59 protein-coding genes and 3 pseudogenes (2 of these 62 only partly in view) are annotated in these 54,389 nt (G+C 71.7%); 18 read left to right on the forward strand and 44 right to left on the reverse strand.

All coding sequences use genetic code 11. From position 1 onward, the window contains the following. Positions 1–374, reverse strand: the 5' portion of a protein-coding gene (locus AB0N27_RS09070; RefSeq protein ID WP_357990044.1) for a hypothetical protein. Its footprint begins 211 nt before the window's first position; the window shows 374 of its 585 coding nt (coding positions 1–374); it begins with the start codon at positions 372–374; its stop codon lies beyond the left edge, outside the window. 70 nt (positions 375–444) lie between these two features. Further along, positions 445–873 carry a VOC family protein gene (locus tag AB0N27_RS09075; RefSeq protein WP_364365439.1) on the reverse strand — a complete coding sequence of 143 codons (429 nt, stop codon included), beginning with the start codon at positions 871–873 and terminating at the stop codon, positions 445–447. Positions 874–994: 121 nt separating this feature from the next. On the opposite strand from AB0N27_RS09075, the gene AB0N27_RS09080 reads away from it, so the two are divergent. Then, entirely contained in the window at positions 995–1,906 is a 912-nt protein-coding gene (locus tag AB0N27_RS09080; protein WP_364365442.1) for an NAD-dependent epimerase/dehydratase family protein, read from the forward strand. Positions 1,907–1,919: 13 nt separating this feature from the next. Here the strand turns inward: AB0N27_RS09080 and AB0N27_RS09085 are convergent, their stop codons facing one another. Both AB0N27_RS09085 and AB0N27_RS09090 read right to left on the reverse strand, forming a co-directional pair. Then, positions 1,920–2,357: a GNAT family N-acetyltransferase gene (locus AB0N27_RS09085; RefSeq protein WP_364365445.1), complete on the reverse strand. Its 438-nt coding sequence runs from the start codon at positions 2,355–2,357 to the stop codon at positions 1,920–1,922. Between the two features lie 9 nt (positions 2,358–2,366). Then, positions 2,367–3,263 carry a LysR substrate-binding domain-containing protein gene (locus tag AB0N27_RS09090; RefSeq protein ID WP_364365448.1) on the reverse strand — a complete coding sequence of 299 codons (897 nt, stop codon included), beginning with the start codon at positions 3,261–3,263 and terminating at the stop codon, positions 2,367–2,369. Positions 3,264–3,417: 154 nt separating this feature from the next. Between AB0N27_RS09090 and AB0N27_RS09095 the strand changes: the two genes are divergently transcribed. Then, the gene (locus tag AB0N27_RS09095; RefSeq protein WP_364365451.1) at positions 3,418–4,137 is read left to right on the forward strand and encodes an SDR family oxidoreductase; all 720 of its coding nucleotides are present in this window, start codon (positions 3,418–3,420) and stop codon (positions 4,135–4,137) included. Between the two features lie 14 nt (positions 4,138–4,151). Here the strand turns inward: AB0N27_RS09095 and AB0N27_RS09100 are convergent, their stop codons facing one another. The 3 genes from AB0N27_RS09100 to AB0N27_RS09110 form a co-directional block, all read right to left on the reverse strand. Next, on the reverse strand, positions 4,152–4,610 hold the full coding sequence (locus AB0N27_RS09100) for an SRPBCC family protein (protein ID WP_364365454.1): 459 nt from the start codon (positions 4,608–4,610) through the stop codon (positions 4,152–4,154). Between the two features lie 64 nt (positions 4,611–4,674). Next, positions 4,675–5,115, reverse strand: coding sequence for a VOC family protein (locus AB0N27_RS09105; protein WP_364365457.1), 441 nt, complete (start codon positions 5,113–5,115; stop codon positions 4,675–4,677). A 139-nt stretch (positions 5,116–5,254) separates the two neighbouring features. Then, a complete protein-coding gene (locus AB0N27_RS09110; protein WP_364365460.1) occupies positions 5,255–5,755 on the reverse strand; it encodes a hypothetical protein in 501 nt (166 codons plus the stop codon). Positions 5,756–5,936: 181 nt separating this feature from the next. On the opposite strand from AB0N27_RS09110, the gene AB0N27_RS09115 reads away from it, so the two are divergent. Then, complete coding sequence (locus AB0N27_RS09115; RefSeq protein ID WP_364365463.1) at positions 5,937–6,683, forward strand: aminoglycoside phosphotransferase family protein; 747 nt, start codon at positions 5,937–5,939, stop codon at positions 6,681–6,683. A gap of 158 nt (positions 6,684–6,841) precedes the next feature. Here AB0N27_RS09115 and AB0N27_RS09120 read toward each other — a convergent pair whose 3' ends face one another. From AB0N27_RS09120 to AB0N27_RS09130, 3 genes are all read right to left on the reverse strand, one after another. Further along, the gene (locus AB0N27_RS09120; RefSeq protein ID WP_364365466.1) at positions 6,842–7,417 is read right to left on the reverse strand and encodes a hypothetical protein; all 576 of its coding nucleotides are present in this window, start codon (positions 7,415–7,417) and stop codon (positions 6,842–6,844) included. A gap of 211 nt (positions 7,418–7,628) precedes the next feature. Continuing rightward, positions 7,629–8,120 carry a DinB family protein gene (locus AB0N27_RS09125; protein ID WP_364365469.1) on the reverse strand — a complete coding sequence of 164 codons (492 nt, stop codon included), beginning with the start codon at positions 8,118–8,120 and terminating at the stop codon, positions 7,629–7,631. A gap of 222 nt (positions 8,121–8,342) precedes the next feature. Beyond that, positions 8,343–8,789 (reverse strand): hypothetical protein, encoded by a 447-nt coding sequence (locus tag AB0N27_RS09130; protein WP_364365472.1) that lies wholly within the window; start codon positions 8,787–8,789, stop codon positions 8,343–8,345. A gap of 444 nt (positions 8,790–9,233) precedes the next feature. Here AB0N27_RS09130 and AB0N27_RS09135 point away from each other — a divergent pair, with 444 nt between their 5' ends. Beyond that, complete coding sequence (locus AB0N27_RS09135) at positions 9,234–9,839, forward strand: AAA family ATPase (RefSeq protein ID WP_364365475.1); 606 nt, start codon at positions 9,234–9,236, stop codon at positions 9,837–9,839. Positions 9,840–9,915: 76 nt separating this feature from the next. Here the strand turns inward: AB0N27_RS09135 and AB0N27_RS09140 are convergent, their stop codons facing one another. Then, positions 9,916–10,353 carry a VOC family protein gene (locus AB0N27_RS09140; protein WP_364365478.1) on the reverse strand — a complete coding sequence of 146 codons (438 nt, stop codon included), beginning with the start codon at positions 10,351–10,353 and terminating at the stop codon, positions 9,916–9,918. Positions 10,354–10,544: 191 nt separating this feature from the next. Further along, positions 10,545–14,060 (reverse strand): methionine synthase, encoded by a 3,516-nt coding sequence (gene metH / locus AB0N27_RS09145; RefSeq protein WP_364365481.1) that lies wholly within the window; start codon positions 14,058–14,060, stop codon positions 10,545–10,547. Positions 14,061–14,322: 262 nt separating this feature from the next. Here metH and AB0N27_RS09150 point away from each other — a divergent pair, with 262 nt between their 5' ends. Both AB0N27_RS09150 and AB0N27_RS09155 read left to right on the forward strand, forming a co-directional pair. Next, the gene (locus AB0N27_RS09150) at positions 14,323–15,192 is read left to right on the forward strand and encodes a PAC2 family protein (RefSeq protein ID WP_139586737.1); all 870 of its coding nucleotides are present in this window, start codon (positions 14,323–14,325) and stop codon (positions 15,190–15,192) included. Positions 15,193–15,315: 123 nt separating this feature from the next. Further along, on the forward strand, positions 15,316–16,107 hold the full coding sequence (locus AB0N27_RS09155; RefSeq protein WP_364365485.1) for a GntR family transcriptional regulator: 792 nt from the start codon (positions 15,316–15,318) through the stop codon (positions 16,105–16,107). Between the two features lie 360 nt (positions 16,108–16,467). Here AB0N27_RS09155 and mshC read toward each other — a convergent pair whose 3' ends face one another. The 16 genes and pseudogenes from mshC to AB0N27_RS09235 form a co-directional block, all read right to left on the reverse strand. Continuing rightward, positions 16,468–17,706, reverse strand: coding sequence for a cysteine--1-D-myo-inosityl 2-amino-2-deoxy-alpha-D-glucopyranoside ligase (gene mshC, locus AB0N27_RS09160; protein WP_364365487.1), 1,239 nt, complete (start codon positions 17,704–17,706; stop codon positions 16,468–16,470). 67 nt (positions 17,707–17,773) lie between these two features. Further along, positions 17,774–18,592 (reverse strand): SCO1664 family protein, encoded by an 819-nt coding sequence (locus AB0N27_RS09165; protein ID WP_364365490.1) that lies wholly within the window; start codon positions 18,590–18,592, stop codon positions 17,774–17,776. After that, the gene (locus tag AB0N27_RS09170) at positions 18,589–19,170 is read right to left on the reverse strand and encodes a DUF3090 domain-containing protein (RefSeq protein ID WP_030332806.1); all 582 of its coding nucleotides are present in this window, start codon (positions 19,168–19,170) and stop codon (positions 18,589–18,591) included. Before AB0N27_RS09170 ends, AB0N27_RS09165 begins: the two co-directional genes overlap by 4 nt. A gap of 142 nt (positions 19,171–19,312) precedes the next feature. After that, positions 19,313–20,017: an MSMEG_4193 family putative phosphomutase gene (locus AB0N27_RS09175; protein ID WP_364365493.1), complete on the reverse strand. Its 705-nt coding sequence runs from the start codon at positions 20,015–20,017 to the stop codon at positions 19,313–19,315. Between the two features lie 66 nt (positions 20,018–20,083). Then, the gene (locus tag AB0N27_RS09180; RefSeq protein WP_364365495.1) at positions 20,084–21,763 is read right to left on the reverse strand and encodes an ammonium transporter; all 1,680 of its coding nucleotides are present in this window, start codon (positions 21,761–21,763) and stop codon (positions 20,084–20,086) included. Between the two features lie 26 nt (positions 21,764–21,789). Next, positions 21,790–22,815 carry an urea transporter gene (gene yut / locus AB0N27_RS09185; RefSeq protein WP_364365498.1) on the reverse strand — a complete coding sequence of 342 codons (1,026 nt, stop codon included), beginning with the start codon at positions 22,813–22,815 and terminating at the stop codon, positions 21,790–21,792. A gap of 18 nt (positions 22,816–22,833) precedes the next feature. Continuing rightward, the gene (locus tag AB0N27_RS09190) at positions 22,834–23,751 is read right to left on the reverse strand and encodes an urease accessory protein UreD (protein ID WP_364365501.1); all 918 of its coding nucleotides are present in this window, start codon (positions 23,749–23,751) and stop codon (positions 22,834–22,836) included. Continuing rightward, on the reverse strand, positions 23,748–24,377 hold the full coding sequence (gene ureG / locus AB0N27_RS09195; protein ID WP_030332796.1) for an urease accessory protein UreG: 630 nt from the start codon (positions 24,375–24,377) through the stop codon (positions 23,748–23,750). Before ureG ends, AB0N27_RS09190 begins: the two co-directional genes overlap by 4 nt. 42 nt (positions 24,378–24,419) lie before the next feature. Next, positions 24,420–25,097 carry an urease accessory protein UreF gene (locus AB0N27_RS09200; RefSeq protein ID WP_364365505.1) on the reverse strand — a complete coding sequence of 226 codons (678 nt, stop codon included), beginning with the start codon at positions 25,095–25,097 and terminating at the stop codon, positions 24,420–24,422. 23 nt (positions 25,098–25,120) lie between these two features. Beyond that, positions 25,121–25,684 (reverse strand): urease accessory protein UreE, encoded by a 564-nt coding sequence (ureE, locus tag AB0N27_RS09205; RefSeq protein WP_364365508.1) that lies wholly within the window; start codon positions 25,682–25,684, stop codon positions 25,121–25,123. Positions 25,685–25,742: 58 nt separating this feature from the next. Beyond that, positions 25,743–27,461 carry an urease subunit alpha gene (locus tag AB0N27_RS09210; protein ID WP_364365511.1) on the reverse strand — a complete coding sequence of 573 codons (1,719 nt, stop codon included), beginning with the start codon at positions 27,459–27,461 and terminating at the stop codon, positions 25,743–25,745. 173 nt (positions 27,462–27,634) lie between these two features. Next, positions 27,635–27,970, reverse strand: a pseudogene (locus AB0N27_RS09215) (urease subunit beta); the annotation flags it as partial. 41 nt (positions 27,971–28,011) lie between these two features. Next, positions 28,012–28,314 (reverse strand): urease subunit gamma, encoded by a 303-nt coding sequence (locus tag AB0N27_RS09220; RefSeq protein WP_364365514.1) that lies wholly within the window; start codon positions 28,312–28,314, stop codon positions 28,012–28,014. Positions 28,315–28,487: 173 nt separating this feature from the next. Beyond that, a pseudogene (locus tag AB0N27_RS09225) lies at positions 28,488–29,939 on the reverse strand (sugar porter family MFS transporter); the annotation flags it as partial. A 163-nt stretch (positions 29,940–30,102) separates the two neighbouring features. Then, entirely contained in the window at positions 30,103–30,939 is an 837-nt protein-coding gene (locus AB0N27_RS09230; protein WP_364365517.1) for an undecaprenyl-diphosphate phosphatase, read from the reverse strand. Further along, positions 30,936–31,988, reverse strand: a complete 1,053-nt coding sequence (locus tag AB0N27_RS09235; RefSeq protein WP_364365520.1) for an LLM class F420-dependent oxidoreductase — start codon at positions 31,986–31,988, stop codon at positions 30,936–30,938. The genes AB0N27_RS09230 and AB0N27_RS09235 overlap by 4 nt, the downstream gene beginning before the upstream one ends. 186 nt (positions 31,989–32,174) lie before the next feature. Between AB0N27_RS09235 and AB0N27_RS09240 the strand changes: the two genes are divergently transcribed. Both AB0N27_RS09240 and AB0N27_RS09245 read left to right on the forward strand, forming a co-directional pair. Further along, a complete protein-coding gene (locus AB0N27_RS09240; protein ID WP_357990096.1) occupies positions 32,175–33,146 on the forward strand; it encodes an aldo/keto reductase in 972 nt (323 codons plus the stop codon). 71 nt (positions 33,147–33,217) lie between these two features. Then, positions 33,218–33,409, forward strand: a complete 192-nt coding sequence (locus tag AB0N27_RS09245) for a DUF5703 family protein (RefSeq protein WP_053655860.1) — start codon at positions 33,218–33,220, stop codon at positions 33,407–33,409. Between the two features lie 47 nt (positions 33,410–33,456). On the opposite strand, the gene AB0N27_RS09250 is transcribed toward AB0N27_RS09245, so the two are convergent. Both AB0N27_RS09250 and AB0N27_RS09255 read right to left on the reverse strand, forming a co-directional pair. Beyond that, complete coding sequence (locus AB0N27_RS09250; RefSeq protein WP_364365528.1) at positions 33,457–34,119, reverse strand: hypothetical protein; 663 nt, start codon at positions 34,117–34,119, stop codon at positions 33,457–33,459. Positions 34,120–34,177: 58 nt separating this feature from the next. After that, positions 34,178–35,485, reverse strand: a complete 1,308-nt coding sequence (locus AB0N27_RS09255) for a M20/M25/M40 family metallo-hydrolase (RefSeq protein WP_139587697.1) — start codon at positions 35,483–35,485, stop codon at positions 34,178–34,180. A 162-nt stretch (positions 35,486–35,647) separates the two neighbouring features. On the opposite strand from AB0N27_RS09255, the gene AB0N27_RS09260 reads away from it, so the two are divergent. The 3 genes from AB0N27_RS09260 (at position 35,648) to AB0N27_RS09270 (ending at position 37,622) form a co-directional block, all read left to right on the forward strand. Then, positions 35,648–36,250 carry a hemerythrin domain-containing protein gene (locus AB0N27_RS09260; protein WP_364365532.1) on the forward strand — a complete coding sequence of 201 codons (603 nt, stop codon included), beginning with the start codon at positions 35,648–35,650 and terminating at the stop codon, positions 36,248–36,250. A gap of 86 nt (positions 36,251–36,336) precedes the next feature. Next, the gene (locus AB0N27_RS09265) at positions 36,337–37,308 is read left to right on the forward strand and encodes a LysR family transcriptional regulator (protein WP_364365535.1); all 972 of its coding nucleotides are present in this window, start codon (positions 36,337–36,339) and stop codon (positions 37,306–37,308) included. 68 nt (positions 37,309–37,376) lie between these two features. Beyond that, positions 37,377–37,622, forward strand: coding sequence for a hypothetical protein (locus tag AB0N27_RS09270; protein ID WP_139587700.1), 246 nt, complete (start codon positions 37,377–37,379; stop codon positions 37,620–37,622). Between the two features lie 57 nt (positions 37,623–37,679). Here the strand turns inward: AB0N27_RS09270 and AB0N27_RS09275 are convergent, their stop codons facing one another. Genes AB0N27_RS09275 through AB0N27_RS09285 form a run of 3 tightly spaced genes read right to left on the reverse strand, consistent with a single transcriptional unit; the run spans position 37,680 to position 40,791 of the window. Continuing rightward, positions 37,680–38,030 carry a DUF3140 domain-containing protein gene (locus AB0N27_RS09275; protein ID WP_139587701.1) on the reverse strand — a complete coding sequence of 117 codons (351 nt, stop codon included), beginning with the start codon at positions 38,028–38,030 and terminating at the stop codon, positions 37,680–37,682. Beyond that, positions 38,030–38,239, reverse strand: coding sequence for a hypothetical protein (locus tag AB0N27_RS09280; RefSeq protein WP_364365539.1), 210 nt, complete (start codon positions 38,237–38,239; stop codon positions 38,030–38,032). The genes AB0N27_RS09275 and AB0N27_RS09280 overlap by 1 nt, the downstream gene beginning before the upstream one ends. Further along, the gene (locus tag AB0N27_RS09285; protein WP_364365542.1) at positions 38,236–40,791 is read right to left on the reverse strand and encodes an ATP-dependent Clp protease ATP-binding subunit; all 2,556 of its coding nucleotides are present in this window, start codon (positions 40,789–40,791) and stop codon (positions 38,236–38,238) included. Before AB0N27_RS09285 ends, AB0N27_RS09280 begins: the two co-directional genes overlap by 4 nt. Positions 40,792–40,930: 139 nt before the next feature. Here AB0N27_RS09285 and AB0N27_RS09290 point away from each other — a divergent pair, with 139 nt between their 5' ends. From AB0N27_RS09290 to AB0N27_RS09315, 6 genes are all read left to right on the forward strand, one after another. Next, complete coding sequence (locus AB0N27_RS09290; protein ID WP_364365545.1) at positions 40,931–41,311, forward strand: hypothetical protein; 381 nt, start codon at positions 40,931–40,933, stop codon at positions 41,309–41,311. A 152-nt stretch (positions 41,312–41,463) separates the two neighbouring features. Next, positions 41,464–41,724 carry a hypothetical protein gene (locus tag AB0N27_RS09295; RefSeq protein ID WP_364365548.1) on the forward strand — a complete coding sequence of 87 codons (261 nt, stop codon included), beginning with the start codon at positions 41,464–41,466 and terminating at the stop codon, positions 41,722–41,724. A 6-nt stretch (positions 41,725–41,730) separates the two neighbouring features. Beyond that, positions 41,731–42,777: a hypothetical protein gene (locus tag AB0N27_RS09300; protein ID WP_364365551.1), complete on the forward strand. Its 1,047-nt coding sequence runs from the start codon at positions 41,731–41,733 to the stop codon at positions 42,775–42,777. Beyond that, positions 42,770–45,445 carry an FtsK/SpoIIIE domain-containing protein gene (locus AB0N27_RS09305; RefSeq protein ID WP_364365554.1) on the forward strand — a complete coding sequence of 892 codons (2,676 nt, stop codon included), beginning with the start codon at positions 42,770–42,772 and terminating at the stop codon, positions 45,443–45,445. Before AB0N27_RS09300 ends, AB0N27_RS09305 begins: the two co-directional genes overlap by 8 nt. Continuing rightward, complete coding sequence (locus tag AB0N27_RS09310) at positions 45,442–46,104, forward strand: hypothetical protein (protein WP_364365557.1); 663 nt, start codon at positions 45,442–45,444, stop codon at positions 46,102–46,104. Before AB0N27_RS09305 ends, AB0N27_RS09310 begins: the two co-directional genes overlap by 4 nt. Before the next feature lie 347 nt (positions 46,105–46,451). Then, positions 46,452–46,703: a hypothetical protein gene (locus AB0N27_RS09315; protein WP_364365560.1), complete on the forward strand. Its 252-nt coding sequence runs from the start codon at positions 46,452–46,454 to the stop codon at positions 46,701–46,703. Here AB0N27_RS09315 and AB0N27_RS09320 read toward each other — a convergent pair. Both AB0N27_RS09320 and AB0N27_RS09325 read right to left on the reverse strand, forming a co-directional pair. Continuing rightward, complete coding sequence (locus AB0N27_RS09320; protein ID WP_364365564.1) at positions 46,654–47,922, reverse strand: cupin domain-containing protein; 1,269 nt, start codon at positions 47,920–47,922, stop codon at positions 46,654–46,656. The genes AB0N27_RS09315 and AB0N27_RS09320 overlap by 50 nt on opposite strands. Before the next feature lie 15 nt (positions 47,923–47,937). After that, a pseudogene (locus AB0N27_RS09325) lies at positions 47,938–48,174 on the reverse strand (hypothetical protein); the annotation flags it as partial. Between the two features lie 156 nt (positions 48,175–48,330). Between AB0N27_RS09325 and AB0N27_RS09330 the strand changes: the two are divergent. After that, positions 48,331–49,110, forward strand: a complete 780-nt coding sequence (locus tag AB0N27_RS09330) for a DUF72 domain-containing protein (RefSeq protein WP_364365567.1) — start codon at positions 48,331–48,333, stop codon at positions 49,108–49,110. A gap of 31 nt (positions 49,111–49,141) precedes the next feature. Here AB0N27_RS09330 and AB0N27_RS09335 read toward each other — a convergent pair whose 3' ends face one another. The 9 genes from AB0N27_RS09335 to AB0N27_RS09375 form a co-directional block, all read right to left on the reverse strand. Further along, positions 49,142–49,570 carry a DUF2267 domain-containing protein gene (locus AB0N27_RS09335; protein WP_364365570.1) on the reverse strand — a complete coding sequence of 143 codons (429 nt, stop codon included), beginning with the start codon at positions 49,568–49,570 and terminating at the stop codon, positions 49,142–49,144. Continuing rightward, positions 49,563–49,748, reverse strand: a complete 186-nt coding sequence (locus AB0N27_RS09340; RefSeq protein ID WP_364365573.1) for a hypothetical protein — start codon at positions 49,746–49,748, stop codon at positions 49,563–49,565. Before AB0N27_RS09340 ends, AB0N27_RS09335 begins: the two co-directional genes overlap by 8 nt. Positions 49,749–49,868: 120 nt before the next feature. Continuing rightward, the gene (locus tag AB0N27_RS09345; protein ID WP_364365576.1) at positions 49,869–50,741 is read right to left on the reverse strand and encodes a DUF72 domain-containing protein; all 873 of its coding nucleotides are present in this window, start codon (positions 50,739–50,741) and stop codon (positions 49,869–49,871) included. Between the two features lie 48 nt (positions 50,742–50,789). Continuing rightward, complete coding sequence (locus tag AB0N27_RS09350; protein ID WP_364365578.1) at positions 50,790–51,188, reverse strand: TraR/DksA C4-type zinc finger protein; 399 nt, start codon at positions 51,186–51,188, stop codon at positions 50,790–50,792. A gap of 164 nt (positions 51,189–51,352) precedes the next feature. Next, positions 51,353–52,000, reverse strand: a complete 648-nt coding sequence (locus tag AB0N27_RS09355; RefSeq protein WP_364365581.1) for a uridine kinase — start codon at positions 51,998–52,000, stop codon at positions 51,353–51,355. Positions 52,001–52,041: 41 nt separating this feature from the next. Continuing rightward, complete coding sequence (locus tag AB0N27_RS09360; RefSeq protein WP_139587869.1) at positions 52,042–52,647, reverse strand: winged helix-turn-helix domain-containing protein; 606 nt, start codon at positions 52,645–52,647, stop codon at positions 52,042–52,044. Between the two features lie 259 nt (positions 52,648–52,906). Then, a complete protein-coding gene (locus tag AB0N27_RS09365; protein WP_364365585.1) occupies positions 52,907–53,449 on the reverse strand; it encodes a winged helix-turn-helix domain-containing protein in 543 nt (180 codons plus the stop codon). A gap of 51 nt (positions 53,450–53,500) precedes the next feature. Continuing rightward, entirely contained in the window at positions 53,501–53,989 is a 489-nt protein-coding gene (locus tag AB0N27_RS09370; protein WP_364365588.1) for a rhodanese-like domain-containing protein, read from the reverse strand. Positions 53,990–54,039: 50 nt separating this feature from the next. Further along, positions 54,040–54,389 carry the 3' portion of a cysteine dioxygenase family protein gene (locus AB0N27_RS09375; RefSeq protein ID WP_364365591.1) on the reverse strand. Its footprint extends 106 nt past the window's final position, so the window shows 350 of its 456 coding nt (coding positions 107–456); its start codon lies beyond the right edge, outside the window; the stop codon is at positions 54,040–54,042.

The raw sequence follows: 54,389 nt of genomic DNA on the forward strand, positions 1-54,389 counted from the left end.
TCGGTGGGCGTGGTGAACTGCCCGAACAGCTGGGGCCAGTCGTGCCAGCCCCGGTCGCGCTGCCACTGCCTGGTCCAGGTCAACTCGGCAGGCCAGCGGGACGCCACGGTCACCGCGCAGACCATGCTGCCGTCCCACGGGCTGCGCGCGCAGGACGCCGAGATGATCCGCCGGTGCCAGCGGACGAACCCGGGCGACAGCTCGCTGGCCACCCGCCAGGCCGTCGCCGCGAACGCGACGGGCGCGATATCGTCCCACGTGTCGGCGAACTCGTCGATCCGCCGAAGCACCTCGGCCTCGTACCGGCCCCGCCCGCCGTCGCCGTGCTCGCGGTCGAACTGCTCGTCCACCCAGAAGGCGCGCGGCTCAGGCATCCTCGACCCCGTTTCACGGCGATGGTGTCCACCACAGTCGAACCTATGCCATCTGCGGGGACGCGGACGACTACCCCACGAAAATGCAGAACGGGTGACCGGCCGGGTCGGCGTACACGCGCAGCGGCTCGTCGGGGTCCTCGATGCGGTCGTACCGCAGCCGGCCGCCGAGGCGTAGCACGCGCTCGTGCTGGACCAGCAACTCCTCGACGGATCCCACTGTCATGTCCAGATGCAGCTGCTGCGGCACGTCGTTCTTCGGCCACGTCGCCTCCGGCAGGTGGTCGACCTGCTGGAACGCCATCTGCGGGCCACCGCCGGGAGACCTCAGCACCAGCCAGTCCCGACCACGCTCGTCGGGTTGCCCGTCCGCCGGCGGCTCGTCGCCGGGCCGGTAGACGAAGCCCATCAGCTGTCGGTAGAACTCGGCCGACTCCCTCGCGTCGGTGCAGTCGAGCACCACGGAACAGAGCTTGGGCACGCTCTCCTGGTCGACCATCCTCGATCACCTCCGGACGCCATTCTGGCCGCGTCGGGCCGCCGCCGCATCCGCAGCGGCTCCGTCCGGCGGCGACGATCGTGACTTGACAAGCAACCGGCTCCGCAGTGGACGATTCGACGTGCGAATTCTCGTGGTGGGCGGCAGCGGTCTGATCGGCGCGCACGTCGTGGACGTACTGCGCGAACGCGGCCACGCCGCGACCACAGTGGCACGCACCGCCCGGCCAGGTGTCGATCACCTGATGGATGTCGACTCCGCGGCGGTCGAGGACCTGCGACAGTTGCTCGCGGGCCACGACGGCGTCGTGTACGCCACCCGCACCGACGAGCAGCGCCCGCTGCCCAAGCCGATCTATCCGCGGTTCCGCCGCGACAACGTCGACCCGGTGGTGCGCCTTCTCACCGCCGCCCGCGAGGAGGGTCTCACCCGGGGCGTGCTGATGGGCTCGTACTACACCTACTTCGACAGGCTGCGTCCGCAGTGGCGGCTCACCGAACGTCACACGTACATCAGGTGCCGGGTCGAGCAGGCGCGCGAGGGTCGGGCGGCGGCCGGCGACGACCTGCCTGTCGCCGTCCTCGAACTGCCCTTCGTCTTCGGCCGGGCCGGCGACCGGCTCCCGAACTGGGCGGGCCCGCTGGACCGGTGGGCGCGCTCGCGTACCCCCTTGGTCGCCCCCACCGGCGGGACCGCCGCCGCCTCGGCGCGCAGCGTGGCCGAGATCGCCGTGGACGCCCTGGAACAGGGCCGTGGCGACGACATTCCGGTGGCCGACGAGAACCTCACCTGGGACGACATGATCGGGCGTATCGCCGAGGCGGTCGGTCGACGCCGCCGGGTGTCCCGCCTGCCGTCCGGCGCGGCGAAGGCCGCCCTGCGCTTCGGCGGCGCGCTCCAGGGCCTCGGGGGCAAGGAGTCCGGCATCAACCCCAGCCACCTCGCCGACCTCCTGCTGGCCGACCTGTTCGTCGAGCCGACGACCGGTCGGTCCCTGGACCCGGCGCTGCGCGAGACCTTCCCCGCCACCTAGCCGCGCGGTGCCGTCACGACGGACGCGCCAGGTACGCGGTCTTCGCGTCGGGCGAGAAACCGCAGGCCCGGTAGAAGGCGTGCGTCGACGGCGTGCGCGAACCCGTCATCAGCATCGCCTTGTAGCAGCCGGCATCCCACGCGGCCTGGAGCGTGCCGGCCATGATCTGCCTGCCCAGACCGGTCCCCCGACGCGACTCCTCCACGACGACGTTCTCGATGACCGCGTACGGCGACGCCGACCGGCTGAGGTTCGGGATCACGTTGAGGTACGTCGTGGCGACCACGACCCCGTCCAGTTCGAGGACGAAGAGACGCAGCCCCGGCGTGCTCAGGATCTGCTGGAAGGCCGCCGCGTCGGATCCGTCGTCGAGCACCGGATCGTCCGGGTTGAGCTGGCGGTAGAGGCGGATGATCTGCTCGAAATCGTCGGACCCGGCCTCGCGGAACATGCCCGGAGCCTAACCCCCGGACTCGCCCGGCGAGAGCCCCGCGGCCCGGGCCTGCCGGACGGCGATGTCCACGAACTCGTCCACCAGGGGCGACTGGTTGTCCTCTGACCACGCCAGGCAGACCTGGTTGTGCCCGAGGTCGGCGACGGGCACGTGCACGACGTCGGGCCTGGTGTAGAACGCCGCCGTCGACAGGGGCAGGATCGCCATCCCGGCGTACGCCGCGACGTGCTCCAACTTCTCCTCGACGGAGTTCAGCTCCGGCCGGGGACGGGGATCGGGGTCCGTCGGACGGTTCGGCAGGTCCCGCCATTCCGGCACCGCGTCCGGGTCCTGAAGGAGCCGTTCCTCGCCCAGGTCGGCGAGGTCGACCGACTCCTTGCCGGCCAGGCGGTGATCCCTGGGCAGGACCACGACGCGGGGTTCGGTGAACAGGGGACGGAGCCGAAGGCCGCGGTGGTCGACGGGGAGCCGTACGTAGCTGACGTCGGCCCGCCCTTCGCGGACCACCTCGACCTGGTCGTTCCAGGACGTACGGACCACTGCGACGGACAGGTCGGGGTGCAGCCGGGCGATGGCCCGGGCCTCGGCGGTAACGATGATGCCGGGCATGAACGCGATGGTGAACGTCGGCCGGCCGTGCGCGGCCCGGTGCACCCGCCGACGCAGCGCCTCGGCCGAGGCGAGCAAGGGTCGGGCGTCGACAAGCAGTTGGCGGCCCGCCTCGGTGAGCACGGTGGAGCGGCGGTCCCGCAGGAACAGTTCGGCGCGCAGTTCGTGCTCCAGGGCCCGGATCTGGCGCGACAGAACCGGCTGGGCGATGCGCAGCCTCGTGGCCGCCCGCCCGAAGTGCAACTCCTCGGCCACCGCCACGAAGTAGCGGAGCTTGCGCAGATCCACGTCCATCCGGCCCCCGTCCGGTCGGTCCCACGATACTCGCGGGAGGCGGCCTCGGTGATGCTCAACGGGCATCACAGGAGGTGAAAGAGGTTTTGGACGCGGGGGTTGCGGACGGAGCACGGTGGTAGCCGTCTCCACCACACCTCGGAAGGACACGATCATGACTCTCACCGACAAGCGCGTCGTCCTGCTCGGCGGGACCTCGGGAATCGGACTCGCCACCGCCTCGCTGGCGGCTCGCGAGGGCGCCCAGGTCGTCGTCGCCTCCCGCAACCAGCGCAGCGTCGACCGCGCCCTGGCGACCCTGCCGACAGGCACCCAGGGGTACGCCGCCGACCTCACCGACCCGGCCGACGTGGCCCGGCTGTTCGAGGGCCTCGGCCCGTTCGACCACCTCGTCTACACCGCTGGCGAACCCCTCGCGCTGATGTCCGTCGACGCCCTCGACCTCGCCGCGGCCCGTGCCGCCTTCGAACTGCGCTACTTCGGCTCCCTGGCGGCGGTCAACGCGGCACTGCCGTACCTGCGGCCCGGCGGCTCGATCACCCTCACCACCGGCACCGCCAACCACCGGCCGAGCACCGGCTGGTCGGTGGCGGCAAGCATCACCGGAGCGATCGACGCGCTGGTCCGTGCCCTCGCCGTCGAACTCGCCCCGATCCGGGTGAACGCCGTCTCCGCCGGCGTGATCCGCTCACCGCTGTGGGACTCGCTGCCCCAGGAGACCCGGGAGCAGATGTACGCCCAGCTCAGCGAGTCGCTTCCGCTTCGCCGGGTCGGCGAGCCAAACGAGGTCGCCGAGGCGTTCGGCTACCTGCTGCGGGCGACGTACGCCACAGGCACTGTGGTGACGGTCGACGGCGGCACACTGATTTCCTGACTCCGCGACGGCGGCTACAACCGCATCCTCTGCCAGTTACGGAACACGAATCGGTGCACCGATTTCAGCCCGACCCACAGGGCCGGATAGAGAGCCGCCCGGCCGAACCCGCTGACTGTCACCGTCGTGGTCCGGGTGACCTGTGTGCCGCTCCCCGCCGGGACCAGTTCGAACAGATCCCCGAGCCGGTCCACGAAGCGGTGGAAGCCAAGGTCCGTCGACTCCATGCGGAACGCCAACCGGGTCGGTGGCTCCCACGTCGTGATCCGCTGCCGCACCACGCCCTGTTCCGAGACGCACTGCCGGGCGGCGCCCACCTCGCCGGGGCCGTCCGGCAGGCGGCACGTCGTCGGCCGAGGGGTGCCCAGGTAGAACACCGGACACCGGGGTTGAAGTTCGAGGCGCGAGTCGCACAACGCCGGCCACAGCACCTCGGGCGGGTGGGGCATCGTCCAGCGCGTCCGCACCATCATGCCCGTCACGGTAGTCCGGATGCCGACTGTGCACGGCCCCGTGAACGGTCGGCGTGGGCGGCCCTCAGCGAAGCTGTTCGGCCAGTCCGACGATGATGCCCTCGGGGCCCCGGACGTAGCAGAGCCGGAAGATGTCCTCGTACCGCTCCAGGGCGCCGACGAGTTCGGCGCCGTGCGCCCGCAGCCGCGCGACGACGTCCTCGATGTCGTCGACGGCGAACATGACGCGGCGGATGCCCAGCGTGTTCGCCGGCGCGTCCCTCGGCTCGGGGCTGATCGCCCTCGGCGTGTGGAACATGGCCAGCTCGACCTTGCCGTGGCCGTCCGGGGTCCGCAGCATCGCGACCTCCTGGCGGACGTCGTCGATCCCGATGACCCGCTCCACCCACCGCCCCTCGACCGGCCCTCGGCTCTCCACCTCCATGCCGAGCGCGACGAAGAACGCGATGACAGCGTCGAGGTCCTCGACGACGATGAGGACGTTGTCCATCCGCTGGATCGCCATGCTGGATCTCCTTGTCCGGTACGACCACCGTGGCCGAATCCACCCCTGGGACGGAGCCCGCACCCCGTTCTCGACATCCGTTCACCCACAACGCGGCCCGGCCACATGGTAGGTGGCCGGGCTTTGTCGTCTCGGGAGATCACGCCGCTCGCCACCGTTTTCTGGAGTCCGTAGCGGTGGTCGTGCACACCATCGGCTTACCGGTCTTCGTCACGCCACGCGCGCCCTGCCTGGAGCAGAACGCCCCGGGACGCACTGTCGGAGCAGACGGCGGTTTCGGTTTCGCGGTGGTCGGCTTCGGCTTCGGTCTGCTGATCGTCGGCTTGGCGGCCGGCCGGGACGGCGGCTTGCTGCTGGTGCGCTGCGGAGCAGGTGTGGGGCTCAGCACGGGCGCGGGAGTTGGGGACGCCAGCGCACTCGTTGTGGGGCCGACGCCGGCGGTGGTGGGCGCGCTCTCGACGAGACGATCGCCGGCAATCGAGGCGGTCGCTGTGGCCGCCGCGACGGGCTTCTCGTCGCCGTTGTCATCGGTGAGCGCCCCAATAGTGCCGACACCGCAGCACAGTAAGACGCAAATAGCCGCGGCGATACCGACGGCACCGGCATTGCCGATCTTCTTCTTACCGGAATAGGTGGTCACCCACCGGAGTGTGCGTGACAACGATTGCGCGGAGACACCACCGATCGGAGGCAGTTGGACCCCGACGAAACAGGGGTGGGCCACCGCAGGATCCCCGTCAACGCCCGATTATCGACGGTCATCGGCTGGCCGTCCGCAAACTCCGGCGACATCGACTGCCATTCCCACCAGGATGGTCGGTATGGACGAGGTGGAAGTCGTCGTCGCCCACAGCCAGCGCGTGACGCTGCGCGTCGGTGACGTGTTCCTGAAGGTCGACGGCGACCCGGCGCACGCCGACGTCGAGGCGCGGGCGATGGCCGTGGCGCCGGTCCCGACCCCGGCGGTCCTCTGGCGCGAGCCGCCCGTACTCGCGATCGCCGCCGTACCCGGAAAGGCTCTCGGCCTCCTCGGCGAACCCTCGGCCGCGTCCCCGGCGGCATGGGCGGCGGCGGGCGCCGCCATACGACGGCTGCACGACGCTCCGCTGCCTCCGTGGCCCGGACGCGGGCTCGACGACCTGGCGACGGAACTCGACAGCGAGTGCGCGTGGCTGCTCGCCAACGCCGTCCTGCCCGCCGAGGTGATCCGGCGCAACCGGGAGATCGCCGAGGCCGCACTCCGGCCGTGGAAATCGGTGTTCATCCACGGCGACCTGCAGATCACCCACGTCTTCGTCGACGGCGACGAGGTCACCGGCGTCATCGACTGGTCCGAGGCCGCCCCCGGTGACGCGATGTTCGACCTCGCCACCCTGACGCTCGGGCACGAGGAACGCCTGGACGACCTGCTCGCCGGCTACGGCGTCGACGCGGACCGGGACGTGATCCGCGCCTGGTGGTCAGTGCGCAGCCTGGTGGCGTCGCGGTGGCTGATCGAGCACGGCTTCGATCCAGACGCGCCGGGTTGCGAGTTCGACGTCCTCAGAGCGCGAATGCGGGAACCCTGAGAGTCGCGCCACGGTGATCACCCGCACCCCGACAGGATGCCGCGAGCTGGAGAACCTGCTTGAGGGCCCGCCGCTCGAGGGCGTGAGGACATCACTCAGGCCCGCCGACCAGCGAGGGCAGCCGCAACGATCCCGGGCATACCGCTGCCGTACGGCCGTTACGAACGGATCAGATCGTGGGCCCGCGCGAGGTCGTCACCCCAGGGCATGGTGTGGTCACGCTCGAACGCCCGATACAGCCGGTCGCGGACCGTCTCTCGGCGCAGCCAGGCGGCCAGTGTGGTCACTCTCCTATCCGCGAAGTTGAGTGCGTTCACCGCGTCGGCCAGGTGGCGATCCGCCGTCGAGTTGAGCGTGACGTCCCAGATGTCGAGGAATCGCGTGACGTCCTCGCCGCCGGCGCCGACCGCGTCGAGGAAGGTGGCCGGGTCGAGGAACGACCCGACCTGTGACGGGTACGTCCCCAGCAAGGACCGCCACACCGCATCGAGGTAGCCGTCAATGGCCTCCTGCTCGGCTTGGGGCCAGGTGCGCCACTCTTCGCGAGGCAGCTTGCCCAAGACGATCGCCGGTTCGAGTTCCGTCGAGGTGACCATGCGCTCCAGCAGCAGAGGCAGCAGACTCTTCAGGTCGTCCCGGTTGCCGACCGTATTGCCGAGGCTGACGGTCAAAGAGAACAGGTTGTGGTCGGCGACCCGCACCTGCCCCCGGCAGTGCGGGCAGCCATCGAACACCGCCCTCTCCGGGTACCGGACGAACGCCTCCCGGAGTCGCGCCACCGCCGACATCACGTCGCTGTCCACCGGGCGATCCTCCCATCCCGCACCGGCACGGATCTGCTACCTCCTCTTCGCCCTGAAGGAACGACTACCGGTCTACGAGCTGCATTGGCTACCAGGGTGAGCTGGTCCGAGCGGTCAACCACCGTCCGTACTGTGGCGTTGATCAGCGTGGGCCCAGCCCGGTGCGCCCGTCGATGAGCTCGCGCACGACGTCCAGGTGACCGGCGTGCCGGGCCGTCTCCTCGATGACGTGCAGGACGATCCGCCGCAGGTCGGTGGTCTGCGACGCCAGCGGCTCCTCCGGGTGTCGGGCCACCGGGGCCGCCGCCAACGAAGCCCCGGCGATGATCGCGTCCGAGATCCGGCACTGGTCACTGTAGAAACCGAAGACCTGCGCCGGCGATCGAGACGTGATCAGCGGGGTGTTGTCGTCCGGCCAGGGCAACGGCTCGGCCGCACCACGAAAGACCTCCTGGAACCAGTGGCGCTCGGCGTACCCCAGGTGCTCCACCAGCCCGAGCGGCGACCACCCGGACGGTAGGACGGACTTTCGCAACGAGGTCTCATCCAGGTCCGCCAGGATGGCGCGGACGCAGGCACGCTGACACGCGAGGAACTCACACAGCGCGGCCTTCTCCGTATCGGTCGTCAGCACGCCGGCAGCGTAACGGCCGACACCGACAACGCGGGCAATCGGTTTGTCCCCCGACAACTGATCTGCGACATGCGCGCGGATCGGCTACCTATCAACTAGTGGTACGACCACGATCACGCCGACGGTGATGCAAGAGATCTGGCGAAGTGGGCTCAGCTCCTGCATCCGCTGGCGGCCACGCTGAATAACTACCCGGATCCCAGGTCGGCCCGCCCTAGGCGGTCAGGCGCATCGGTACCAGTCGTCGAGGTCGGCGGCGTAGCGTTCAGCGTCGTAGGACTCCTCCAGCCAAGCGATCTCGTCGAGGATTTCACGGGCCTCATCGGTACCCAGCGCCGTGAAGTACTCCTTCGTCCGGGCCACGCCCGCACCGAGCATCAGCTGACCGTCGATGGCGCCGGTGGCGTCCATACTCGTCCGACGTGCGCGACGAACCAACACTGCGTCTTCGACCGCACCACCATGCCAGAGTTGCGCTGCGCAAATCCGCATCAGGTGCGTGTTGCCGGGGACGGTGCCCTCTCCAGAGTATGTGTCAGCCTCGTGCCGGGTTTCGCGAATGAGAATTTCCCGGACCGCCGGGAGCACGTCGGCGACGACGCGCAGGCCGTGGGTGGCTAAGTACTGGTCGGCGTCCCGCTCGTACTGGTCATAGATGTCCATCCCCATTCGCTCTGTGTACCAGAGCGGGCGCACCAGGCGCGCAGGCGTCCAGCTCAAGTTGGAGAGTCCGCTACCGCGTCGGTGAAACGACGTTCAGGCTGACCGACCCGTCACTGTGGAACGACCCGGTGGGCCTGTCGAGGAAGCGCTTACCATCTACGAAGGCGCGCGTGCGATCAGCGACGGGCCTTAAGGGCAAGATGGACGGCCGTGGGCTCGCTGAGACAGAGGCGCGCCAGCGGAGCGACGGACGCGCGTCCAGGCGGCGGCGCGTGCGGCCCGTTCAGGGGCCGCCTTGAAAGACGTACGGAAGCTTTGAACCACATCGCCCGCAGCCGGCGTGTCCTCCGTCGCTGATGCGCGACATGCGTCCGCCAGGTGATCTGCGACGCCTCGGCGGGACGACCGCCGGGCGGTCGTCACCGGCTAGGCTCTCGACACTTCGGCCCCATGATCCGTTCGGAGGTTCCAGTTGTGGCCGACGACCACCTGCCAGTAGATACGACCGGCAATGGGATCGTCCTTTTCTCAGGCCCTCCGTGCTCGGGTAAAAGCACGGTCGTCAAGGCGATGGCCTCTCAGCCCGGACGGAGGCATCTGGAGGTCGACGCTCTGTTCGACCTCCTCTTCCCTGCGTCCGACAGGAACCGCGACGACCGCATGGCGGCCTACGACGGCGCGCATCTCCTGGCTCGGATGCTCGTCGATCGGGGACAGACTGTGCTCCTTGAGTGCACCTATGCGCGTCGTGATCAGCGCGGCAGCCTGCTGAATGCGTTAGCCGGCTCCCCTGCGCCGCTATGGATCGTCGAGTTCTTCGTGGCTCCTGACGAGGCGGTGACCAGGTTCCGGGCGCGGCGTCAGGCCACCGATCTCGACGAGGATCTCGTCCGCGAACGCGCCGACGCCTTCCCCTACTCCGACCAAGCTCTCCGCGTGGAGTCGTCCTTCGGGACACCGCAGGAACAGGCGGGGCGCATCCTCACCTGGCTGCAGCAGGGCCCTCCGCCAGCAGACCGGAACGCGTGGGCGCAAGCCGGGCGAGATTGGACCTGACAGAACCCCGGCATCTACGGAGCTGCGTGCCTCCAAGCGCACTCATCTGGAGGAACAAGTGTCCGCCCGAACAGGCCTAAAGGACGTCGAACTCGTTGCCCTCTGGGTCGGCCATCGTCACGTGGTCAGGCGTACCGTCCGGTTCGTCGACCCGGAGTACGGTCCCGCCCGCTGCCACCAGTTTGTCGACCGTCGCCTGGACCCGGGGCCAGCGCACCCCCAACGGCTCGTGCCTGCCGCCGCCGACGTGGATATCGAAGTGCATGCGGTTCTTGACTGCCTTCGGCTCCGGCACCTTCAGGAACGAGATACCGGGCCGGATGCCGTCAGGGTCCTCAATGAAGGCGCCGTCGTCCCACTCGTCCTCGGGAACCTTGAAATGGGCCTGCCATGCTTCCCAGGTGGCGAACCCTCTCGGTGGGGCGGCCGGGACGTACCCCAGCGCGAGGCACCAGAACGCGGCAAGTTCACGTGGACTCGCGCAATCGACGGTCAAGGACCACTGCTCCGACATCGCCACACCCTAGAACGCCGAAGGCCACACCGAGGGGCCGCCCGAGTTCGGGCCGGCACACATATCTGTCACGGACGTCCTGAGACCCGACACCGCCGGCAGTCCGGCCGGCCCGGTCGGAGGCCGACGCTCCCCTGGTACTCGCCGCCCGGGGCGACGGTCGAAATTACAGGTCGGCGACCCTGCGCCCGTCACTTGGCGTTGAAGTAGCTGGCCTCCGGGTGGTGGACCACGATCGCGTCGGTGGCCTGCTCCGGCATGAGCTGGAACTCCTCGGACAGCTCCACCCCGATCCGCTCCGACCCGAGCAGGTCCACGATCTTCGCCCGGTCCTCCAGGTCGGGGCAGGCCGGGTAGCCGAACGCGTACCGGCAGCCCCGGTAGTCGTTGCGCAGCAGGCCGGCCAGGTCCGTCGGATCGTCGTGGCCCAGCGGGCGACCGTCGGGCAGGGTGAGCTCCGAGCGGATGCGCCGGTGCCAGTACTCGGCGAGCGCCTCGGTGAGCTGCACGGACAGGCCGTGCACCTCCAGGTAGTCGCGGTACTCGTTGCGGGCGAACAGCTTCGCCGCGTACTCGCTGACCGGCTGACCGACGGTGACCAGTTGCAACGCGACCACGTCGAGCTGGTCGCCCTTGGGCTTGAAAAAGTCCGCGAGGCAGAGCCGCCGCTCCTGGCGCTGGCGGGGGAACGAGAACCGGGCGCGCTCCGCGTGCCCGTTCTCGTCGAGCACCACCAGGTCGTTGCCTTCGGAGTACGCGGGGAAGTAGCCGTACACCACGGCTGCCTCAAGGACCTGGTCGGCGATCAGCCGGTCCAGCCAGTACCGCAGGCGGGGGCGACCCTCGGTCTCCACCAGTTCGTCGTACGACGGGCCGTTGCCGCCCCGCGCGCCGTTGAGCCCCCACTGCCCCCGGAAGGTGGCCCGCTCGTCGAGCAGGGCCGCGTAGTCGGCCATCGGCACACCCTTGACTACCCGGGTGCCGAAGAACGGCGGGGTGGGCACCTCCACGTCCACCGCCACGTCGGAGCGCACCGACGAGTCGTGCAGCTCCGGCAGCGACTCGGTGACCATCGTGCGCTGGCGCTCCCGGCGGGCCCGCCGGGCCGCGAGGGCCGCCTCGCGCTCGGGGTCGATCACCGGCGCGCCGCCACGCTTGGCGGTCATCACCTTGTCCATCAGGGACAGACCCTCGAACGCGTCCCGCGCGTAGTGCACCTGCCCGGGGAACATCGACCGCAGGTCGTCCTCGACGTACGCCCGGGTCAGCGCCGCCCCGCCCAGCAGGACGGGCCACCGCTCGGCGACGCCGCGCGTGGCCATCTCGGCCAGGTTCTCCTTCATGATGACTGTGCTCTTGACCAGCAGCCCGGACATGCCGATCGCGTCGGCGCGGTGCTGCTCGGCGGCGTCGAGGATGGCGCCGATCGGCTGCTTGATGCCGATGTTCACCACCTCGTAGCCGTTGTTGGACAGGATGATGTCGACCAGGTTCTTGCCGATGTCGTGCACGTCGCCGCGCACGGTGGCCAGCACGATGCGGCCCTTGCCGCCGTCCTCGCTGGCCTCCATGTGCGGCTCCAGGTACGCCACGGCGGTCTTCATCACCTCGGCGGACTGGAGCACGAACGGCAGCTGCATCTGGCCGGAGCCGAACAGCTCCCCGACGACCTTCATGCCGCCCAGCAGGATGTCATTGATGATCGACAGCGGGGTCCGGCCGCCGGCCATCGCCTCGTCCAGGTCGGCCTCCAGGCCGTTACGCTCACCGTCGATGATCCGCCGCTTGAGCCGCTCGTCCAGCGGCAGCGCCGCCAACTCCTGCGCCCGGCTGGCCCGGGCACTTGTCACGTCGACGCCCTCGAACAGCTCCAGGAACCGCTGCACCGGGTCGTACCCCTCGCGGCGCCTGTCGTAGACCAGGTCGAGGGCGACCTCGCGCTGCTCGTCGGGGATCTTCGACATCGGCAGGATCTTGCTGGCGTGCACGATCGCGGACGTCAGACCGGCCTGCACGCACTCGTGCAGGAACACCGAGTTGAGCACCTGCCGGGCCGCCGGGTTGAGGCCGAACGAGATGTTCGAGATGCCGAGCGTGAAGTTGACCCCCGGGTAGCGGCTGGCGATCTCCCGGATCGCCTCGATGGTCTCCAGGCCGTCGCGGCGGGTCTCCTCCTGCCCGGTGGCGATCGGGAACGTCAACGCGTCGATGAGGATGTCCGCGCGGTCCATCCCCCACCGGCCGGTCAGGTCGTCGATCAGCCGCGCCGCGACCCGGACCTTCCACTCCCGGGTACGCGCCTGCCCCTCCTCGTCGATGAGCAGCGCCACGACCGCCGCGCCGTGCTCCCGGACGATCGGCATCACCCGGGCGTAGCGGGAGTTGGGGCCGTCGCCGTCCTCGAAGTTCACCGAGTTGACCACGCACCGGCCGCCGAGCATCTCCAGGCCGGCCTCGACGACTGCCGGCTCGGTGGAGTCCAGCATGATCGGCAGCGTCGACGCGGTCGCGAACCGGCCGGCCAGCTCCCGCATGTCCTGCGTGCCGTCGCGGCCCACGTAGTCTACGCACAGGTCGAGCAGGTGCGAACCGTCGCGGGCCTGACTGCGGGCGATCTCCACGCAGGCCCGCCAGTCGGCGGCGAGCATGGCCTCGCGGAACGCCTTGGAGCCGTTGGCGTTGGTCCGCTCCCCCACCATCAGCACCGACGCGTCCTGGGCGAACGGCACCGGGTGGTACACCGACGAGACGCCCGCCTCGTGCCGCGGCTCGCGGGCCGGGGCGGTCGCGCCGTGCAGCCGCTCGGCCAGCACCCGGATGTGCTCCGGGGTGGTGCCGCAGCAACCGCCGACCAGTCCCACGCCGTACTCGGTGACGAAGCGCTCCAGGGCCTCGGCCAGCTCCACGGGAGTCAGCGGGAAGTACGCCCCGTCGGCTGTCAGCACCGGCAGGCCGGCGTTCGGCATCACCGACAACGGGACGCGGGAGTGCTGCGACAGGTAGCGCAGGTGCTCGCTCATCTCCGCCGGGCCGGTGGAGCAGTTCAGCCCGATGAGGTCCACGCCGAGCGGCTCGATGGCCGCGAGGGCCGCGCCGATCTCGCTGCCCACCAGCATGGTGCCGGTGGTCTCCATCGCCACATGGCAGATGATCGGCACGGACTGGCCCAGCTCGGTCATCGCCCGCTTCGACCCGACCACGGCCGCCTTGACCTGGAGCAGATCCTGAGAGGTCTCGATGATCAGGGCGTCCGCGCCGCCGACGATCAGACCGGCGGCGTTCTCCTGGTACGCGTCGCGCAGGGTCGCGTAGTCGGCGTGCCCGAGGGTGGGCAGCTTCGTGCCCGGCCCGATCGAGCCCAGCACGAACCGGGGCCGCTGCGCGGTGCTCGCCGCGTCGGCGGCCTCCCGGGCGATGCGGGCGCCCGCCTCGGACAATTCCCGGATGCGGTGCGGGATGTCGTACTCGCCGAGATTGGCCAGGTTGGCGCCGAAGGTGTTGGTCTCCACGCAGTCCGCGCCCGCGGCCAGGTAGGCGTCGTGCACCCCGCGCACCACGTCCGGACGGGTGACGTTGAGGACCTCGACGCACCCCTCGAGGCCGTCGAAGTCGTCGAGGGTGAGGTCCGCAGCGTGCAACATCGTGCCCATCGCCCCGTCGGCGATGAGGATCCGGTCGGCCAGCGCATCCATCAACGAGTTCCGCACCCGTTCAGGTTAGTGCGGCACCCGCCGGGCCCAGAGACCCTCGGCACCCGATCCCATATTGTGTCAGCGGGATCACGCTGTCCGATTCGTCGGTGTATGACCGGTTGCCGGCGGGCCCGACCGGCGCGGCCGACGGGCCGGGCACCCGCTCGGCACGTAGGCTGACGGACGTGAAGGACAACAGGGACGCCGCTGTGCACCACGGCCCGACGACCGGGCGTGGTCCCGGGGACGGCCGCGACGAGCAGGGTGAGGTGACGGCGTGACCGAGTTCGACGGACTGCCGGTGCTGCGGTCCCCGGTGGCCATCGCCGCGTTCGAGGGGTGGAACGACGCCGCCGACGCGTCCACGGCGGCCGTCGAGCACCTGGAGCAGGTGTGGCAGGCCCGGCAGATCACCGAACTGGATCCGGAGGAGTTCTACGACTTCCAGGTCAGCCGACCCACCATCACCATGGCCGACGGGGAGACCCGCCGGGTGGAGTGGCCGACGACCCGGTTCATGGTGGCCAGCCCGGAGGGCACCGAACGGGACGTGGTGCTGATCCGGGGCATCGAGCCGAGCATGCGCTGGCGCACGTTCTGCGAGCAGGTGCTGGAGATCTGCCACAGCCTCGAGGTCGAACGGGTGGTGCTGCTCGGCGCGTTGCTGGCCGACGTGCCGTACACCCGGCCGTTGCCGATCAGCGGCAGCGCGTCCGACGCGCAGGCCGCCGAGCGCTACCAGCTCACCCCCACCCGCTACGACGGGCCGACAGGCATCGTCGGGGTGCTGCACGACGCGTGCACCCGCGCCGAGGTGGACGCCGTCTCGTTCTGGGTGCACGTGCCGCACTACGCCAACAACCCGCCCTGCCCGAAGGCCACCCTCGCCCTGCTGCACCGCGTCGAGGAGGTCGTCGACCTGCCGGTGCCGATGGCCGACCTGGCCGAGGAGTCCGCCGAGTGGGAGCAGCGCGTGCGCAGCGCCGCCGAGCAGGACGCCGAGCTGGGCGAGTACGTGCGCGAGCTGGAGGAACGGGTCGGCGACGAGGGCATCACCCCGTTGACAGGTGACGAGATCGCCCAGGAGTTCGAGAAGTACCTGCGCCGCCGGGGCGGTTCGGCGGGCCCCACCGCCGGCTCCTGGTAGCACTGATTCGCCTGCGGGCCCCTGGACCTTTCTGGTCTGGGGGCCCGTTTTGGCGTGTCGCGGGTGGCGCCGTCACAGCCTCTAAGGCATCCTAGGAACCTAGATGTGATCAAGGAGGCGGGTGTGCAGATCAACCCCGGCGCTGCCGAGTTTCCCCACCGGCAGATTGCCACGCAGCTCAAGGCCCAGGTCCGCCGCGGCGACTGGGGACCCGGCGAGCGACTGCCGTCCATCCCGGCCATCGCCGAGATGTTCGGCGTCGCCAAGCAGACCGTGCAACGCGCCGTCGACCAGCTGCGGGTCGAGGGCATCCTGATCACCAAACCCGGCTCCGGTACGTACGTCCGGGGCACCCGCCGCCGACTCAACCGACTCTCCCGAGGGCGGTACGGCGGCTTCCGCGGTTACCACACCGACCTGGCCGCCCGGTACCGCCAACAACTCGTCTCCGTCGGCCACTCCCCCGCCCCCGCCGAGGTCGCCGACGCGTTCGGGGTGCCCGACGGCACGAACCTGCTCTGCCGGCGACACCTCGTCCGCACCGACGACTCCCCCGTCGAGGTGGGCGCGTCCTGGTTCCTGCCCCGCGACACCGCCGGCACCTCACTGGAGCGCGCCGAGGCGTTCGGCCGGCCCCTCTACCAGGAGGCCGAGGAGGCCACCGGCCGGCGGTACGTCTCGGCCACCGACACGATAAGCGCCCGCCAGCCCAGCCGGGAGGAGGCCGAAACCCTCCAGATCCGGCCCGACACCCCGGTGCTGCACCTGCTGCACGTCGCGTACGACGAGCACCGCAAGCCGATCGAGGTCGCCCAGGCCACCTGGCCCGGCCCGATGACCACCCTCACCGAGGAGTACAAGATCCCCGGACCGACCCCTGACCCGGAACCCGACCCCGGCCTGGTCCTGGGCTGACCCACCCTCGGTCAACGGGCTGCGCAGCAGACCGGCGGCGGAGGGGTGGGGTTGGTGGCTGCGCCCTGTCGAGCTGCCCCACGTTCGGGGCAGGGCTGCCCGGACGATCGGGTCCGCGGCCACCCGAAGGTGATCCAGGACGGCTCGACCGCAGACGCATCAGCACCTGGGTGCCCGCCCCCACCGCCCCACATCCGGGGCAGCTCGACAGGGCCTCGACAGGGCCTCGACAGGGCCTCGACAGGGCACAGTACAGCCACGCCGACCCGGTCGGGCAAGTTCCCGCGCCACGCGCCGCAGAATTGCGGCCACGGGCCGGGCCGGCGGGCCGCGAGCACCGCCGAGGCCGGGGCGCGGCGGTCAGAGGCGGATGCCCAAGAGGGCGTCGACCGTGGCGGCGAAGAGTGCGGGTGCTTCGGGATCATCCGTGGCGCCGGACAGGGTCGCCTCGGCCCAGCGGTCGGCTGCCGCCAGGGCGCCCGGGGTGTCCAGGTCGTCGGCGAGGCGCTCGCGTACCTCGGCCAGCAGCGCTGCCCCGGACGGCCCGGCGGGCGCGGCGGCGGCCCGCCGCCAGCGGTCCAGCCGCTCCCGCGCGGCGGTGAGCAGCTCGTCGGCCCACGTGCGGTCGCTGCGGTAGTGCCCCGACATCAGCGCCAGGCGGATCGCCATCGGGTCGACCTTGTCGGCGCGGAGCCGGGAGACGAAGACCAGGTTGCCGCGGGACTTGGACATCTTCTCGCCGTCCAGGCCGATCATCCCGGCGTGCACGTAGTGCTCGGCGAACGGCGCCTGGCCGGTCAGCTGCTCGGCGTGCGCCGCGGACGCCTCGTGGTGCGGGAACAGCAGGTCGTTGCCGCCGCCCTGCACGTCGATCCGGTCGCCGAGCAGGTTCAGGGCGATCACCGCGCACTCGATGTGCCAGCCGGGGCGGCCCTCGCCCAGCTCCCCGCCCGGCCAGGACGGCTCGCCCTCGCGGGCGCCACGCCACAGCAGCGGATCGAGGGGGTCGCGCTTGCCGGCCCGGTCCGGGTCGCCGCCGCGCTCCGGGAAGATCTCCAGCATCTGCTCGCGGGTCAGGTTGGACTCGTAGCCGTACCTGCCGGTGGCGGAGATGTCGAAGTAGACGTCGCCGGTGCCGTCGTCGAGGCGGTACGCGGCGCCGTCCTTGAGCAGCATCTCGACCTTGTCGACGATGTCCGGGATCGACTCCACCGCGCCCACGTAGTGCTCCGGCGGGATGATCCGCAGCGCCTCCATGTCCTCCCGGAACAGCGCCGTCTCCCGCATCGCCAGGACCACCCAGTCCTCGCCGTCGCGGGCGGCGCGCTCCAGCAGCGGGTCGTCGATGTCGGTGACGTTCTGCACGTAGCGCACCGGACGGCCGGCGTCGCGCCACATCCGCTGCACCAGATCGAACGTGATCATGGTGGCGGCGTGGCCGAGGTGGGTGGCGTCGTACGGGGTGATGCCGCAGACGTACATGCTGCCCGCGTCGGCCGGCACACTCGGCTCGACCGTCTGCCGCGCCGAGTCGTACAACGCCAACGGCTCGCCCCTGCCCGGCAGCCGTGGCACCTCATGTCCCGCCCAAGACTCCATGGCCTCAGCCTAGCCAGCCCCACGACGACCCCGGGTCGCCGCACGGGTGATCAAGATGACAGCGGTGTCACATCGGGGGCCAGGGGATCGCCGGCCAGTCCTCCGGCGGCTGCGGGAAGCGACAGGTGTCGCGCAGGTTGTCCACGCGGGCGGCCAGCTCGGCGACCTCGCTGATCGTCAGGTGATCGGCCAGCTCCGCGCCGAGCGCCCCGGACAACTGCCCGGCGAGCCCGTCGAGCATCTCCACGGCGTCCGGTGGCAACTGCCTGCCGGCCCAGCCCCAGAGCACCGTGCGCAGCTTGTCCTCCACGTGGAAGCACACCCCGTGGTCCACGCCGTAGATCCGGTCGTCGTCGCCGACGAGGACGTGGCCGCCCTTGCGGTCCGCGTTGTTGATCACCGCGTCGAGGACGGCGAGTCGGGCCAGCCGCGGGTCGTCGGCGTGGGCGAGGGCGTACTCTGCGCCGTCGTCGTCCCGTGCCGCGGCGATCGGGAACCAGCGCGGCGGCAGTTCGCCGGCGGGCAGGAACCCGACGAGCGGCTCGGCGTCCTGGGGCTCGTCGATCCACAGCTGGCAGGAGCCGGGGCCGAACGGGCCGTCGCGCAACACGGTCGGCGGCACCAGATCCCAGCCGGTGGCCCGGGAGACCAGGTACGCCGACACCTCGCGGCCGGCGAGGGTGCCGTCGGGAAAGTCCCACAGCGGGCGCTCCCCGCGCACCGGCTTGTAGACGCAGCGGGCCGTGGTGCCGTCGAGCGTCAGGATGCCGCGCAACGTCGTGTTCGACGCGTCGACCAGCCGGCCCTCCAGCTCGAGCACGCCGTCGCGCAGCAGCCGCAGCGCGGCGTCACCGTCCTGGCGAGGCTGGAGGCCCGACGAGGTCACCGGTGGTAACCGTTGTGCCGCGGGCAGAGGTGCCCGGCGGGATCCAACGGCTGGCCGCACAGCGGGCACGGCGGCCGGCCCGCGTTCACCACGCGTCGCGCCCGCTCGATGAACTGGCGGGTCGCCTGCGGGGTGAGTCGGACCCGGAGCCGGTCCAGGTCCTCGTCCGGCTCGTCGTCGTCCTCGTCGTCCTCGTCGTCGTCCTCGTCGCCCAGCTCGACCTCGGGCTCGACCTCGCCCGCCGCGATCGCCTCGATCACCACTGTCGCGGTGTCGACGTCGAAGGCCAGCCCGAGCGTCCCGACCCGGAACTCCTCGTCGACCGGAGTGTCCAGCGGCTCGTTGTCGCCGATCACCGGCGCCAGCTCGGGCAGGTCCACCCCGAAGCGACGCTGCGCCTCGGTGAGCAGCTCCTCCAGCTTCTCGGCGAGCAGGGAAACCTGGACCTTCTCCAGCGCGACGCTGACCAGCCTGCCGCCGCCGCGGGCCTGGAGGAAGAACGTGCGCTCCCCCGGCGGCCCGACGGTCCCGGCGACGAACCGCTCCGGCGGTTCGAAGGCGTGCACCTGGTGGGTCATACCCACGACCCTATCCGGCCCGCCAGGGCGCCGCGCACCCCACCGACCCGAATCGCCGCGGGGGCGGCGCGCCCGGCGTACCAGGGGTCACGGCCGGGCGTGGCGGCGACCGGGGAGCTGCGGCGGGGCGTCGTGACGCGGCTCACCGGGACGCACCTGCCCCGCCGCCGACGGCGGCGTCCGAGTCGGCGCCGCGCGCCGCCCGCCGGCGCCGCTTGCGCGGCGGCGGCACCAGAGCGGCCAGGTCGCCGCCCGTGTCGTTGAGCCGGACCAGGAACGGCCGCAGCGGCGTGAACCGGATCGCGGTCACCGACGCCGGGTCGGCCACGATCCGCTGGAAAAGATCCAGGTGTACGCCGAGGGCGTCCGCCACGATCGCCTTGATCACGTCGCCGTGGCTGCACGCCAGCCAGACCGCCTCGGGCCCGTGCTCGGCGCTGACCCGGGCGTCCCACGAGCGCACCGCCGCCACGGCCCGTGCCGCCATCGCCGCCATCGCCTCGCCGTCGGGGAACACCGCCGCGCTCGGGTGCTGCTGGACCACCGGCCAGAGCGGCTCCTTGGCCAGCTTCTTGAGCGGCTGCCCCTCCCAGGTGCCGTAGCCGCACTCGATCAGCCCCTCCTCCACCACCGGAGTGGCCTGCGGGAGGGCCAGCTCCAGCGTCTGCCGGCAGCGGATCAGCGGGCTGGTCACCACCGCCGCGAGCGGCACCGCCCGCAGGCGCTCGCCCACGGCGGTCGCCTGGGCCCGGCCCGTGTCGTCCAGCTCGACGGGCTGACGGCCGGCCAGCCCACCGTCGGCGTTCGCGGTGGTCCGGCCGTGTCGCAGAAGCAGAAGGGTCGCCACGGGATCACCCTATGACCTGCCCCCGACCACGGGTGCCGCCGGCAGGCGCGAACCTCGCGCGGCACGTCACCTGACGTCCGTGGCGCGCTGGACGTCCTGCACGAAGCTGTCCGAGCGGTCGGCGCCGTACCCGTCCAGCACGTCGAGCACCGCGGGCACCGCCCCCTGGCGTACGACCACCTCGATCCGGGCGCGGTCCAGCAGGTCCTGGTCCTGCCAGTAGCCCCGGGGCAGCGCCCGGGCCGCCGGCTCGGCGGTGGAGACGGTGGCGTCGAAGACGACGATGGAGGTGGCGCCCGCGCCGAGCAGGGCCTCGCGCAGCTCCCGGGTGGTCGGCAGCCGCGCCGGGTCCACCGTGGCGGTGACCAGCCGGGCCGGCGGAGCCGGCTGGCCGGGAGGGTTGGTCCCGGCGGGTCGGGGGGCGGGGCGGTCGCCGCCGGTCCGGCGGCGGCGTTCGGGCGCGCCGGTGCCGTTGAGGGCCGCGACGCCGCCCAGGTGGTACGCGTCGGCGCCCTGCTGGGCGTGGTCGAGGTCGTCCTGCGTGTCGGCGGGGGCGCGGAGCCCGAGGACCGCCTGCACGGCGGCGGCGATCAGCCAGCTGAGCACGAACGAGAAGGCCACCACGACCACCACACCGACGATCTGGTGCCACAGCAGCGATCCGCCGCCACCGAAGAAGAGCCCGTCCTTGCCCAGCGGGTTGGTGCCGCTGTTGCCGAAGAACCCGACAAGCAGCGAGCCCAGCATGCCGCCGACGAAGTGCACGGCGAGGACGTCGAGCGCGTCGTCGAGGCGCAGCAGGTACTTCAGGCGCAGGGCGGTGTGGCAGACGATGCCGGCGATCGCGCCGATGGCGATGGCGGAGAGCGTGTTGACGTACCCGGCGGCCGGGGTGATCGTCGCGAGGCCCGCGACGGCGCCGGAGACGCCGCCCACGACGGTGCTGTGGCCGTCCTTCGCCCGCTCGGCGACCAGCCAGACGAGCATGCCGGCGGCCGCCGCGAGGTGAGTGTTGATCACCGCTTGGGCGGCCACGCCGTTGGCCTGGAGCCCGTCACCGCCGTTGAAGCCGAACCACCCGAACCACAGGATGCCCGCCCCGAGGATGGTCAACGGGATGGAGTTGGGCGGAGCGGCGGTGTGTGGCCAGCCCCGGCGACGGCCGACGACGAGCAGGACGGCCAGGACGGCGGCGCCCGCCGAGGCGTGCACCACCATGCCGCCGGCCCAGTCCTGGGTGCCGAAGCGGGCCAGCCAACCGTCCGGGTGCCAGAGCCAGTGGGCGATCGGCGCGTAGACCACGATTGACCACACGGCCAGGAACACCACCCAGCCGAGGAACTTCAGCCGGCCGGCCGTGGCGCCGGTGACCAGCGCGGGCGTGATCACCGCGAACATCATCTGGTACGCCACGAACGCCAGGGTGGGAACGGTCACCTGGCCGGCGACGACGTGCAGGTGCGGCGCGGGCGGCACCCCGAGATTGCTGAGTCCGAAGAGTTCGAAGTTGCCAAGCAGGCCGCTGCCGGCGTCGTCGCCGAAGGCGATGGTGTAGCCCACCAGCACCCAGGTCAGGCTCACGACGCCCAACGCGATCATGTTCTGCTGCAGCATGGCGAGCACGTTGCGGGTGCGGACCATCCCGCCGTAGAAGGCGGCCAGGCCCGGGGTCATGAACAGCACCAGGCCTGTGCAGACGAGCACCCAGGCAGTGTCGCCGGAGTTGACCGCTTGCTGAGCGAGCATGGGAACTCACCTCTTTCTCGGTACGGTCAGACGGAGTGCTTCACCGTCGAGACGATGGTCTCCCTGGCGCGTTCGTGGTTGGGTATCGGCGCGAAGTGCCGCTTGGGCAGCAGCAGCAGCCAGGTGGCGAGGTTGAACGGTCCGGTCAGGACGGGGATGGCCAGCGGGGTGAGCACGGTGGCCAGGGCCATCTGCACGAACAGCGTCAGGGCGATGCCGAAGAGGGTGTAGAGGGTCACCAGCGCGCCGGGGCGGTGCAGCACCGCGCCCACCGCGATCGCCGTCAACACCGCGTTGAAACCGAACAGGCCCTTGTCCAGCGAGGCCGCGTCGGCGCCGAACCACAGCGCCAGCAGGGTCGCCACGACGCTGCCGAGCACCGCGAAGAGCGCCGACCAGCGGGAGTTGACAAGCAGCGCGACCAGGAGGATCAACCCGGTGACCCAGCTGTCGATGAGGAAGACCTGGGACACTCCGCGCAGGAAGGTGGGAATCAGGTCCCAGTCGAAGCGGCCACCGGTCAGCTGCCCCTCACCGGGAAACATCGGCTTGAGGTTGGTAAGCACCGTGAAGCGGTCGAACTGGTACGCGGCCAGCAGCAGCACCCAGGTGGTCAGCACGAACGGCATGGTGAACGCGGTCAGCCCCCAGGTCTTGAAGATCGCGTTCAGGGCCAGGGTGACGATTGTCGTGCCGATCGCGCCGAGCACCAGGTAGAGCCACATCAGCGGCCGGTCGTCGAGGAACGTCGGCACGGCGAGGCCGGTCAGGAACGGGCTGAAGCCGAACAGCCCCTTGCGCAGGGAGCCCTCGTCCACCCGCAGGGCGAGCGCCGTAGCGGTGCCGACGACGAGGCCGACGACGCCTCCCCCGAAGACCCGTGGCTGCCCGTTCTCGAACGCACCCCAGGCGACCGCGACGAGAACAAGGACGCCGGTGAGCGGGTTGTTCTGCAGGACGACCTGCGCCGGCCCGCGCAGGCAGGCGTCGACGAACCCGACCAGCGGGTTGCCGTCACCCAGCCTGTCCCACCTGTGCGCCACTGCGGTCACGGACGTCTCCTCGCCATGTCAACGCCAGCTGAACGCTTGCGGGAAGGTCCGGCCTGTCACCTCTTCGCGGGCGGCCACGCAGAAGGCGCGTACCGCGGCGCGGACCGGCTCGGTCTCCTGACCCAGGACCTTGAAGATGAGACCCGCGTCGTTCGGCAGCCGGCCGACGGCGCTGGCCAGCGGGGTCCGCTCGTCCCACACCGGTGTCGAGGTCCGCTCGAAGACCCGCGCCGCCCGTTCGGCGTTGGTGAGCAGCACGACGTTGCCGAAGACGTGGAAGCGGTCCATGACCCCGACCCGCGCCACGCCGAACTCCTTCGGGGACACCACGAACTTCTCCACGAACAGCGCCCGGCCGTCGGGACGCTCCGCCCGCAGGGAGCAGGAGAAGAGGTCGTACGCGAAGAGCTCGCCGTCGCGGTAGTGCTTGCGCCCGGGTTGCAGGATCTCGCCGTACAGCATGGTGGCGCTCTCCGGCAGGCACACCCGGCTGTCGGTGACGAACCGGCTGGCCCGGTAGGGAATCGTCGGTTCCGGGAGGAACTCCAGGTAGGTGTCCTCGCCCAGGGTGAACCGCTGGACCTGCGTCCCGTAGTTCGCGTCCATCTGCTGGATCTTGGTCGCGGCCTGGGTGGTCAGGTGCGCCTGGCTGCCGGCCGCCAGGGTGACGTCCAGGTGCAGGCGGTCCCCCTGCAGGACGCCCCCGGAGGTGGTGAGGATCATGACGCAGGGCAGGTCCGGCATCTCCTCGTCCCAGTAGAGCGCGCGCTGCACCAGCAGCGGCGACTGCCGGAAGAGGTCGCGCAGGATCGTGCGGTCCCCGCGCCGCTCGAACCCCAGGCGCAGGATCCCGACCTTGCCGTTGGACGCCGCGGGTAGCTGGGCCGGTTGGTCCTGGTACGGCGCCAGCTCCCGGGCGGTGTCCAGTGAGGTCACGCGACCACTTCGGCGTCGAAGAGCGCGTTGCGGCGGACCAGCGAGACCAGCTCGTCGACGCCCTCACCCGTCTTGCAGTTGGTGAACACGACGGGCTTGCCGTTGCGCATCAGCTCCGCGTCGCGGGCCATGACGTCGAGGTCGGCGTCCACGTAGGGCGCCAGATCCGTCTTGTTGATCACGAGGATGTCGGACTTGGAGATGCCCGGCCCGTTCTTGCGCGGGATCTTGTCGCCGGCGGCGACGTCGATGACGTAGATGAAGAAGTCCACGAGGGCGGGGCTGAAGGTCAGAGTGAGGTTGTCACCGCCGCTCTCGATCAGCACCACGTCGCTGTCCGGGAACTTGGACTCCATGTCCTCCACGGCGGCGAGGTTCATACTCGGGTCCTCCCGCACGGCCGTGTGCGGGCAGGCCCCGGTCTCCACCCCGATGATGCGCTCCTCGACCAGGACGCCGGTGAGCGCCCGCCGGACGTGCTTCGCGTCCTCCGTGGTGACCACGTCGTTCGTGATCACCAGAATTCGCAGCCCGTTCTCCACGAGTCGTGGCACGACCGCCTCGATGATCGCGGTCTTGCCACTGCCCACCGGGCCGCCCACTCCGATACGACTTGCCGACTTCATGCGTGACCTGTCCTTCCTTGCTCCGTGTCTGGGAAATGCGGTTCAGCTCATGAACATCCGCACGTGCACGTGCTGGTGCGCGGCGGCGAGCACGTCGGCGTGCGGTCCGAAGGTCTGCATGTCGTCGAGGCTCGCGGTGCGCACCTCGCGGTAGTCGTCGGCGACCCGCTCGTTGACCGCGAACAGGATCGACTGGGCGTCGAGGTGGTCGACCCGCATCAACCGGATGGCGGCGCTGAGCACCGTCGAGGCCGCGCCGTACTGGTGCGCCGCGAACGCCTCCTCCTCGCCGACGCCGAGGTCGGCGAAGACCACGCCGAGCGCGACCGGGTAGGTGACAGGCACGCCGTTTGCCGACTCGTCGATCCGCTTCTTGAGCAGCGTCTCGCCGACGATCCGGGTCGAGGCCTCGGCCAGCTTGCGGCCCATCCGGACCGACATGGTGCGCATCTCTTCGTTGATCTTGCGGAGGTGCACGGCCTCGTCGGCCTGCCGGATCCGGTCGAGGTCGCCGGCGCGGGCGCCCCGGTGACCGGCGAGCAGCGCCACCCCGTCTCCGGTGGCGGCCAGCCGGGTGACCGTCCGGACGAAGTCCTGAAGAGTGGTCCGGTCGTGCACGACGCCGTGCTCGACGGCCATCTCCAGCCCGTTGGAGAAGGAGAAGGCCCCGACCGGAAAGACCGAGTCACCGAACTGCAGCAGCTTCAGGGTCTCCGCCATCGTGCGCACCGTCCCGGCCCCTCTCAGTTGAGGTCGGCGGGAAGGTGGGAGTGCGGCGTCGAGTCGGCGCCACCGAACAGCCGCCGGGACTCGTGCGGCGCGAGGTACGCGATGACCTCGGTGCCGGGGACGAACTCGTGGGTGATGCCGGTGAACGCGTGGGTGCGCATCACCGAGTCCATGACCTTGCGGTCCACGGTCAGCGGCACGTACATCTTGGTGCCCTTCACCACGGCCGGCCAGTGCTGGTTGCCGATCGCGTGACCGAGTTCGACGGCCGAGCGGATGAGCAGCTCCGCCGACTCGCCACGCAACTGGTCGAGGTGGACCACCATCACCTCGCCCAACTGCACCCGGGCCACCACCGCTGTGGCGCTCAGGTCGTCCCAGGCGAGGATGTCGCCGTCGCGCAGCCGGACCCCCCGGGCCAGCGCGACGGACAGCTCCGCCCCGGAACTGGTCATCTTGCGGATGCGGCTCTTCTGGGCGTCCCACTGGTCCAGGACCAGGTCGTCGATGCGCGCTTCCCTCAGCCGGAGCGTCCAGTCCGGTTCGTTCATGTTGCCCAGCACCGATTCGACGAGCACGGGCGTCTCCTTTCCATGGTGCGCCGCGACCGCGCAGGGCGGCGCGGGCGTTCCGGGTTCAGCTGAAGAAGTAGAGCTGGCTCAGGGGCAGGTTCCGGGCCGGCGGCACTGTCGCGTGCACGCCGTCCATCGTCACCGCGAAGGTCTCCGGATCGACCTCGAGTTTCGGGGTCCGGTCGTTGCGGACCATGTCGCGCTTGGTGAGGCTCCGGGTCCGGTACACGGGCATGACCTGCCGTTGCAGGCCGAGCTGCTCGGCGACTCCGGCCTCGTGTGCGGCGCGGGACACGAAGGTGACGCAGTTCTTGGCGAGCTGGCTGCCCATCGCGCCGAAGGACGGTCGGTAGTAGACCGGCTGCGGCGTCGGCAGCGAGGCGTTCGGGTCGCCCATGATCGACCAGGCGATCATGCCGCCCTTGAGGACCATCTTCGGCTTGGTGCCGAAGAAGGCCGGCTCCCAGAGCACCAGGTCGGCCATCTTGCCCGGGGTGACCGAGCCCACCACGTGGGAGATGCCCTGGGTGATGGCCGGGTTGATGGTCATCTTGGCGACGTACCGCAGCACCCGGAAGTTGTCGTTGGCGCTGGAGTCCTCGGCGAGCTTGCCGCGCGCGGTCTTCATCTGCCCGGCGAGCTGGATGGTCCGCAGCCACGTCTCCCCGACGCGTCCCATGGCCTGCGAGTCGCTCTGCATCATCGAGATGACGCCCTCGTCGAGCAGGACGTCCTCGGCGGCTATCGTCTCGGTCCGGATGCGGCTCTCCACGAAGGCCACATCGGAGGGAACCTTCGGGTTGAAGTTGTGGCAGACCATGATCATGTCGTACAGCTCGGCCTGGCTGTTGATGCCGTACGGCACCGTCGGCGTGGTCGAGCTCGGCAGCACGTTCATCTGGCTGGCGATCTTGATGACGTCCGGCGCGTGTCCACCACCGGCGCCCTCGGTGTGGAAGGTGTGGATCGTCCGGCCCTCGAACGCGGCGACGCTGTCCTCCAGGTAGCCGCTCTCGTTGAGGGTGTCCGTGTGGATGCTCACCTGCACGTCGAACTCGTCGGCGACGTCCAGGCACGCCCGGATCACCGCCGGCGGCGCACCCCAGTCCTCGTGGATCTTGAAGCTCGGCGCGCCGGCCATGATCTGTTCCACAAGCGGCGCGCGGCCGGTGCTGTTACCCCTGGCCATCAGGCCGATGTTGACCGGGATGGTCTCGAAGGCCCGCATCATCGCCTGGATGTTCCAGGGGCCAGGGGTGATGGTGACGCCGTTGGTGCTGTCCGTCGGTCCCGTGCCGCCACCCCAGAGGGTGGTCACGCCGTTGCTCAGGGCCGCCTGCGCCTGGAACGGCGTCACCAGGTGCACGTGCGCGTCGATGCCACCGGCGGTCAGGATGAGGTGCTCGCCGGAGATCGCCTCGGTGCCCGGCCCGGTGACCAGGTCGGGGGTCACACCGTCCATGGTGTTCGGGTTCCCGGCCTTGCCGATGCCGGCGATCTTGCCGTTCTTGACCCCGACGTCGGCCTTGACCACGCCGAGGGTCGCGTCGACGATCGTCACGTTGGTGATGACCAGGTCCAGGCCGCCCTCGGCGTTCGTGTACTGGTTATGTACGCCCATGCCGTCGCGCAGGGTCTTGCCCCCGCCGTACATCACCTCGTCGCCGAGGACCCGGAGATCCTTCTCGATCTCGATGTACAGGTCGGTGTCGCCCAGCCGGATCTGGTCGCCCGTCGTCGGGCCGAACATTCCCGAATACTCTTGCCGAGATATCTGGCTCATCGAATCATCTCCTGCCCGAGGCTGGCAGCCCTGCCGGGATAGTGGATCTACTTTTTGTCGCCCTTGGATTCGTCCTGCTTCTCCGGGCCGAACTTGAAGCCCCGGGTCTTGGCGTTGTGGATCGCCTCGGTCCGGTCCGGCCGGTAGCTCGGAGCCGACTGGCTGCCGGTCCACCCCTGCACCAGCCCGTTGAACCCGTACACGCGCTGCAGGCCGCCGAAGGGGACGAGCTGCACCGTCTTCTTGTCGCCCGGCTCGAAACGGATCGACGTCGTCGCGGGGATGTTCAGCCGCTTACCGAAGGCCGCCTCGCGATCGAACGCGAGCATGCGGTTGACCTCGAAAAAGTGAAAGTGCGAGCCGACCTGGATCGGTCGGTCGCCGGTGTTCTGGACGACGACCTCCGTCACCGGTCGACCCTCGTTCAACTCCAGCGGCTGGTCACTCAGGATGTAGCCGCCGATGGGTCGCAGATGCTTCGAGTTGGGCCCGGGATGCTGCTTGGTCATGTCTGCTCCGCCTTCCTGGAGACCGCTCTGCGCTGGTGCTCCTACTGGATCGGTGAGTGCACGGTGATCAGTCGGGAGCCGTCGGTGAAGACCGCCTCGACCTGGATCATGGGCAGCATGTCCGGCACGCCAGGCATCACGTCGTCGGCGCTGAGGGTGCTGCGGGCGTCGTTCATGACCTCTTCGACGGTCTTGCCCTCGCGGGCCCCCTCCAGCGCGGCGGCGCAGATCACCGCGACGGCCTCCGGGTGGTTGAGCTTGATCCCCCTGGCCTTGCGGGCGTTGGCGACGATGGCCATCGAGAGGATCGTCAGCTTGTCGAATTCCCGTGGTGTCAGATGCACTGTCCTGGTCCTTCTGCGACGGTCGGTCGGGAGCCACCATCCCGCCGAGCGGATTCGCCACCGGGCGAGCGCTGACGCTCAACCGGAATGAGCTTTTGTCCAACAGATCCGTTTTGGGCGGCTTCGGCCCGACCGTACCCTCGTCCCCTGCGTCGCGGGTCAGAAGCCGAGAATCAGCGGGGCCGGTCGCCGGCCCGGTGCGGACGCCGAGTGTGGGCGTCGGTCTGCCACATCTGCTGGATCTGTTCGAGGGTCTTGCCCCTGGTCTCCGGCAGGTACCTCCAGATGAACAGGAAGCCCAACACACAGGTGCCGGCGAAGAGCGCGAAGACCCCCGACCGCCCCAGGGCGCTGAGCATGGTCAGGAAGAACTGGGTGATCAGGTACTCCGAACCCCAGTGCGTGGCGGACGCGATCGCCACGCACCGGCCCCGGATGCGGCCCGGGAAGATCTCGTTGATGACCGTCCAGGCGGTCGGCCCGATCGACATCGCGTAGAACGCCACGAACATGACCACACCGATCAGCAGGAAGATGCCCGCGTCGGTGGGATGGTGTCCGGTGGCTCCGGCCGCCTGCGCGCCCGGGTCCATCTTCGCGAAGCTGACGCTCACCACCGCGAGCGAGACCGCCATGCCCAGCAGCCCGACCAGCAGCAGCGGGCGGCGCCCCAGCCGGTCCAGGAAGGCGACCGCGACAAGCGTGAAGAGCGAGTCGACAGCGCCGATGGCCCAGGTGGTCGCGGCCAACTGGGCCTGCGGGGTGTGGAATCCGGCGGCCGAGAAGATCTCGTCGGCGTAGTAGATGATCCCGTTGATGCCCGTCAGCTGCTGGAACAGGGCCAGCCCCACACCCAGCGCCAACGGACGCCGCCACTCGTGCGAGAGCACCTCGCGCCACCCCGCCTTGCCGGCCGCGAGACCCTCCTCGACGGCGTGCAGCCGCTGGGACACCTTCTGCCGGGGCACGGTCGCCGCGAGCGACGCCTCCGCCCGGCGCCTGTCCCCCCGCTGCACGTACCAGACCGCCGAGTCGGGGATCACGGTGGTGACCAGGGCGAGGGTCACCCCCAGCAGCACCGCCGCCGCGAGCAGGTAACGCCAGGAGTCGCCCGCCTCGAACAGTTCGTCGGCGAGGTAGCCGATGAAGATCGCGAAGGTGGTGGAGAACTGGTAGAGCGCCAGGAGGCTGCCCCGGATCCGTTCCGGCGCGGCCTCCGCCGCGTACATCGGGCCGGCCACCGAGGCCACACCGATGCCCAGACCCAGGATCAACCGGGCGCCGAACATGACCCCGATCACCGGAGCGGACGCCTGGACGATGGTGCCCACCGCGAACGCCACGGCGGCGACCCACAGCGCTCCCCGGCGGCCGATCCGGTCCGCGAGGTGACCACCGAGCAGCGCGCCCACCAACGCACCGGGGGTCACCCAACTCGCCGCCACCTCGACGGCGAACGTGTTCGCGTCGAAGGTCTGCCTGATGTCGCGCAGCGCCCCGCTGATGACGCCCTGGTCGTAGCCGAAGAACGCGCCGGAGAGCGCGACGATCGCGAGGACCGCGACGAGGTTGCGCCGCGGCGGCCTGCCCCGCCCGCGCTTCGCGCCGCTGGCGGTCACTGTCGCCCCTCTCCCACGCGTCCTGTGCGGGACGTCAACCCCGACAGGGAGAGACTAGGTGCGCTCTGAGGGGGTTTTGACCAGAATGATACGAGGTGGAGGGGACGCCGCAACCACACCGGCCCCCGACCCCGAGGCGGGGGCGGAGGCCGGCGGACGCGCGGGCGGATCAGGTGGCGCTGATCGTGCCCGTCAGCAGCAGGGCGAGGACGAGCGTGCCCAGCGCGACCCGGTACAGGACGAAGACGTACAGGGTGTGGTGGGCGACGTAGCGCAGCAACCACGCGATGGCCGCGTACCCGATGCCGAAGGCGATCACCGTCGCCACGATCATCTGCGCCACCGACGGCGCCGACGTGCCCGGGGCGGACGGCTCGAAGACGTCCCCGAGGCTGAACACGCCGGACATCACCACCGCCGGGATGGCCAGCAGGAACGAGTACCGTGCCGCCGCCTCCCGGGTCAGGTTGAGCAGCAGGCCGGCGGTGAGCGTCCCCCCGGAGCGGGACACCCCGGGGATCAGCGCCATGGCCTGGGCGAAACCCATCACCACGCCGTCCTTCATCCGGAAGTTCTCCAACGTACGGGTCTGCCGCCCCCAGTACTCGGCGAACGCCAGCACGAACGCGAACACGATAAGCGTGGTCGCCACCACCCACAGGTTGCGCCCGGCCGTCTTGATCTGGTCCTTGAACACGAAACCGAACAGCCCGATCGGGATCGAGCCGACGATCACGTACCAGCCCATCCGGTAGTCGAGGCTGGAACGGACCGACGCGTCCCGGATACCGACCAGCCAGGTCCGGGTGATCCGCCAGATGTCCTTGGCGAAGTAGATCAGCACGGCGGCCTCGGTGCCGAGCTGGGTGACCGCGGTGAACGACGCCCCGGCGTCCCGGTCGAAGAAGATCGCCGAGGTGATCCGCAGATGCCCCGACGAGCTGACCGGAAGGAACTCGGTAAGTCCCTGGACGATGCCCAGGACGATGGCCTCGACCCAGGTCACTCGCCGACTCCCGAGAGGTCGAGAGCCTCGGCCACGGTCCGCAGGGTCTGCACACCGCTGTCCCGGTCGGCCACGAACAGGGACACCGACAGCGTGGTGACGCCTGCCGCGGCGTACTCCCGCATCCGCTCGGCGACGCGCTCCTTCGGGCCGAGTAGCGAGGTCCGGTCGATGAACTCCATGGGTACGGCCGCCGCGGCGTCGCGCTGGCGCTTGGCCAGGTACAGGTCCTGCACCTCGCGGGCGGCGTCGCCGTAGCCCATCCGGGTGGCGAGCTGGTTGTAGAAGTTCTGCTGCCGGCTACCCATCCCACCCACGTAGAGGGCGGCGTACCAGCGGACCAGCTCGGCGCAGGACGCCACGTCGTCGCCGATCACCACGGGCACCGACGGCACCACGTCGAAACCGGCAAGCTCCTTGCCGACCTTCGCGCGCCCGGCGGCGACCGAGGCGAGCTGCTCGTCGGCGAACTCCGGGGAGTAGAACACGGCGAGCCAGCCGTCGGCGATCTCGCCGGCCAGCTCCAGGTTCTTCGGGCCCACCGCGGCCAGGTAGATCGGGATGTGCTCGCGGGGCGGGTGGAAGCCCAGGCGCAGCGCCTTGCCCGGGCCGTCCGGCAGCGGCAACGTGTAGTGCTCGCCGTCGTACGCCACCTCCTTGCGGGCGATGGCGAGCTTCACGATGTCCACGAACTCGCGGGTGCGCCCCAGCGGCTTGGCGAAACGCACCCCGTGCCAGCCCTCGGAGACCTGCGGGCCGGAGACCCCCAGGCCGAGCCGGAACCGTCCGCCGGAGAGCGCGTCGATGGTGGCCGCTGTCATCGCCGTGGCCGCCGGCGTACGGGCGGGGATCTGCATCACCGCCGCGCCGACGTCGATCCGTTCGGTCTGGCCGGCCATCCAGGCGAGCATGCTCGGCGAGTCGGAGCCGTAGGCCTCCGCCGCCCACACCACCGAATAGCCGAGCCGGTCCGCCTCCTGGGCCAGCGCCAGGTGGTCGGCCGGCGTGCTCCACGCCGTCTGGTATCCGAGGCTGAGCCCTAGTCGCACTGGTCCTCCCCCATCCGTGGCACAGGTCGCACCAGGTTACGCAATGCCGGTAACGGACCCGATCACCGGCTCGACACCTTTGGTCCCCCCTCCATCAGGGCAGCCCAGGACGGCGGAACCGGCAGAACCGGCAGAGATACGGGAGCGAGGATATCGGTGGCGGCAGGTTCGAAATAAGGTTCACCCATGCAACAGCGACCGCTCGGCCGAAGCGGGCTGGCGGTTTCCCGGCTCGCGCTCGGCACCATGACCTGGGGTCGGGACACCGACGCCGACGACGCGGCCGCCCAGCTGAAGAGTTACCTGGACGCGGGCGGCAACCTGATCGACACCGCCGACGTGTACGGCGACGGTGACGCCGAGTCGGTGATCGGCTCCCTGCTGGGCTCCCTCGTGCCCCGCGACGAGCTGTTGATCGCCACCAAGGCCGGGTTGCGCCCGGGCAGCGGCCGGCGCCGGGACGGCTCCCGCGGGCACCTGCTGCGGACCCTGGACGCGTCGCTGCGCCGGCTCGGCACCGACCACGTCGACCTGTTCCAGGTGCACGGGTACGACCCGGACACCCCGCTGGAGGAGACCCTGGCCGCCCTGGACCACGCGGTGGCCAGCGGCAAGGTCCGCTACGTAGGCGTGTCGAACTTCTCCGGCTGGCAGACCGCGCGGGCCGCCGCCTGGCAGACCGCCTGGCCCGGCCGGGCGCCCGTGGTGGCCGCCCAGGTGGAGTACTCGCTGCTGGAGCGGGGCGTCGAGCGGGAGGTGCTGCCCGCGTGCGACGCGCTCGGCCTCGGCGTGCTGCCCTGGTCGCCTCTGGGCCGGGGGGTGCTCACCGGCAAGTACCGGCACGGCCGGCCCGCGGACTCGCGGGCCGCCTCGCCGCACTTCGAGCGGTTCGTGGCGACGTACCTGGAGCCGCGCTGCTCCAGCATCGTCGAGGCGGTGGCGACAGCGGCCGGCGGGCTCGGCGTGTCGCCGCTGGAGGTGGCGCTGGCGTGGATCCGGGACCGGCCCGGCGTGACCGCGCCGATCCTCGGCGCCCGGACGGTGGGGCAGCTGCTCGGCGCGCTCCAGGTGGAACGGATCACCCTGCCCGAGGAGATCATCACCGCGTTGGACGACGTCTCCGCCGTCCCGGTGGGCTACCCGGAGCGCGACAGCTGACCCGCCGGTAGCGGCATCGGTCACCCCGCAAGGGGTGGCGAACGGCCGCTGGGCTGGGCAGCATGGGTGGCATGGACTACGAGTACGCGCCGCTGCGGCTGCCGCCGAACGTCGACCGGTTGACCGCCGCGGCGCAGTTGGCGATCCAGGCGGAGTTCTCCGGATGGGAGTTGGCCCGGGTACGGCTGTTCCGCGACGGCACGCGCCAGGTGGTGCTGCGCCGTCGACGGGTCAACCAGCCGCAGCCGGGCCTGTCGTACTGAGGGGGCCGGCCGCCCGGGGCTCGCGTGAGCCCCGGGCGACGCACGGCCTAGTGCTGGTGCCCGGCGTGGTCGTGGTCGTCGTCGAGCTCCAGGAACGGGTGCTCGTCGAGCCGCCCGACCAGCCGGTCGTCGGCCGCGGGCTGGAACGGGCCGACCGCGTCGTCGTCGTCGAACGACTCCAGGTCGACGGGGGTGCCCACCTCGCTGACCATGACCACCCCGTCGAGGGGCTCCAACTCGGGGACGTCAAGCGCGCCGAGTGAGCCGTCGCCGCTCTGCAGCAACTCCAGCACCGCCTCGCCGACACCCTCCACCGGCGCCGGCTCGTCGTCCTCCGGGGTGCCCTCACGGCGGGCCGCCTCGGCCACCCGCAGCAGCGCCGAGACGCTCGGCACCCGGTAGTCGCGGCGCTGGCGTACCGAGATGACACGCGGGTGCGGGTCGCTGGCCTCGGACCCCTCGGGGCCGCCGAAACGCTCGTCGGCCTCGTCCGGGTCGATCGAGTCGACGTCCCACGGCGTCACCTCGCCGAAGGCGTCGAGCAGACGCTCGTCGTACGCGAAGGAGGCGTTGTTCAACGCCACGTACGCCTGCCAGACGTCGTCGTCGTCGACGCGGCCCTGCGCGGCACGTACGGCGGCCAGGTGGTGACGGGCCGCTTCGATCACCCGCTCGAGAGCGGCGTCCAGCTCACCGTGCTGGTCGGTCATGTGGGGCAGTCCCTTCACGATGGGGAGGTAACGCGCCGGGTGCAGCTACCGGACACGGCTAGCAGGTGCGGAGGAACCGGTCGAGAACCCGCACGCCGAACTGTAGTCCGTCGACCGGAACGCGCTCGTCGATGCCATGGAACAACGCGGAGAAGTTCAGGTCGGCGGGCAGCCGCAGCGGGGCGAAACCGAAGCAGCGGATGCCGAGCTGCGAGAACGCCTTGGCGTCGGTGCCGCCGGAGAGCATGTACGGAACCGGACGCGCGCCCGGGTCCTCGGCGCGCAGCGCCGCCGACATGGCCTCGACAAGGTCGCCGTCGAAGGTGGTCTCCAGGGCCGGCTGCCGCTGGACGTACTCGATGGCGATGTCCGGGCCGACCAGCTCGCGCAGCTGCCGTTCCAGCAGCTCGGACTGGCCGGGCAGGCTGCGGCAGTCGATGGTGGCGGTGGCCCGGCCGGGGATGACGTTGTCCTTGTAGCCGGCGCTGAGCCGGGTCGGGTTGGCCGTGTTGCGGATGGTCGCGCCGATGATGTTGGCGATCGGGCCGAGCTTGGCGATCGCCGTCTCCGGGTCGTTCGGGTCCAGCTCGATGCCGAGCAGGTCGGACACCTCCTCCAGGAACGCCCGCACGGTGTCGGTGACCACCACCGGGAAGCGGTGCCTGCCGATCCGGGCGACCGCCTCGGCCAGGGCGGTCACGGCGTTGTCGTCGTGCACCATCGAGCCGTGCCCGGGGCGGCCCTTGGCGTGCAGCCGCAGCCAGTCGATGCCCTTCTCGGCGGTCTCGATGAGGTAGAGCCGCTGGCTGTCGTTGACCGAGTAGGAGAAGCCGCCGACCTCCCCGATCGCCTCCGTGCAGCCGTCGAAGAGGTCACGGTGGTTCTCCACCAGGAACCGCGCCCCGTAGTCGCTGCCCGCCTCCTCGTCGGCGGTGTACGCGAGCACGATGTCGCGCGGGGGCCGCACGCCGGTGCGCTGCCAGTGCCGCACCACGGCGAGCACCATGGCGTCGAAGTCCTTCATGTCGATGGCGCCCCGACCCCACAGGTAGCCGTCGCGCACCTCGCCGGAGAAGGGGTGCACGGACCACTCGTCGGCGTCGGCCGGCACCACGTCCAGGTGGCCGTGCACCAGCAGCGCGCCCCGGCTCGGGTCGGCGCCGGGGATGCGGGCCACGACGTTCGCCCGGCCCGGGGCGGACTCGTGCAGGACGGATTCGACTCCCACCTCGGCGAGCTTCTCCGCCACGTACTCGGCGGCGCGGCGCTCGCCGACGCTGGTGTCGTTGTCCCCCGTGTTGGTGGTGTCGATACGCAGCAGGTCGCGGCAGAGGTCCACGACCTCCGCTGTGGGTTCGCTCGTCATCGCCTCTTCATACCAGCCCGAGCCGCCCGACGGGCCGGCGCACCGACGGCGCGGGTGGGACGCATCGACGGGTCCGGTTTCGCCGCGAGCGTGTCCGGGTATCGCCGCGGTCGACCGTACGTCCCCTGCCGGAGCTTCCGCCCGCCAGTCGAGGAGGGCACCATGTCCGCCGTTCCCCTGCCGCCGCTGCCGCCCGCGCCCGACGAGGGCTACCGTCCCGGTGGCCGCAGCATCGCCGACATCGTGGACCGGGAGCACCAGCAGCTGCTGGCGCTGCTGGACCAGCTGACCGGCCCGGACAGCACGCCGCAGGAGGGCCTGGCTGTGCTCACCGCCGCTCTGTCGCGGCACCTGTCGGCGGAGGAGCAGTACCTGCTGCCGGCGGCGCGGGCCGCGCTGCCGAACGCGGACGAGCGGGTGGACGCCGAGATCAACGCTGACGCGGCGCTGCTGGGCGTCCTCAAGGGGCTGTCGGACGAGACGGTGACCGAGGTCGCCGTGCGGGTGCGCCGGCACGTCCAGGGGGTGGGCGCGCTGGTCGCCGAGCTGCGCGAGGTGGCCACCGCCGAGGAGCTGATCAGGCTGGGCAACCGGCTGGAGATCGCCGAGGAGGCGGCGCCGACCCGGCCGCACCCGGGCACCCCGGCGACCCCGCCGTGGAACCGGATCGTCGAGCCGGCGGTGGGTGTGGTGGACAAGGTGCGCGACGCGGTGACCCGGCGGCCGACGTACCTGGCGGACCTGCCGGAGCCGCCGCGCGGGTGACCGGCGGCGACACCCGCCCGTGCATTCAATCTCACCGATACCTTCGGGCTCTTCCGCCGGCTGCGGCGTAGTCCTACCGTCACGGTATGAACCTGGAGTTGCGTCACCTGCGGGTGGTCTGCGCGATCGCGGAGACGGGGAGCGTGACCAAGGCGGCGTCGGCGCTCGGCCTGGCTCAGCCGGCGCTCACCGCCCAGCTTCAGCGGATCGAACGGACACTCGGTGGTCCGCTGTTCGACAGGGACCGGCGCGGCGCGCGTCCCACCGCGCTCGGTGAGCTGGTGCTGGCCCGCGCCCGGGTGCTGCTGCCGGCCATGAAGGGGTTGCAGGACGAGGCGGCCCGCCTGGCCGGGTCCGGCGACGCGCCGCCGTGCTACCGGTTCGGCGGGGTGAACAGCCCGATCCTGGGCCGGCTGGTGCACCGGCTGGCCGCCGAGCATCCACCCGCCCAGATCACCACGTACGCCTCGTGGTCCGTGGACGAGTTGGCGCAGCTGGTGGCGGGCGGCCGGCTGGACTTCGCGCTGGCGGGGGTGTGCGGCGACGCCAGCCCGTCGGCCGGGTTCGGGTTGAGCTGGCGGGAGGTGTCCGTCGACCCGGTGCTGGTGCTGCTGCCCGAGACCCACCCCCTGGCGGGCCACGACGAGGTGAGCCTGGGCGACCTGCGTCATGAGCAGTGGGTGGCGGCGCCCGGTGACGGCTGTTTCAGCGACTGCTTCGCCGCCGCCTGCGCCCGCGCCGGCTTCACCCCCCGCAAGGTGTACGAGACCGACATCCGCGGCTGCGTCGACCTGGTGGAGGCGGGCGTGGCGGTGGCGTTGTGCCAGGCCACGTTCCGGCCGGTGGCGGGGCTGGTCACCCGCCGGCTGGCCGGGGTCCCGCTGCGGTGGCGGCTGCTGCTGGGCTGGCACCCGGACTCCCCCGCCGCCCGCAGCGCCCCGCTCGTGTTGCAGATGGCCAAGGCGGCGTACACCGACTCGCTGGCGCCGCATCCGACCTACCTGGACTGGCTGCTGCGCAATCCGGGGTTCGGTGTGCGCCAGCCCAGCGGGGTGTGAGTCCACCCGGGCGGGTGATGATCCGCCGCCGGCGGTGCGAACGGCCGTTGTCGGGGTAACCGACGGGCATGACCGACCTCTACCCGCCCGCCGACGACCGGGAACTGCTGCGCCAGGCGGCCGCCGCGCACACCGCCGCCACCCGCGAGGTGGAGGCGTTCCTGCGCCGTCTGCCGGAGGTGCCCGACCCGGCCGACGTCACCGAGTACGCCAATCTGCTCAGCCGCGAGGACCAGACCCGCGGGGACCGGGACGCCGCGGCCGACGCGGCGGGGCTGACCATCGGCAGCCTGGAGCCCAACCAGGGCCAGTAGCACGACGCCGGCGGTGCCGTCCCGAACCGGGACGGCACCGCCTGCGTGTGGCGCCGTTCAGCGTTCGACGAGCGGGTCGTGGCCCAGGTCGAGCAGGGAGTGCCGCCACGTGTCGTCGGCGTTGCCGCGCGGCGGCTTGGCGTCCATCAGCTCCCGGATCCGCTCGACCGCCTCCCGCATCACCTCGATGTCCTCCGGGGTGAGGTCGACCTTGCGCTTGTTGAGCACCTTGAGGATCTCCCGGCCCGGCTGGGGCAGGTCGAGGGTCGGGTTGGACCCGAACGACTCCTCACCGGACCCCCGGGTCAGCAGCCACGTGCGCAACTGCTCCGACGGAACGTTGACCTCGGCGTGGAAGTCCTCCCAGAGCACTTCCACCTCGGGGTCGAGCCGAGCTTCGCGTACCATCAGGTCTCCTCTCGCGGGCGGCGGTCGGACGTCTCCGGGTCGTCCTGGTCGGTCTTCGGGTGCAGGCCCTCCGGTGGCACCCGCGTGCGGCGGGGGTTCGCGGTGGGCGAGGCCAGGATCGGGTCGGGATGGTCGTCCTCGTCCCGGGCCTGCTCGGAGTCCGCGTCCTCGTGCGGCTCCCCGGGCTCGCCTCGTCGCTCCCCGCTCATCGCGGGTGTGTCGTCGTGGCGGCGGTGTACCCCCGCTCGCCAGCGGTGACGTCGAAGGCGAGCGACCCGTCGCGGGCGTCGACCGTGACCTTCTGTCCGGGCGAGATCGCCGACTCCAGCAGCATCCGGGACAGGTGGTTGTCCACCTCCCGCTGGATCACCCGGCGCAGCGGGCGGGCCCCGAACTCCGGCTGGTAGCCGTGCTCGGCGAGCCAGTCGATGCCGGCGGTGGTGAACTCGACCTGGATGTCCTGGGCGTGCAGCCGGCGGCGGGTCTCCTCCAGCAGCAGAGCGGTGATGTCGCGCAGCTGCTCGGCCTCCAACCGACGGAAGATGATCACCTCGTCGATGCGGTTGAGGAACTCCGGCCGGAAGTTCTCCTGGAGGCGGCGCATGAGCCGTTCACGCAGCTCGTCGTTCTCCTGCTCGCTGCCCGGCGCGCCGGTGCCGAACCCGACGGCCCGCTGGGTGCCGGTGATCAGCTCCGAGCCGAGGTTGCTCGTCATGATCAGTACGGTGTTCTTGAAGTTCACCGTACGGCCCTGACTGTCGGTCAACCGCCCGTCGTCGAGCACCTGGAGCAGGATGTTGAACACGTCCGGGTGGGCCTTCTCGATCTCGTCGAGCAGCACCACCGCGTACGGGCGGCGGCGCACCGCCTCGGTGAGCTGGCCGGCCTCCTCGTAGCCGACGTACCCGGGCGGGGCACCGACGAGCCGACTGACCGTGTGCCGTTCCTGGAACTCGCTCATGTCGACGCGCACCATCCGGTCCGCCTCGCCGAACAGCGCCTCGGCGAGCGCGCGGGCCAGCTCGGTCTTGCCCACGCCGGTCGGGCCGAGGAACAGGAAACTGCCCATCGGGCGCTCCGGGTCGGCCAGCCCGGCGCGGGAGCGGCGGACCGCCTCGGCGACAGCGGTGACCGCGTCGTCCTGGCCGACGACCTTCTCGTGCAGGTGGCCCTCCAGGCGCAGCAGCCTGTCGCGTTCCTCCTCGGTGAGCTGGCTGACCGGGATGCCGGTGGCCCGGGAGACCACCTCGGCGATCTCCTGCGGGCCCACCTCGGGCACCTGGGAGGTCGCGCCGTCGTCGCCGTTGGCGCGGCGCATCTCCTCCTCCAGCTCGGAGATCCGGTCGCGCAGCGCCGAGGCGCGCTCGTACTGCTCGTCGGTGACGGCCTGCTCCTTGTCCCGGCGTACCTCATCGAGTTCCTGTTCCAGCTCCCGCACGTCGGAGGCCGGGGTGCGGGTGCGCAGCCGCACCCGAGCGCCGGCCTGGTCGATGAGGTCGATGGCCTTGTCCGGCAGGAACCGGTCGGTGACGTACCTGTCGGACAGCTCGGCGGCCGCGACGAGCGCCTCGTCGGTGAAGCGCACCTGGTGGTGTGCCTCGTACCTGTCGCGCAGGCCGCGCAGGATGGCGATCGTGTCGTCGACGCCGGGCTCGGGCACCAGCACGGGCTGGAAGCGCCGGGCCAGCGCGGCGTCCTTCTCGATGCTCTTGCGGTACTCGTCGAGGGTCGTGGCGCCGATGACGCGCAGCTCACCGCGGGCCAGTGCCGGTTTGAGCATGTTCGACGCGTCCATCCCGCCCTCGCTGCCGGCGCCACCGGCGCCGACCAGAGTGTGGATCTCGTCCATGAAGATGATCAGCTCGTCCCGGTGCGCCCGGATCTCGTCGATCACCTTCTTCAGCCGCTCCTCGAAGTCGCCCCGGTAACGGGTGCCGGCGACCAGGCCGGCCAGGTCCAGTTGGACGACACGCTTGCCGAGCAGGGTCTGCGGCACGTCCCCGTCGCAGATCCGCTCGGCCAGCCCCTCGACGATTGCGGTCTTGCCGACACCTGCCTCGCCGATCAGCACCGGGTTGTTCTTGGTACGCCGGGACAGGATCTCGACGGCCTGCTCGATCTCGTCGGCCCGCCCGATGACCGGGTCGATCTGGTCGTTGCGGGCCAGGTCGGTGAGGTCCTGCCCGTACTGGTCGAGGGTGGGGGTGCCGCGGTCCGGCTTCGGGCCGTTCATCGGGCCGCGCTCGGCGTTGGCGGCCTGCAACGACTCGGGTTGGATCCGGCCGGCGGCCAGCATCCGGCCGGCTGGCGACTCCGGGTTGAGCGGCAGCGCCATGAGGATGTGCTCGGGGCCTATGTAGTTGGCCCCCATCGCCCGGGACAGCTGGTGGGCGTCGAGAAGCGCCCGCTTGGCCGCCGGGGTCAACGACAGGTTGGGTGGCACCTCGCCGCGCGGCGCGCCGTCGCCCTTGCCGCCGAGCGCGTTGAGCAGCGTGTCCGGATCGGCGCCGGCACGCCGGACCAGGTCCCGCAGGGGTTCGCGTTGCAGCGCCGCCCAGAGCAGGTGGTCGGTGTCCAGGTCGCTGCTGTGCCGTTGCGCCGCCCGGCGGGCCGCGTCGGCAAGCATCTCCCGGGCGTCGGCAGTCATCAGGCGGGTGATGTCGACCCGGTGCGGCGGTCGGCGTCCTCCCTCACCCCGGCCGAAGTACCGGGCCAGGAATTCGTCCCACGGGTCGGAGCCGAGGTCACCGGGTCCCATCATGTCTGTCCTCCGCAGTCGGGCGCGGCACGGTCGGCAGGGGCTACCCGGCGCGGGGCCCGACAAACGCCGCACCGGGCGCGCGGGCGGTTCGGGTGTGGCGGTTCGGCCCGCGCCGCCCCGGTGGTGGCAGGCTGGCGACATGGATGACACCCCGCTGCTGATCGTGGACGGCGCCAACGTGGTGGGCTCACGCCCGAACGGGTGGTGGCGGGACCGCGTCGGGGCCGCCGCGCGGCTGCGCGACTCCCTCGCCCCGGTGGCGACCGTCGGGCTGCCGGCCCGGCTGCCCGCGCCCGTCGAGGTGATCCTGGTGGTCGAGGGCGCCGCGCGGGACGTGCCCGGCACGGACGGCGTACGGGTGGTCTCCGCTCCCGGCTCGGGCGACGACAGCGTGGTCGATCTGGTCGCGAACGCTCCGCGGCGCCGGCGGCTGGTGGTGACCGCCGACCGGGAACTGCGCGAGCGGGTCACGGCCCTGGGCGCCGAGGTGTACGGGCCGCGCTGGCTCCGCGAGAGTTGAGAAGTTCTCGCACTGGGACTCCCACAGAACGGACTCCCGGCGCTTCCGGGGGCCTTCCGGACAGGCGGGCAGGAACACCGACAGGGCGGATGTTCTTTCCGCGACGCCGATAGGCTCTAATGGAGATCTCCCCGCCCCCAGGAGGTTCCGCAGTGGCGAGCGTCGCCGAGCTGAAGGCTGCCATCGATGTCGCCCTCCAACAGATCGGGGACGGGCAGACAGCCGTGCAGGCGGCCGGCGAGAAACTGGCCGAGGCACAGCAGACCCTGGCTGGCGCCCTGGAGGGCAGCGGGCACGAGACAGTCGAGGCGGCCCAGGCCTCGCTGACCCAGGCCAGCCAGGAGCTGGAGGACTGTCTCGGCGCGACACTCGTCGCGGTGGAGCAGGCGCAGCTCTACGTCGCCACCCTGTAGGCCGCCATGTCCATCATCGAGGATGTCGGTGGGCAGGTCCGCGCCGCCAGCGAGGAGTTCCCGCTGGCCCTGCTCGGGCAGGCGCTGGAGAAGTTCGGCCTGGCCGCGGAGCGGCTGCGCTGGGTACGCCAGGAATCGGCGAACCCGATGGGGGTGCCGGAGCTGTCCGCCGCCACCGAGCACGCCGAGAGCGCCGGGTACGCGCTGCAGGTGGCCCAGGAGCAGCTCTCGGCGTACCTGACCGCGATCGGCCTGGCCGGGGACGGCGCTCCCCCGCCCCGGCAGGAGCAGCGCGCTCCCCGACACGACACGCCGCCGGACGCCGGGCCGACCGCCGTGCCGCCGGAGTCCGCCCAGCAGGTCCGGATGCGCCGCTGGTGGTCGGTGCGGGTGGCGGAGCTGACCGGAGGGCGCGAGGGCGAGGGCGCCGACGACGAACCCGACGAGCGGTTGAGCGACCCGCAGGAGCTGCTGCGCCGGGTCGTCGGCGGCGTCCGCGCGAGTGACCGGGACCGGCTGCGTACCGAGCTGCGCCGCGCCCCCGCCGACGTGGGGCTGGGGTTGGCCGCGCTGGCACCGCCGCTGCTACGGGAACTGGCCGGCGAACTGCTGGGGCATCCACCCCGCGCCGCCGACCTCGGCCGGCTGCGCGGCGAGCTGGACGGCCGCGTCCGCGATCTGCTGCCCGGGTTGCCGCCGCCGGTGCTGGAGACGCTGCTGACCCGGGTGTGCCGGATGCCGCCGCCGCGCACCTCGGGAGAGCCACCACACGCCGCCGACTCGGCGGTGACCGCGGGCGTGGCGACCGGGCTGCTGCTCGCCCGACTCGGCCGTGACCTGCCCGCGCACGCCGACCCACGGCCGGGCGGCGCGGGACAGCCAGGCGCCGGGCCGCAGCCGACGGGCACGGGACAGCCGACACGCGTGGGCCAGCGCACCGGCGGCGCGGGTCAGCGGCCGGCGGGCAACGCCGCCCAGCGTTCCGGTGGGCTGCCGCCGCGAACGGGCAGCCCGTGGCGGGACGCGCCCACCCGCCGGGGTTCCGATGGCTGACCGCCGCGGCCAACTGGCCACCCGGATCCGGGAGACCCTCGGTGAGGCGCTGGGCGCGACGCGTACCCGGTTGTCGGCCGCCCAGGCCGACCTGACCGCCGGTCGCGAGCGGCTGACCCGGGTCCGGCGGGCGGCCGCCGCCGTACCGCAGCGGGTGGGCGCCCAACGCGACCGCCGGCTCGCCGAGATCGACGCCCGGCACTCCGCCCGCATCGCGCAGCTCGCCCGGCACGCCGCCGACGCCGCCCTGCGGGAGGCGCCCGGCTGCGCCGGCGCCGACTGGCCGGGGTGGACACCCACCCCCACCCGCCGCGCCGAGCCGCCGGGTGCGCTGCGGATCGGCACTGTCCACATCGACGACGTCGATCCGGTGCCGGCGCTGGTGCCGCTGCTCGACGCCGGGCACGTCCACCTCTCCGGTGACGACCGCGCCGGCTGCGACGCCGTGGTGTCCGCGCTGCTGCTGCGCGCCGCCGGCCGCGCCGACCCCGGGGCGGTCCGACTGATCGGGTACGACCCGGAGCACCTCGGCGGCGGCCTGGCCGGGTTCGCCCCGCTGGGCACGGCCGGGCTGCTCACCTTCGTCGGCCCGGGTGGCCTCGGCGGGCTGCTCGACGACCTGGTCGAGCAGATCCGCCGGATCAACGAGACGGTGCTGGCCGGCGAACACGGCTCGCTGCGGGAACTGGCCTCGGCGACCGGCCGCCGCCCCGAACCGTGGCGGGTGGCGGTGCTGCTCGGCGGCGACGAGCTGAGCCGGCACGAACGCGGCCAGCTCGAACGCGTGGTACGGGCCGGCGCGGCCTGCGGGGTGCACCTGGTGGTGCGGGGCATCCCGCTGCCCGACGACCCGACGGTGACCCGGGTGGTGGCCGGGGCGTCCGGCGCCCTGATCGGCGGGCCGTCCGGGCTGCCGGTCCGACTGGACCCACCGCCGCCCGCGACGCTTGTCACCGAGACCTGCCGGGAGATCGCGGCCCAGGTGAACGCCGGCCCACCGCCGACGCCGTTCACCGACCTGCTCCCGCCGCCGGAGCAGATGTGGCGGGAGGACTCGGCCAGCGGGTTGACCGCCCCGATCGGCGAGGGGCCGCAGGGCCGCCCGGTCCGCCTGACGCTTGGCGACTACCCGCCGCACGCGCTGATCGGCGGCCCGTCCGGCACCGGCAAGACCAACCTGATCTTCGCCTGGATCGGCGCGCTGGCCGCCCGCTACTCCCCCTCCGAGCTGGAGTTCTACCTGCTCGACTTCAAGGAGGGGGTGTCGTTCGCCCGGTTCGCGCAGGGCCGGCGCGACCCGAGCTGGCTGCCGCACATGCGCCTGGTCGGTATCAACGTCAACACCGACCGGGAGTTCGGGTTGGCGCTGCTGCGGTTCCTCACCGAGGAGCTGCGTCGCCGCGCCGACGCGGCGAAGAAGCACGAGGTGACCAAGCTGGCCGAGCTGCGCGCGGTCGATCCCACCGGGCACTGGCCCCGGATCGTCGCCGTGGTCGACGAGTTCCAGATGCTGCTGGCCGGCCGGGACGTCGTCGCCCGGGAGGCGGCCGACCTGCTGGAGGACCTGGCGCGGCGGGGCCGCTCGCAGGGCATCCACCTGGTGCTCGCCTCGCAGGACGTGCGGGGCATCGAGGCGCTGTGGGGCCGTCCGGCGCTTGTCGCCCAGTTCACGTTGCGCATCGCGCTGCCCAAGGCACTGCGGATCCTCGCCGAACGCAACGACGCCGCGCAGTCGCTGCCCCGCTGGCATGCGGTGGTCAACGCCGAGTCGGGCATGGTGGAGGGCAACGAGGTCGCCCGGATCCCGTCGGCAAGCGACTGGGAGACGTGGAGCCAACTCCAGCACCGGCTGTGGCGGATGCGTCCGGCCGACGCGGCGCCGGCGCGGCTCTTCGACGGCGACGCGATCCCCCGGCTGGCCGAGGCCCCGGACTACCGCGCGCTCGAAGCCCCGGCGGACGGCAGCGCCCCGCGCAGCCCGGTGGCCCTGCTCGGCGAGATCATCGACGTGCAGTCCCGCTCGGCGGCGCTGCGGCTTCCCCGCGCCCCCGGACGCAACCTCGCGGTGCTGGGTACCAGGGTCGACGAGGCGTGCGCCGTGCTGGACGCGGCGGCCCGCTCCCTGGCCCGCCAACACCCGAGCGGCACCGCGCGCTTCTCCATCGCCTGCCTCGACGCGGACGCCGACCCGATCGCCCGGGCCCTCTACGAGGACCTGGCCGACGACGCCAACTGGTACGACGAGGAGACAGTCGGCGAGCTGATGGCCGAGACGGCCGACGGTCTCGGCGGCGCGGGCAGCCCGCACTACCTGCTGCTGTTCGCCGTCGACGCGGCGGCCGGCACCCTCGCCGCGCCGGCCGGTCAGCGTACCGGCCTGGAACAGCTGCGCCGGATCCTGCACGACGGGCCGGAACGCCGCACCCACGTGCTGGCCTGGTGGCGGGGAGTGGCCCGGATGCGTGCCGACCTGGGCGGCCCGGCCGCCCGCACCGACCAGATCGGCGCCTGGGTGGCACTCGACGCGCACGGCGGCGAGCTGGGCGCGTCGCTCTACCCGGGCACCGGCGGCCCGGACTGGTATCCCCGGCCGTGGCGGGGGCTCTTCTTCGACCGGGCGGTGCACCGCACCGGACAGGTGATCATCCCGTATGGACCGTCGCGATGAACCAGCCGGTGACCAGTGAGACCTACGCGGCCCAGCTACGGCGACTGGCCGAGCTGACCGCCCGGGTCCGCGAGCAGCGCGCCGAGGCGCACACCTGGTACGAGCGGCAGTGCGCGGCCGCCGACCAGGCCGTCGCCGACGCCACCGACGAGGTACGCGCCGCCGAGCAGGAACTGGTCGCGGCACGCGAGCAGCAGGAGCGCGTCGACGCGGAGGTCGCGCACCTGTGGCAGCAGGTACGCGCCCGACTGGGCGCGCGTCGCCTCGGCGGCCCGCCCGCGCCCAGCAACGGCACCGGGGCGACCGACCCGGTGCTGCTTCTCACCCGTGCCCGGGACCTGCTCGACCGGGCCGGCCAGCCCGGCGAGCTGCCCGGTTCGGTGAACCCGCTGCTCGCGCTCTGCGGCGTGGCGGGCGCGGTGCTGGCGTACGCCCTGGGCACCGGCGCCCGGGCGCTCGGCGTCGGGTACGGGGGCGACCTGGCCGTCGGGATGCCGGTGCTGGCGCTTGTGGTGACCCTGCTCGGGCCACTGATCGGCCTGGTGCCGGCACGGGTGCTCGCCGACCGCCGGCACGCGATGCTCGGGCCACGCCCGATCACCGTGGTGCTCGGCGCGGGCGTGGTGGCCACCGCGCTGCTGCTGATCCTCGGAAGCTGACCCGGTGTCGGGTGTCGAATAGCCGACGGCCGGCGCGACCAATCCACTCCCGATCTCCGCTACGGTACGCGAAATGGTCAGCTTCTATCTGAGCTACCGCGCGGACGACGAGGAGTTCGTCGCCACCCTGATCGACCATGCGCTGACTCACCGGTTCGGCGTCGACAGCGTCTTTCGCGACGCCCGCTCCCTTCCGATCGGCACCAACTTCGACCCCGAGATCAAACGCCACCTGGAGGAAGCGACGGCACGCCCACCAGAGGACCCACACCATCGACATCACGCTCGTCGCCGAGGATCTCCACGAGCGGCACGAGCTGCGTCACAGCGCGGTCGAGGCGACCCTTGTGGACGCCATCACCACGATCCGCGCGGTGGTCGCCGCCGGTGCCGGGGGCGACGACCCGCTGGTCCTCAAGGCCGGCGCGGTGGAACTCGTCTTCGGCGTCACCGACCAGGGCGCGATCTCGTTCGGGGCACAGGGCGAGCTGACCGACGAGGTCACCAACACCCTCCGGATCGAGCTGATCGCGGCCCCGGTCGGCCAGCTCACGCCGGGACCAGGACGGCCTCGCGTAGCAGGCGGCGGGCCAGGGTGAGCCGGTCGGCGTCGTCGGGCAGGCCGGGCAGGTCACCGACGCGGGTGACAGTGCCGGTGAGCACGGCACGGACCGCCGGCTCGCAGGAGGCGGGCAGGGTGATGGTGCGGTCGAACAGCCGCAACGCCACCGTGTCCGTTCCGTGCGGCACGACCTGCCAGCGCAGGCCCGGGCGTGGGGTGAGCCGGGAGTCCGCGTCCAGCGCGGCAAGCGCGCCAGCCTGGGCGAGCGGTCGGATCGGCGCCGGTCGGGCGGCCGGCCAGGCACGCTGACGCAGTCGGGCGGCGACGGCGGCCGGGTCGGCGCGCAGCAGCCAGTCCCGCAGGGCCTCCACCGTCTCGGTCAGCTCCGGCTCGATGGCGTCGGGGTCGGCGACGTCGGTGCCGAACGGCAGGCTCGCGCGCAGCCGCTGGTCCTCCGCGGCCAGGGCGAGCAGCTCCTCGACCAGCGCGTACCTGGTGAGGGCGCGGATGCCCACGGTCAGGTGCAGCGAGCTGGCGTCCTGCGCCTGCGCGCTGTGCAGCCAGCCACGCGGCAGGTAGAGGGCGTCGCCGGGGGCGAGCACCACGTCCAGCGCGGCGGGGCCCTGCGCGGTGGCCGACACCTCGTCGGCGCGGCCGCCCCACGGCTGTTTCTCCAGCGGGTCGGGCAGCACCGGCGGGTGGATCCGCCAGTGCTTGCGGCCGTCGACCTGGAGCACGAACACGTCGTGGGTGTCGTAGTGGGTGGCGAAGCCCTGGCTGCCCGCCGGCGTCAGGTAGGCGTTGATCTGGAGGGGCTGGTTGAGGGCGAGCCCCAGGTCGCGGGCGAAGTCGACGAGCGGCGGCCAGATCCGGTGCAGCCCCTGCAACACGAGTGTGGCCCCGGCCGCGTACTGCTCCAGGACCCGCTCGTCGAGCACCTGGTCGCCGATCTCGGCGCCGGCACCGCCGCCGCCGGTCCAGCGGGCCGCCGGCACGAGCTGGCCGTCCTTCGCGACCCGCAGGAACGGGGTACGCAGACCGCGCCGGCTGAGCAACTCGTCGGCGTCGGCGGGGCTGAACAGGTCGGTGAAGCCGGCCGGGTCGGGCAGCTCGGCGGCGCGGGACAGCAGCGGAGTGTGTCCCCAGTGCGCCGCGGCGAACTTGGCCGGCTCGACCGACACGCAGCGGGCCAGCGCCTCGGCGGCGGACGAAACCGCCGGGCGGCCGTGGCCGCCCGGCGGGTCGAGATGCGTCATGACGGGCCGTTACCGGGCGCTGCCGTCGGCGCCGCCGTCCTGCTGGCCGGGGGTCGCGCCACCATCGGCCGGACCCTCCGCGCCACCGTCAGCGCCACCATCCTGCTGGCCCGGGGTCGCGCCACCATCGGCCGGACCCTCCGCGCCACCGTCAGCGCCACCATCCTGGTGACCCGGGGTCGCACCGCCGTCGGCCGGACCCTCCAGGCCGCCGCCGCCCGTGGTCTGCATGTCATCGTCGTTGAGTGCCATCGGTACTCCCTCGGGTGTGCCGCCCCGCCATACGTCGGGGTCCGTCGTGCTGCGGGTGGTACCCCACGCGCGATCTTCTCTAACCCTCACCGTAGACGCCGAACCGGGGCGACACGGGCAGTTCACCTGCGGCGGGGACGATGCCAGGATGGTGGGGTGATTCTGGTGGGCACGTCCGGCTGGCAGTACCGGGACTGGCGGGGCCGCTTCTACCCGCAGGCGCTGCCGCAGCGGCTGTGGTTGGAGCACTTCGCGGACCGGTTCGCCACAGTCGAGGTCAACAACGCGTTCTACCGGCTGCCGGAGCGGGACACCTTCGCCGCCTGGCGGGCGCGGACCCCCGCGGACTTCTGCGTGGCCGTGAAGATGAGCCGCTACCTGACACACATCAAGCGGCTGCGGGAGCCGGCCGAACCGGTCGCCCGGTTCCTCGGCCGGGCAACGGCGCTCGGTGACCGGCTCGGCCCGGTGCTGCTGCAACTGCCACCCAACCTGCGGGCGGACGTCGACGCGCTCGACGCGACGCTGAAGCTGTTCCCGGCCGACGTACGCGTCGCGGTGGAGCCCCGGCACCCGTCGTGGTGGACCGCCGCCACCCGGTCGGTGCTGGAACGCCACAGGGCGGCGCTGGTCTGGGCGGACCGGCTGGGTCGGCCGGTCGCCCCGCGCTGGCGGACCACCGACTTCGGCTACCTGCGCCTGCACGAGGGGCGGGCCCGTCCGTGGCCGCACTACGGGCGTACCGCCCTGGGCTCCTGGGCGGGCCGGCTGACCGACGCCTTCGGTGCGGACGAGCCGGCGTACGTCTACTTCAACAACGACCCCGGCGGCGCCGCCGTCACCGACGCGGTCACCTTCGCCGGCCTGGCCCGGCGGGCCGGGCATCCGGTGTCCCGGGTGCCGTCGCCCGCCGAGGCGGACACCTCGGACGGCTGAGTGCGCCCGAGGCGTCCCACGACCTCACGACTCACGGGAAGAACGTGGCGAGATCCTTGGGCATGGTCTCCTTCACGTCCTGCCACTCACCCTGGGTGATGTGCCGGCGCAGGGTGTCCAGCACCACCTGCGTCACACGCTCCGGGCCGCCGTCGACGTCGTACGGGAAGCCCTGGCGGACCTCGTAGAGGAAGTCGTCGCGGTTGAGCTTGATCGGGACGTCCGACGGGTTCCACCCGTCGAAGTAGATCCCCCGGACCAGCACCGGCAACTGCTGGGCGAACTCGACGCTCTCGTTCACCGGCAACCGGTCGCGCAGCAGGTGCAGCACCGTACGCAGGGCCGCGTACGACTGGTTGCGCCGATCCTTGGGCCAGCCGTAGGCGGCCTCGATGTCCTTGAGGATCAGATTCGTCTTGTCCAGCGAGGACTCGAACGCCGAGATCATGGTGTCAGCCATTGGTCGACCTCCGTTCCGTGCTCTCCCACCGCCGGTCGTCGTCGCGGCGGGGCGGCCCCACCGGGCCACGACGGGCCCGCACCGGGCTGCGCTGCGGTGCGCGCCGGGCGTCGTCGGCCGCGCCGACCACGTGCAGGACGGCACCGCGCCGTCGATCCGTCACCACTCGAACCGTCATCCCCGTCACCTCCGTGTCGTCTCCGGCGTGGGCCCACCCGAGGGGCGTCCGCACGCACCGTGTCCACACTGCCGCGGGGGTGGGTGAGCCGACCTCACCCCGGTCGGGTGAGACGGGAGGTCAGTCGGCGTCGAGGAGCCCGATGAGCGTCTTGGCGTTCGTCTGCGCGTAGTCCCGGTAGCAGTTGTTCATCAGCACGTGGGTCCGTCCGGCGTCGTCGGCCAGCTCGCGCAGCTTCGGTGCCCAGTCGGCCAGCTCCCGCTTGGAGTAGTGGTAGCCGAACTTCTCGTGGATGTCCTTGCTTGTCCACTTGTCGCTGTGGCCGTGAAAGCGCACCACCGCGAGGTCCGCGGTGGCGGCCAGCACCGGCGGCACCGACGAGCGGTGACCCTGCGGCATGTCCACGCAGACGAACGGGAGCCGGTGTTCGCGCAGGAACGCCACTGTCTCGTCGGCGTTGTCGCCGTCGAACCAGGAGGCGTGCCGGAACTCGTAGACCGGCCGCAGTGGCGCGCAGCGCTTCGCCACCTCCAGCAGGTACTGCTTGTTGGCCCGCTTGATGGTGAACCAGGGCGGGAACTGGAACAGCACCGCGCCCAGCTTGCCCGCCTCGACGAGCGGGTCCAGCGCGGACAGGAAGCGCGTCCACACCTCCTCGTACGACTGCGCCGGCAGGTCGTCGGGGTAGACGTTCTTCTTCTCGGTCTCGGGCCGCAGGTCCTTGTAGAGGGCGCTGACCCGGGTGGGATGCCCGGTCAGCAGGCTGAACGCCTTGATGTTGAAGGTGAAGCCGTCCGGGGTGCGTTCGGCCCACAGCCGGGCGGTCGCCTCGGCGGGCGGCGAATAGTAGGTGGCGTCCACCTCGACAAGCGGGAACTGCCTGGCGTAGTAGGCCAGCCGCTTCTCCGGGTTGTCCGCGGTCTGCGGATACCAGCCCGAGTCCAGCAGTGTGCGGTCGGTCCAGGACGCGGTGCCCACGAGGATGTCACCCATCTGTGGAGTCCATCGTGTCGCGGACCGACCGGCAACCGCTGGCCTCGCTCAGGCGGCCCGCCGCTCGCGGGTCTGCTTGCACGTCACGCAGGTGGTGGCGGCCGGGAAGATCTCCAGCCGCTCCACCGGGATCGCCGCCGAGCAGCCCTCGCACCAGCCGTACGTGCCCTCGGCGAGCCGGCCCAGGGCGTGCTCGTACTGGGCGCGCCGGTCGAGGATGGTGCGCAGGAGGGACTGCGCGGTGTCCCGTTCGGCGGTCTTGGTGCCGCTGTCGGCCTGGTCGTCGCCTGCGGTGTCCCCGACCTCCACCAGCCGCAGCACCTGGCTCTGCAGGACGGCCTGCTCGTACTCGGCGGTCAGCTCGTCGTAGCGAGCCTGCAGGGACTGCCGGATCTGGTCGATCTCCGTCTGGGATCGGCCCGTACCGACCGTGTCGTGGACGAGCATCGCTGCCTGCCTTTCCTGGGCCAGTGGCTCAAGGTGAACCGGGTGCCGGCGGCGCGGGGCCCCGGTCACGGTCGCATCCGGTACGCGGGCTGTCACCCGCGCTCTGTGAGCCGGGCGAGTACCCGCCGGACGAGTCGATCAAACCGGCCAGTTTTCGGTGGTTGTCAGGCGTCCCCGCCGGGCTCCACGAGGGCCGGGTGGCGGGGGTCGTCGGCCCGTACGACCACGTCGGCGAAACTGGCCGGGACGACCTCCTCGGCGTACCTGTCGAAGGCCGGCAGGGTCCAGTGCCCGGCCTCCTCGGTGCGGCGCCGCAGCGCGGCGGGCGACAGCGCCAGGTGAACGGTGACGTCGAAGGGCAGGCCGCCGCCGAGCAGCAGCGCGCCGCTGACCAGGACCACGCCGCCGGGTGGCAGGTCGACGTAGCGGGCCCGGCTGGCCCGGTCGGCGTCGGCGTCCCACAGGGACGGGAGCAGTCGGCCGGTGCCACCGGGGCCGGCCGGGTCGAGGACCTCGCGGCGCAGTCCGGTCTCGTCGACCCAGCTCTCGTAGTAGGCGTCCGGGTTGGTCCGACCGAGTTCGAAGCGCAGCGAGGCGGGTCGCAGGAAGTCGGTGGCGCGTACGTGCAGCACCGGGCGGCCGCGGGCGCGCAGCGGGTCGATAAGCGCGGCGGCCAGCTCATCCGGGCCGGCGGCGGGGGCGCCGTCGACGGCCACCCGCAGCCGGGCGGGCTCGGCGGTGGCCGCGGCGTCGACGAGACGGCCGGTCAGCTCGTCGACGAGCAGCCCGGGCGAGATGGGACGGATGCGCACCGGACCATCCTGCCCCGAGCGGGGCGCGGCGGTGGCGGCGGTCAGCCGGTGCGGTCGATGGTGACCCGGGCGTCGTCGGCCAGCCGGTAGCCGACGCCGTACACGGTGGTGACCAGCGGGACGTCCACGCCGACCTTGCCGCGCAGCCGGCGGACGTGCACGTCGACGGTACGGACACCGGCGTGCTCGTACCCCCATACCGCGTTGAGCAGTTGCAGTCGGGTGAACACCCGCCGGGGGTGGGCGACCAGGTGCAGCAGCAGGTCGAACTCCAGGCGGGTCAGCGGCAGCGGTTCGTCGTCGCGCAGCACCGAGCGGGACGAGGCGAGGATGTGCAGGGCGGGGATGGTCGGGCTGATCGCCCGGGCCGGTGCCCGGTTGGCCGGCACGCTGTCGGGGCGGCGGTCGACAGGCACCGAACTGGTGATGACGGCCTCGCCCCGCTCCAGCATCTCGCGGGCCGCCTCCAGCAGGCGGCGCGCCGGCGGGGTCAGCGACTCCTCACAGGCCAGGGGGATGGACAGCGTCACGGTGAGCATCGGCGCGGCGGTGTTCGCCGGGCGGCGCTGACCGCCGGGAGGTCGACCGGGCACCGCGGGTTGGGACGTATGCCATCCGGCGCGCGACGAGGCGGGGCTGACCGACATGGTCCTCCTTGGGCTTGTCCGGGTATCTCCCCACGGCCCGGGACGCCGCTTCATCGATGCTTCCCGGCGTCCGGGCGAGGGTCAAGAGGCGGCTGCGTTGCATGAATGTGACAATTGACGAACACATCGGAGCCGGGTGCTCGCTCTGCGTACGAAGCCAGATGATTACAGCAGAGCCTGCGAGATGCCCCGTTACGGGGGTCCCCGCCCGGTTCACCGGGGCCTGTCACGTCACGTCGGGCCGCCACCCGGCCGGTGCTCAGCGCGCGTGGTCCACGCTGATCCGCGCCTCGTCGGCCAACCGGTAACCGACCCCGTAGACGGTGGTGACCAGCTCGGTGCCGTCCAACTTGGCGCGCAGTCGCCGGACGTGCACGTCCACCGTCCGGGCCACCGCGTGCTCGTAGCCCCAGACGCTCGACAGCAGTTGCAGGCGGGTGAACACCCGTCGGGGCCGCTCGGCCAGGAACAGCAGCAGCTCGTACTCGATGCGGGTCAGCGCGACGACCTGCTCGCCCCGCAGGACCATCCGCGAGCCGGCCAGGATGTGCACGTGGTCCGCGTCGGCGGCCTGCTCGACGGTGCTCGGCGCGGTGCGCGGCCGGGGCACGTCCTCGACGGCGCGCAGCTGGCCCTCACCGGATTCGGCCAGCTCCCCGATGAGCTGCACCAGCCGGGCCAGTCGCGGGGTCAGCGGCCCGGCCGCGAGGTCGAGGGTGATGGTCAGGGTCGGGCCGGTGCGCGGACGGGCGGCGCGGGCCGCCGGGTGGTGGGGGCGGGTGGGGATGGCGACGACGGACATGGTGCCTCCTGAGATGGCGGTACGACCGCCACGCCCGGTGCGGCGTGGCGGTCAGTGGCGCGCCGACCCGGCGGTGACCGGGGACGCGAGAGGGAACGCGCGGTGCAGCGGGGTCGGACCGAGAGCCGGCAGGCCGGCGATCCGCCAGGCCGCGAACCCGCCGACCACGTCGGTGGCGCGGCGCAGGCCGATGTCCTGCAACGCGGCGGCGGCCAGTGACGAGGTGTAGCCCTCCTGGCAGAGGATCACCACAGGTACGTCGTAGTCGACCGCCTCGGGCAGGCGGGCCGGGCAGCGCGGGTCGAAGCGCCATTCCAGCACGTTGCGTTCGACGGCGAGCGAACCCGGCACCACGCCGTGCGCGGCCCGCTGGGCGGCCGGCCGGATGTCGACCAGGAGCGCGCCGCTCCGGTACGCCAGGTGCGCCCGTTCCGGGTCGAGCCGGTCGAGCCGGGCGCGGGCGGCGGCCAGGATCTCGTCGATGCCCTGGGAGCCCGGCGGCGGTACGGGGGCCGGACAGTGCTCGGCGGTCGTCAGCATCATCGGTTCCTTCCGGTGCGTGGGGGGTTGGTTCGGAGGCTGGGCGGCGCTCACCAGGAGCGTCCGGCCTCGGCGACCTCGGCGACCCGCAGCCGCCCGTCGAGCAGGTGGTAGCGGGTCATCCGGCGCAGCGCCGGCCGGTAGACGTGCACGCTGACCGCAGGCGTCGTACCCCTGTTGGTCACCTGGTGGACGTGGCGGGCGCCGAAGCGCCGGCCGGCGCCGGCGGGCAGCAGCCGTGGACGCAGCCGGCCGGCGGCGACGGTCTCCTCGGTGAGGGCGCCGGCGACGACCCGGAACGCCCCGGCGGAGCCGCCGTGGTCGTGCAGGTCGGTGCCCTGGCCGGGCAGCCAGCTCAGTGCCCACACCTCGTGGTCGTCGTCGGCGGCGAGGCGCGCGT

The sequence above is a fragment of the Micromonospora sp. NPDC093244 genome, assembly GCF_040683695.1.
Lineage (GTDB): Bacteria > Actinomycetota > Actinomycetes > Mycobacteriales > Micromonosporaceae > Micromonospora.

What these genes read in the sequence shown, in the direction of transcription:
- AB0N27_RS09075 (WP_364365439.1), bottom strand. Translation starts at nt 873, where the DNA reads ATGGTCGACCAGGAGAGCGTGCCCAAGCTCTGTTCCGTGGTGCTCGAC.
- AB0N27_RS09085 (WP_364365445.1), bottom strand. Translation starts at nt 2,357, where the DNA reads ATGTTCCGCGAGGCCGGGTCCGACGATTTCGAGCAGATCATCCGCCTC.
- AB0N27_RS09090 (WP_364365448.1), bottom strand. Translation starts at nt 3,263, where the DNA reads ATGGACGTGGATCTGCGCAAGCTCCGCTACTTCGTGGCGGTGGCCGAG.
- AB0N27_RS09095 (WP_364365451.1), top strand. Translation starts at nt 3,418, where the DNA reads ATGACTCTCACCGACAAGCGCGTCGTCCTGCTCGGCGGGACCTCGGGA.
- AB0N27_RS09100 (WP_364365454.1), bottom strand. Translation starts at nt 4,610, where the DNA reads ATGATGGTGCGGACGCGCTGGACGATGCCCCACCCGCCCGAGGTGCTG.
- AB0N27_RS09105 (WP_364365457.1), bottom strand. Translation starts at nt 5,115, where the DNA reads ATGGCGATCCAGCGGATGGACAACGTCCTCATCGTCGTCGAGGACCTC.
- AB0N27_RS09115 (WP_364365463.1), top strand. Translation starts at nt 5,937, where the DNA reads ATGGACGAGGTGGAAGTCGTCGTCGCCCACAGCCAGCGCGTGACGCTG.
- AB0N27_RS09130 (WP_364365472.1), bottom strand. Translation starts at nt 8,789, where the DNA reads ATGGGGATGGACATCTATGACCAGTACGAGCGGGACGCCGACCAGTAC.
- AB0N27_RS09135 (WP_364365475.1), top strand. Translation starts at nt 9,234, where the DNA reads ATGATCCGTTCGGAGGTTCCAGTTGTGGCCGACGACCACCTGCCAGTA.
- AB0N27_RS09140 (WP_364365478.1), bottom strand. Translation starts at nt 10,353, where the DNA reads ATGTCGGAGCAGTGGTCCTTGACCGTCGATTGCGCGAGTCCACGTGAA.
- mshC (WP_364365487.1), bottom strand. Translation starts at nt 17,706, where the DNA reads ATGGAGTCTTGGGCGGGACATGAGGTGCCACGGCTGCCGGGCAGGGGC.
- AB0N27_RS09170 (WP_030332806.1), bottom strand. Translation starts at nt 19,170, where the DNA reads ATGACCCACCAGGTGCACGCCTTCGAACCGCCGGAGCGGTTCGTCGCC.
- AB0N27_RS09180 (WP_364365495.1), bottom strand. Translation starts at nt 21,763, where the DNA reads ATGCTCGCTCAGCAAGCGGTCAACTCCGGCGACACTGCCTGGGTGCTC.
- ureG (WP_030332796.1), bottom strand. Translation starts at nt 24,377, where the DNA reads ATGAAGTCGGCAAGTCGTATCGGAGTGGGCGGCCCGGTGGGCAGTGGC.
- AB0N27_RS09200 (WP_364365505.1), bottom strand. Translation starts at nt 25,097, where the DNA reads ATGGCGGAGACCCTGAAGCTGCTGCAGTTCGGTGACTCGGTCTTTCCG.
- AB0N27_RS09210 (WP_364365511.1), bottom strand. Translation starts at nt 27,461, where the DNA reads ATGAGCCAGATATCTCGGCAAGAGTATTCGGGAATGTTCGGCCCGACG.
- AB0N27_RS09240 (WP_357990096.1), top strand. Translation starts at nt 32,175, where the DNA reads ATGCAACAGCGACCGCTCGGCCGAAGCGGGCTGGCGGTTTCCCGGCTC.
- AB0N27_RS09245 (WP_053655860.1), top strand. Translation starts at nt 33,218, where the DNA reads ATGGACTACGAGTACGCGCCGCTGCGGCTGCCGCCGAACGTCGACCGG.
- AB0N27_RS09250 (WP_364365528.1), bottom strand. Translation starts at nt 34,119, where the DNA reads ATGACCGACCAGCACGGTGAGCTGGACGCCGCTCTCGAGCGGGTGATC.
- AB0N27_RS09255 (WP_139587697.1), bottom strand. Translation starts at nt 35,485, where the DNA reads ATGACGAGCGAACCCACAGCGGAGGTCGTGGACCTCTGCCGCGACCTG.
- AB0N27_RS09260 (WP_364365532.1), top strand. Translation starts at nt 35,648, where the DNA reads ATGTCCGCCGTTCCCCTGCCGCCGCTGCCGCCCGCGCCCGACGAGGGC.
- AB0N27_RS09265 (WP_364365535.1), top strand. Translation starts at nt 36,337, where the DNA reads ATGAACCTGGAGTTGCGTCACCTGCGGGTGGTCTGCGCGATCGCGGAG.
- AB0N27_RS09270 (WP_139587700.1), top strand. Translation starts at nt 37,377, where the DNA reads ATGACCGACCTCTACCCGCCCGCCGACGACCGGGAACTGCTGCGCCAG.
- AB0N27_RS09275 (WP_139587701.1), bottom strand. Translation starts at nt 38,030, where the DNA reads ATGGTACGCGAAGCTCGGCTCGACCCCGAGGTGGAAGTGCTCTGGGAG.
- AB0N27_RS09280 (WP_364365539.1), bottom strand. Translation starts at nt 38,239, where the DNA reads ATGAGCGGGGAGCGACGAGGCGAGCCCGGGGAGCCGCACGAGGACGCG.
- AB0N27_RS09285 (WP_364365542.1), bottom strand. Translation starts at nt 40,791, where the DNA reads ATGATGGGACCCGGTGACCTCGGCTCCGACCCGTGGGACGAATTCCTG.
- AB0N27_RS09290 (WP_364365545.1), top strand. Translation starts at nt 40,931, where the DNA reads ATGGATGACACCCCGCTGCTGATCGTGGACGGCGCCAACGTGGTGGGC.
- AB0N27_RS09300 (WP_364365551.1), top strand. Translation starts at nt 41,731, where the DNA reads ATGTCCATCATCGAGGATGTCGGTGGGCAGGTCCGCGCCGCCAGCGAG.
- AB0N27_RS09305 (WP_364365554.1), top strand. Translation starts at nt 42,770, where the DNA reads ATGGCTGACCGCCGCGGCCAACTGGCCACCCGGATCCGGGAGACCCTC.
- AB0N27_RS09310 (WP_364365557.1), top strand. Translation starts at nt 45,442, where the DNA reads ATGAACCAGCCGGTGACCAGTGAGACCTACGCGGCCCAGCTACGGCGA.
- AB0N27_RS09320 (WP_364365564.1), bottom strand. Translation starts at nt 47,922, where the DNA reads ATGACGCATCTCGACCCGCCGGGCGGCCACGGCCGCCCGGCGGTTTCG.
- AB0N27_RS09335 (WP_364365570.1), bottom strand. Translation starts at nt 49,570, where the DNA reads ATGGCTGACACCATGATCTCGGCGTTCGAGTCCTCGCTGGACAAGACG.
- AB0N27_RS09340 (WP_364365573.1), bottom strand. Translation starts at nt 49,748, where the DNA reads ATGACGGTTCGAGTGGTGACGGATCGACGGCGCGGTGCCGTCCTGCAC.
- AB0N27_RS09345 (WP_364365576.1), bottom strand. Translation starts at nt 50,741, where the DNA reads ATGGGTGACATCCTCGTGGGCACCGCGTCCTGGACCGACCGCACACTG.
- AB0N27_RS09350 (WP_364365578.1), bottom strand. Translation starts at nt 51,188, where the DNA reads ATGCTCGTCCACGACACGGTCGGTACGGGCCGATCCCAGACGGAGATC.
- AB0N27_RS09360 (WP_139587869.1), bottom strand. Translation starts at nt 52,647, where the DNA reads ATGTCGGTCAGCCCCGCCTCGTCGCGCGCCGGATGGCATACGTCCCAA.
- AB0N27_RS09365 (WP_364365585.1), bottom strand. Translation starts at nt 53,449, where the DNA reads ATGTCCGTCGTCGCCATCCCCACCCGCCCCCACCACCCGGCGGCCCGC.
- AB0N27_RS09370 (WP_364365588.1), bottom strand. Translation starts at nt 53,989, where the DNA reads ATGCTGACGACCGCCGAGCACTGTCCGGCCCCCGTACCGCCGCCGGGC.